Origin of the sequence: Mycobacterium colombiense (genome assembly GCF_001953985.1) — a bacterium.
Taxonomy (GTDB): Bacteria; Actinomycetota; Actinomycetes; order Mycobacteriales; family Mycobacteriaceae; genus Mycobacterium; species Mycobacterium colombiense_B.
The window spans coordinates 113,414-170,026 of the sequence record NZ_MBEI01000053.1; the positions used below are offsets into that span (position 1 = coordinate 113,414).

A 56,613-nucleotide genomic window follows, 5' to 3' on the forward strand; every position below is an offset into this window, starting at 1 on the left:
CACCGTGAGCTACAGCAGCACCGGCAGTCTGGGCGAGATCAAGTTGCGCTCGCCGATCTCCGACACGACGGTGAGCGTCGACGACGAAGGATTCATCGTCGACTATCCAGGCTTGGCAGAGCGGATCTGACGACCCCGCCGGCCCGGCCCGCGGCGGCCAGTTCCTGACGCCAGTTCTCCGCGCCGACCACGACGTGGAAGATGTCGTCGCGCGGGAAGCTGTCGTAACGCGTGCGCGCGGCGTGGCCGGCCTCGACGAGGTCGGCGACCGAGTTATGGGAAGCCAGCGATTCGCGGGCTCGGTTCAGCAGCTCGATGACGCGATCGGCCGCCGGCACCAATTGGTCGGAGTTGCCTTCACACATCGCCCGGACCAGGTCCGGGGCGCTGGCGGCCACGCGGGTCCCGTCGCGGAAGGAGCCGGCGGCCAGCGCGAAGGCCAACGGGACGTCTCCGGCGACGATGGCCAGCGCCTCGGCGAGCAGGTGGGGCAGATGCGAGATCGCCGCCGCGGCAGCGTCGTGTTCGTCGGACCTGGCCGGCACCACCACCGCGCCGCAGTCCAGGGCCAACGTCATCACCGTCGACCAGACCGCCGCATCCACGTGATCGTCGACGCTGACCACCCACGGGGCCCCCGTGAACAACCCGGCGTAGCCGGCGGTCCAACCCGAGTGTGCGGTGCCCGCCATCGGATGCCCCCCGACGAAGCGGTCCTGCAGACCCGCCGCCACGACCTGCTCGAGGACCGCCTGCTTGACGCTGGTGACGTCGGTCAGCGGACACGCCGGGGCCGTCTCCTTGATATGGGCGAGCATGCCCGCCATCGCCGGCATCGGCACGGCCAGCACGATCAGCGCATCGGAGTCGGCGGCGCGAGACAACGTCGCGGTCAGATCGGTGGTGGCGTCAAAGCCGTCGGCGGTCGCGGCCTGCGCCCCCTCCACCGAGCGGTTATAGCCGAACACCTCACGGCCGGCCGCGGTGGCGGCTCGCATTATCGAGCCGCCGATCAGCCCGAGCCCGAGCACACACACCGGCGTCTTTGAAGGAGGGCTTGCCACATTCCAAGGTTGGCACATCCGGCCGGGAACGGCGCCGCCAGATCTCGCGGCTACCAGCAGCCATCTGGTCAGCGGCCTGGTCAGGGACTACCGTAAGCGGCCATGGGAGCACAACGGGCCTCTGCCCAGGGCCTGTCCGCGGACACGCCGGACGGTTTCGGCGTCGCGGTGGTGCGTGAAGAGGGGCAGTGGCGCTGCGCCCCGATGGCCCGTAAATCGCTGTTGAGCCTGGTGGCCGCCGAGACCGAGCTGCGTGAACTGCGCAGTTCCGGCGCGGTCTTCGGCCTGCTGGATGTGGACGACGAATTCTTCGTCATCGTCCGTCCGGCGCCGTCGGGGACGCGATTGTTGCTCTCGGATGCCACCGCGGCCCTGGATTACGACATCGCCGCCGAAGTGCTCGACAAGCTGGACGCCGACATCGATCCCGAGGATCTCGAGGATTCGGATCCCTTCGAAGAGGGCGACTTAGGGCTGCTGTCCGACGTCGGGCTGCCCGAGGCGGTCCTCGGGGTGATCGTCGACGAGACCGACCTATACGCCGACGAGCAGTTGGGCCGCATCGCCCGCGAGATGGGCTTCGCCGATGAGCTGTCGGCGGTGATCGACCGCCTCGGTCGGTGATCACTGACGAAGACCTGATCCGTACCGCACTGTCGGTTGCCGCGAGGGCGGGTCCCCGCGACGTGCCCATCGGTGCGGTGGTGGTCGGCGCCGACGGAACCGAGCTGGCCCGCGCGGTCAATGCCCGCGAGGCGTGGGGAGACCCGACGGCCCACGCGGAAATCATCGCGCTGCGCGCGGCGGCCGAGGTCCTCGGGAACGGGTGGCGGCTGGAAGGCGCCACGCTGGCGGTCACCGTCGAACCGTGCACCATGTGCGCCGGTGCTCTGGTGCTGTCGCGCATCGCCCGGCTGGTGTTCGGCGCCTGGGAGCCCAAGACCGGAGCGGTCGGGTCGTTGTGGGACGTGGTCCGCGATCGGCGGCTCAACCACCGCCCAGAAGTGCGCGGCGGCGTGCTGGCCCAGGAGTGCGCTGCGCCACTGGAGGCCTTCTTCGCTCGCCAGCGATTGGGGTGAGGGGCATGCCGTTCGGTAAGCTGCTCGGCGGTGGCGTGTCCGAGCGGCCTAAGGAGCACGCCTCGAAAGCGTGTGACGGCTAAAACCGTCCGAGGGTTCAAATCCCTCCGCCACCGCCAAGACTGCACGGACGTAAGCGGTTTCCAGATTTGCTGGAAACCGGCCCATCGTTCCGAAAGCGCATCCTGCGTGCCGTTGCCTGGTCGCGACGGTGTCCACGTCGGTCCGCGGCCGAAGCCACGGTTTAAAAATCACGATTCTGGGCACACAGCGGCATGATTGCACGTCACAGCTCTCGTCTGCTTGCTGCTGCGGTAGCCGCGGCGTCAGGCGTCGCCGCTTCGGTCCTCGCGACCGCCATCCCCGCCGCCACCGCCGCTCCGTGCCCGGACGTGCAGGTCGTGTTCGCTCGGGGCACCGACGATCCGCCCGGCCTGGGCCCGACCGGGCAGGCATTCGTCGACTCCCTGCACCCGCGCATCGGCGCGAAGTCCTTCGACGTCTATCCGGTCGATTACCCCGCCACTCATGACTGGACGAACGCGGGCGAGGCCGGCGTCAGAGACGCGGGCGCACACGTCCTGTCGATGGCGCAGAACTGTCCCAACACCAAGATGGTGCTCGGCGGTTACTCCCAAGGGGCGGCGGTGATGGGCTTCGTCACCTCGCCCGTCGTACCGAATGGGATCGATCCTGCGAGCGTGCCAAAACCGCTGGATCCGGAAGTCGCCAACCACGTCTCCTCTGTCGTCCTCTTCGCCCTGCCCAACGAAAAGGCGATGAACTTCTTCGGTGAGCCGCCGGTTGCCATCGGCCCGCTCTATCAGGCCAAGACCCTCCAGGTGTGCGCCGCCGAGGACCCGATCTGCTCCGACGGGATGAATTTCGCCGCGCACGACACGTATTCGACCAACGCCGCGGTGATCGACAAGGGCGCGGCCTTCGCGGCCGGCCTTCTCGCCGGAACTCCTGGCGGCCACGGTTCGACGCAACCCGAATGGCCGTAGCCGTCCTCGATTAACCGAGGGGACGCGCGGCTCGGCCGGCGCCGATTGGCGCTCGATGCTTCCGAGCCACTAATTTTCCTCAGGTGAACTTCTCAGCTGCAGGTGCAGCCGCGCGGTGGATCGTCCCCTTTCTCACGGTTGCAGCCGTGGCCGGCATGGGTCTTATCGACGACCCGGTACAGGTCCGTCCCGCTCCCGCGGTGCGTCTGGTCGCCGACGGCGACCCGTTGGCCGGAGCGCCGTTCTACGTCAACCCGACGTCGGCGGCCATGCGCGCCGCGCAGAGCGCCGATCCGCCGAGCCCCGAGCTGACCGCCATCGCCAACACGCCCCAGGCCTACTGGATCGTCCCGGGCGGGTCGGCGGCAACGGTCGGGAAGTATGTCGGCGACGCGAATGGGGCTGGCGCCATCCCGATTCTGGCGATTTATGGCATCCCGCATCGCGACTGCGGCAGCTTCGCCGCCGGCGGTATGGGCTCGGCCGACGACTACCGCTCGTGGATCGACGGCATCGCATCCGGTGTGGGCGCTTCTCGGGTGGCAATCGTGGTCGAACCCGATGCGCTCGCGATGGCCGACTGCCTGTCGGGTGATGCGCGCCAGGAACGCTTCGACCTGATCCGCTACGCCGTCGACACGCTGACCAAGGATCCGAACGCGGCGGTGTACGTCGACGCGGGTCACCTGCGCTGGCACAGCGCCGACGACATGGCCGCCCGGCTCAACCAGGCCGGCGTCGGCCACGCCCGGGGCTTCAGCATCAACACCGCGAACTTCTTCACCACCGAGGACGAAATCGGTTACGGCGAGGCGATTTCGGGGCTCACCAATGGTTCGCATTATGTGATCGACACGTCGCGCAACGGTGCCGGACCTGCTCCCGACTCCGACCTCAACTGGTGCAACCCGAGCGGCCGGGCGCTGGGCACTCCGCCGACCGCCAGCACGGCGGGTGCGCACGCCGACGCGTACCTGTGGATCAAGCGTCCCGGTGAGTCCGATGGAACATGCGGCAAGGGTGATCCGCCGGCCGGCAACTTCGTGAGCCAGTACGCCATTGATCTCGCCCACAACGTCGGCCACTAGAAAGGCCCTTGCCGTCGAGCCGGTAAGCATGTCGGTGCCGCGTAACGGATTTGCGATTCGTGATTCGTTCTTGGTTGAAAATGGGTAACATTTAGATACCAAAAACAGCAAAGCGAGCGCGCGACAAGAGGCATCATGGCCAAGAAAGTCGAGATCATCGCCGTCTTCGCGATCTTTACTGCCTTCATCACGTCTCCCTGGACACTGTCCGGTTTCGTCGCGCACGCAGACGATTCGGGGTCCGCGCTGTACAGCGGCATCAACCAGCTTCGCCCAGGATGCGGGCCGATCAGCGACGATCCGCGCCTGACCGAAGCCGCCCAGCGCCACGCCGATGACATGCTGCGCAACGGGGTCAGCGGACACATCGGTTCGGACGGCTCGTCGCCGCAGGCCCGAATCACCGCTGCGGGCTACAGAAGCCGGTACTCGGGTGAGATCGTCTTCTGGGGCACGGGGTCCGCTGCGACTCCCAAGGAAGCCCTCGACATGTGGATGCAGAGTCCTCCACACCGCGACATCATTGTGAATTGCGCATATAACGCGGGCGGCTTCGCCACCGCGTGGGACGGCAACAAGATGACCGCCGTCGGCGACTTCGCCGCGTCGTAAAACCTTTCAGGCCAAGCTGTTTCGGTCACCACTCTTGTCGCTCGGTCCTCAGACGTGAGGCTGCCACCCAGATGCGTAACCCTCTCCGATATGGCCAAACCTCAAAACGCCACGCTGCCCGCGGGTTTCAGAACAAATCCATGCTGACCGCTGCTGGTGTCCAGGCATGCGACGAGGTGATCAGCTCCCACTGCGCACGTCGCGTCGCGGTAGTTCACCTTCTGGCCGATGTTTAGCATGGCGCCGTGCGTATACGGCGCACCACATTTGTCATCTGTCCTGTTGATCACGTATGCGGGTCCTGAACCCGCGCCGGTTGCTTTACCGACCGTGCAGGGATTTCCGTCCGGCATGTCCCCGAGGCGATTGATGTCTTGCGATTGCCATACCGGTACCGGCTCGCCGGCTTCGAACCAACATTGGATGTTGTATGGGGTCGAAAAGTACGCGAACGCCAGCCCTTTCTCAGGCGGCTCGATGTAATCCTCAACCGCGACAGGGGCGAAGCCACCGAGATCCGGAAACCCGGTCAGCCGCGCGGCGGCGTGCTGCGGCGCCGACGTACACGACATAGATACGAAGGCTGTCATTACGCCCGCAAATCGCGTGGCGAAGGCGGCGACGGCACCCATGGGGTCCTTCGACTCAGCATCTGAGCGCGAGGCCGATCCAGCAAAGCTCGCGGGCAATCACACGTGAGGCAACCATCCTGATCCGTGGGGGGACAGAACGAAACCACGGCCTTGCGGATCTTTGCAAGCTGTCGTGCCTGAGTTATCGACCCCGCAGATGATGCCATTGACAGTGATGGAATGACCCGGAGGAAGCGCTTTGACTGGCTGACCGTCAATCACACGTGATGGTTCACCCTCATTCGTCTGTTTTAGACCAGTAGTGGTGCCAATCCAATTGACCCCGGTGATTCCCGCATCGGGATTTGAAGATGCTGGGGGGACTGCAGGCAAGTTATTTCCAGTGCACTGTGCCTGATCGGGCGTGTAATTGCAGACGACCCCGTCGGGAGTGAGGAAATATACCGTTGGCAGGGGCGGCCGGCCAGGGTTGGGGACGTCGATCGTGTAATCGCGGACGTTCACCGGGGCGTCCGCGCTCAGGTCCGGAAATCTGGGTGGTTCGGCATGCGCCGTGCAGGCAACTGTGATAGTAGCTCCGACGAGCGTTGTGACGCCGGCCAGCTTCTTGATGACCATATGCATCCAATCGGTTCAGACGGTCAGTGGTAGGGGCGGAGTTGAAACTCGCGGGTGTTGTACGGAGCACCGAACGGCACACCGTTTGCATCTTTAAGCGTATTCCATTGACTGCCAAATAATTTCAAATCGTCCAGCGTTGATCCTGGCAAGATGTATCCACCGTATGGTTGAGGGATGAACTTGGGGCCGCTTGGATCGCCGTTCTGCGCGACGAGGGTCGTGGGCACGTTCGCGCCGAACATTTCGGTCGGGTTGGTTCCTACCCGCACTTCAATACTTCCCTTATGCGCGTCTACGTTGAAGCCAGACAAGACGGGCTTCCCTCCGATTTCTCGAAAGCTCAGCTCCCCATAACGGTTCGGGGTTACCGGTACGGCCTGTTGTCCGGGCTTTCCCCAGTCGTTACCGGTCCAAGGTTGCCATGTTGAACGATCGAACGCGTTGCCGGGATCCGCGCGATACATGGTGATGCCTCGGCTGCGGTCGAAGGAATCGGCGGCAATGTAGACCTTGCCGTCAGTGCCCTTGTAGCCGCTGACCTGTGTGGGTGCGTCGGCCGCGCCCCGATACGACCCCGGCACCATCGCCCACCCCTTACCGGGGTCGCCGTTGACTTCGACCAGCCACGAAGCCGCTGGCTTCAAATCACCCTGAGTGCCCGTCACCATCATGTACGTTTTGTCGCCGAGCGTGATCGTTCCGGCTGGCAACGTATCGTTGATTCCGGCCTTGACCGCTTCTGCCGGCATGGGGAATAGCTCGTGACCGCTATCTTTTGCTCCCGTCAATGGCGCACCGAAATGCGGACGTCCGTCGGCGTCGAAGGTCACTGGCACGGCAACAGATCGATAGTGCTCACCCTCCCCGACCTTATTGCCGGAAAACGAATCCCCAAAGATCGCGAGGTACTTCCCCGGCTGCCCGGGAACCTCGACGACTTCCCCTAAGTCGGCCGCCCCGATCCCTGGGATGCCAGGAATGCCGCCGGTACCGGCGATTGGCCCGAGATCCCTTACCTCACCGGATCTCAGTGGGCTTTCGATCCAGCCGTCTACGGCTTTCGGGATGTCATAGCCGTCGGTATGCAGGGCGCTCATCGACTTCCGCAATGTGTCCGAGTAGGCATTGCGAATTGAATTCATCTGCTTGACCGCCGCGCGGACGTCGTCCACGGCCTGGGCGTGCGCATCATCCCTCAGCTTCTCCAATTTGGCACGTTCCGATGCGGAGAGGTCGAAAGTCAAATCATGATTTATTGCGTGGATAAGTCTGTCGAGTCCCCGCAGCTCACTGTCCAGAAGGGCGATCTCTTGAGACCCTTGTTTTTGTGCGTCGGCCAAGCCGGCGGCGATGGACTCCAGATCGGCGCCAATCTTCGGTAGTCGCTCAGACTGGGCACCAAGGGATTTGGTGACCCGTTGGACTTCATCGGAATCATTGATCGGGTGACCACCGTCCTGGTGGTTCCAGGCGGCAGCAAAGCGTTTCCGTGCTTCTTCGAACGCGTGGTCAGCTTCGGCGGTGTGTCGACCGGCACCATGGAAGGCCTCCGCCAAACGGTCGATCTGAAAGGGGCTGCCGGCCTGCAGGCTCTGGTTGATCGCCCACGGATCGCCGCCGGCGGCGGCGATCAGTTCCGCTTGGGTGAAATTCTCCCAAGTCATGGCGCCGTCAGCGGCCGACCTACACCGACGAGCATCGCCGCCCCCTTCTGAGCAGGTAATAACCCTACTACCGAAAGGTCTATGGCGGGTCGGCGTTGATTAGCGAAGGATCAGGCAGGACGTCCGGATCACGTCTGATTACCGGCCAGCTTTCGCACCGTCAGCGCTTCGATGTCTTGGAACGGCCGTCCCTCGGGCCGGATCAGGTCGTGGAACCACATCTTCGGGACCGACGTGTAGGGGTGATCCCATGAGTCCCAGGGGAAGTAGGTCTGGGTCTTGCCGGCGACCAGGCCCCAGTTGATGGCGCCGACGTTGTGCCGCTTCGCAACCGGCAGGATCGATTCGACGGTGCTGCCCTGGGGTCGCGCCATGTATTCCGTGCACAGGATGGGACGGCCCAGCGGGGTGAGCTCGTTGATCCGGTTCTCGAACCCCGAAGGCGCCGCGTAGGAGTGGAACGTGATCACGTCGGCGTTGGCCAGCTGTATGTCGCTGATCGCGCTGCGGCCCTGCGGTTGTCCCCAATCCCCGCGCCACACACCGCTTGTCAGGGGCTGGCTGGGATCCACCGCCCGGGCCCAGCGGAAGACCTGGGGGAGCAGGTTGGCGACCAGCTGCTCCTTGTCGCTTCGTTCGGTGTTGCGGTACTGGCGGGCGGGGTTGTCGGGCTCGTTCCACAGGTCCCAGCCCAAAACCCGGTTGTCGTTGCGGAATTGGGTCATCACCGCCGTGACGTAGTCCCGCATGACCGGGACGTACCTCGGATCGCCGAGGCGTTCGGCGCCCGGGCTCTGCGCCCAGCCCGAGTTGTGCACGCCGGGTCGCGGCGCGCGCTGGCGTCCCGCTCGGGGTTGCGGGTCCCAACAGGAGTCGAAGAAAACGAACAGCGGTTTGATGCGGTGGCGCGCCGCGATGTCGACGAATTGCCCTAGGCGGGTTTGAAAGCCGCGCTGATCGGCCGCCCAGAGCTGATCGTGCAGGAACACCCGTGCGGTGTTGTGGCCGTAGAACTGGGCCCAGCCGAGTTCGGTATCGATGCGCCGCGGATCGAAGGTGTCTGGCTGGAACATCTCGAGTTGGTTGATGGCGTTCGCCGGAATGTAGTTTGCTCCAACGAGCCAGCCCTGCGCTTGATACCAACGGTTCGCGCGGTCGGGTGACCACCGGCCCGCTTCCTCCGCGGAAGCCCGGGGCACCCGGGCAACTGCGGCGCCTGCTGCCAGTAACAGAGGGAGTTTCAGGGCCGTACGTCGTTCCACGATGTGACGATAAGTTTTCGGGGCGATTTCCCCGGGATTTGCTCAGCGCGTCGCGACAGGTTCGTCGTCAGCGCTGTCCAGTAGCGACTTTCGCTCCCGATCGTGACCAATCCGTGACCACCATCACCGGCGCGCCCCGGACCGATGCGAAGTCGTCCAGGTTAAAATCTGGCCCCAACGTGAACCAAAACCGTTGCCGGACAATCGAAACCGTTGTCCAATCGCAACTTCCTAACGCAGCTTGCGGCCCTGGTTGTCTTTGACGCTGCCGGTGAAGATCAAGATCGCGTCGACGATCGCCCAGACGATGCCGCCCAGCAGGACCGGAAATCCCAGAAAACAGAACAGGCTGAAGAGAACTCCGAACAGACCAAGGCACAACTGCGCCACCGCAATCTGAGTCGAGTCGATGTAGAAGCGGCCGATGCCGAACAGGCCGAGAAACAGCTGGAGCAAGCCGGCGGTGGTGGCGGACTTGTCCGACAGCGGCAGCCCGGTAACCGGATCGCGGCCGTAGGGCGCCTGCGGGTCAACGTATCCGGGGTAACCGGGGTATGCCGGATAGCCGGCGTGCCCGGGATACGCTTGCGGAGGCGGATATCCCGGTGGCGGGGTGTACGGATTCGGCTGCGATCCGTAGCCGGGTGGCTGCCATCCCCAGGGTGGCTCGCCGGGCGGATTTCCGGGTGGATTGGGCGGCGTCGACATCGAGTCGAGTTAACACGTCCGCCGGCCGGGCGTCCACACGGCGGCCGACGCTATCCGGTATCGGAAAACCTGACCGCGCAGTCGTCGGAATTGCTTCAAACTTCCCCCCCGAGGGCGCAATACTGAACGGGTGCCTGATCGAAACGTGTTAGGCGGTCCGCTGGAACCCTGCGGCACAGACCCGCTGACCGGCTTCTACCGCGACGGCTGCTGCTCGACCGGCCCTCAGGACCTGGGGCGGCACACGATCTGCGCGGTGATGACCGCCGAATTCCTGGAACACCAGCGGTCCATCGGCAATGACCTGTTGACACCGGTGCCCGAGTACCGGTTCCCCGGCCTGCTGCCGGGGGACCGCTGGTGCGTGACCGCGCTGAACTGGCTGCGCGCTCACCACGACGGATGCGCCGCGCCGGTGGTGTTGGCGGCCACCCACGAGAGCACCCTCGAAGTGGTGCCCCTGGAGGCGCTGCAAAAACACAAGGTCGACGTGCCCGACGATCTGGCCAACCTGTAGCGCCTGGCCACCGGCGAGGTGGATGAACGACGGATCTCCACCGCGGCTAGCGTCTGTGTCATATTCCTCACCTGACGCGTCGAAGAGGGGTTCGGAGTGGGTTCTGCGGTTGACGACATCGACTTCGACGACTTGACCGCGCCCCAACTGACCGACGTGCAGCGTCAGATCCTGGAGTTCACCGAAGCCAGGCCCGTCGACCTCGACATCGATCGGATGCTCGCGGAGGCCGTCGAGCAGACCGGCCTGCCGGCCGGAGCCGCCGACCTCGACGACACCGACGGTTTCGCCGACCGCCTGCGCGCGCACGTCGCGGCGATCGAAGCCGACGAAGGCCTGCGCCAGCTCACCCGCGGCTCACTGCGCCAACGAATCGTGCGCCTGCTTCGCAACCGCATGTCGCTGACCGAGCTCATCCGGCGGTATCCGGAGATCGAGTCCATCGCGATCGACAAGCCATTCATCGTCGTCGGGATGCCGCGCTCCGGCACCACGCATCTGGTGAATCTGATTGCCTCCGACCCACGCCGGCGCGCCCTGCCGTATTGGGAGAGCCAGGATCCCATCCCCGCCCTCGGGCAGGGTCCGGACATCTTCGGGGTCGACCCCCGCTACGCGCGCGCCAAGTCGGAACACGATGCGCTGATGGTGAGCGCCCCCGTGGTGGCCGCCATGCACGACCGGTTCCCCGAGGCGATCGAGGAGGAGGTGGAGCTCCTCGACCTCGATCTGGCCTCATACGTGCTGGAATGGCATGCGCGCGTGCCCGGCTGGCGCGACTATTACCTGGGTCTCGACCAGACCCGGCACTACGCCTACATGAAGAAGGTGCTGCAGGCGCTGACCTTCCTGCGCGGGCCGCGCACCTGGGTGCTCAAGAGTCCGCAGCACTGCGAGCAGCTCGGCCCGCTGATGGCGACTTTCCCCGATGCCACGGTGGCTTTCACCCACCGCGATCCCGTCGCGGTGATCCAGTCGGCGATCACCATGATGGCGTACTCGGACCGGTTGCGCCGCAACAGCATCGACCCGCAGTGGCTGCTGGACTATTGGGGCGACCGCGTGCACCGACTGCTCAGCGCCTGCGTGCGTGACCGCGACCTGGTGGCCCCCGAACGCAGCATCGACATCAACTTCCATCAGCTGGGCGGCAACGAGATGCCGGTGCTGCAACGGCTTTACCAGTGCGCCGGCGTCGCGCTACCGCCCAAGGTGCAGCAACGTTTCCAGCGCTACCTGGACGGCAATCCGCGGGGCAAACACGGCCGCATCCGCTACGAACTACAGCGGCACTTCGGCACCTCCCCCGAGGAACTGCGCGGCCGTTTCGGCTTCTACTTCGACAAGTTTGACGTCCGCCCGGAATGAAGGAGTCACCAGCGATGTCCGAACCTGTCTATCGCAGCAGGCCGGGTGCCGACGCGCTGCGCCCGGCGTCCGCCGAGAAGGCCGAAGAGATCGCCCCGGGGTTGTGGTGCTCGCCCGGCTTGTCCAACTCGTATCTGCTCACCACCACCGAGGGCCGGGTGATCGTCAACACCGGCATGGGCTTCGAGGGGCCGGTGCATCGCGCCAACTTCGACGCCGTGGACTCCTCACCGGTGCGCTACATCATCTTCACGCAGGGCCACGTGGATCATGTCGGCGGCCTGGACAGCGTGCGCGATCCCGGGACGACCGTTGTCGCGCAAGCGAATTGGAAGGCCTGGCGCGACGACAACGATCGGCTGATCCCGTACCGGGCCAACCGCAGCGCCTTCGCCTTCAAGGACACCCTGGCCAGCGGCGTCCAGGCCATCCAGCGGCGCCTGGGAACCACACGGCTGGCCGGCCAGAGCGTGCCCGTCGTCGACATCGACTTCGAGGACACCCTCCGCCTGGAGGTCGGGGGCCGGCTCATGGAACTGATTTCCGTCCCCGGCGGCGAGACCACCGACTCCTTGGTGATCTGGCTGCCCAAGGAACGAACCTGTCTGTGCGGGAATACATTCGGGCCCCTGATCGGACACATTCCCAACCTCGTGACCATGCGCGGAGACCGGTATCGGGATGCGTTGACGGCCATCGCATCGGTCGAGCGGGTCCGTGACCTGCAGGCCGACCTGCTGGTGACCGGCCACTTCGAGCCGATCAGGGGTTCCGAACGCATCAATGCGGAGCTGACCCGGCTGCGCGACGCGATTCAGTACGTCCACGATCAGACCGTTGCCGGGATGAACGCTGGCAAAGACGTTCGCACCTTGATGCGGGAGATCAGCCTGCCCGCGGAATACGAAGTGGGCCAGGGTTACGGCAAAGTCGCGTGGGATGTGCGGGCCGTATGGGAGAACTACTCGGGCTGGTTCCACCACGAATCGACCACCGAGCTGTACCCGGTCGCATTCGACTCCGTCGCCCCCGATGTGGTCGAGCTGGCCGGCGCTGACGCGTTGGTGGAGCGGGCCCGGGCACACCTGGCCGCCGATCGTGCCCTGCAGGCCATCCACCTCGCCGAGCTTGTCCCGGCGGACCATCCGGGGGCTCGCGCCGTGCTGCGGGAAGCGCATGAAAAACTGCTCGCCGGTAGCACGAACTTCTGGGAAAGTGCCTGGCTCCGCAATCAGATAGCGAGGAACACATGACGGCATTCGCGCTACGGCCCGAGGACTTTTATCACACCGGCATCATCGTGTCCGACCTCGACGCGGCGATGGCCCGGCTGACCGCGCTGGCCGGTTACCGGTGGATCACCCCGGTGAGCTACACGTTGCCGTTTCGCACCACGAGCGGAACCCAAGAGGTGACTTCGACTTTCGTCTATTCGCTGCAGGCACCGCATATCGAGTTGATCAAGGAGGTACCGGGGACGGCGTGGACGGCGGCCCCCGGCAACGCGATTCACCACCTCGGCTACTGGACCGACGATTTGGCCGAGAGCGCGAAGCGATTGGAAGACAATGGCTTCACCTTCGAAGCGACCGCCGACACCGCTCCGCCGGACCTGGCGCTCTTCGCCTACTACGTCGACGCGGCGGGGACCCGCATCGAGATCGTCGACCGCGCGCTGTTCCCGGACTTTCCGGCCTTCCTGCAGGCGGCGGCCGGACCGAAAGCGTCATGAGGCGGGGCCGCCAATGCTCTTGACGGTGCTGCGCTTCAACTTCGCGTCCCCGCAAGGTGATCCACGCACGCAGGGCAAGCTCCTGTCGGCGGCGCTCGAGCTGGGGCAGTGGGGGGAGTCCCATGGCATCACGTCCATCAGCGTCGACGAGCATCACGCGACCGGGCACGGATGGAGCTGCAATCCGATCATGGCCGCGGCGATGTTCCTGGCCCGGACTTCGACGCTGATCGCGAGTGTCGATTGCGCACTGGGGCCGCTGTGGAACCCGGTGCGGCTTGCCGAAGACATCGCGCTCGTCGACAACATGAGCCGCGGCCGCCTGCACACCACGGTGGGGTTGGGCTATCGGACGGTCGAATATGACGCCCTGGGAGCAGATTTCGGCCGGCGCGGTGCGCTGATGGACAGCCTGCTCGAGCGGATGCTGGCCGTCTGGTCCGGCGGCGATCCGGAAAACGCAATCTGCGCGGGCACCTGGACGCGGCCGCATCCACCCCTGTACGTCGGCGGCGGCGCTCGTGCCACGGCGCGCCGCGCGGCCCGGTTCCGGCTGCCGCTCAGCCTGGCCGATCACCTGCCGGACATCGCCGCGTACTACCGCGAGCTGTGTGCCGAGGCCGGCATGTCACCGTTCATCCTGATGCCGGGGCCGATCAATCGCGGAATGATCTACCTGCACGAGGATCCGGACCGGGCCTGGGCGGAGCTCGGCGATCACATCCTTTGGGAGGCAGTCACTTACGGCCGATGGTCAACCGACCAGCGTTCGCTCATGCACCTTCCGGGGGTCCAAACCCTGGACCAGGTCAGGGCGTCGGGGCGATACCGCTTCCTGACTCCCGACCAGCTGATCGCGGAGGTGCGAGACGCGGACAACTACGGCCCGCTCGTCATGCACCCGCTGGTCGGCGGCATGCCGGTCGACGAAGCGTGGAAGTCGGTCCAATTGCTCACCGACAAAGTCCTGCCCGCGCTCGCCTGACCTCGAATTCTCTACTCCCGATTGCGCACTCAAATAGCGGGTACGCGAGCGGAATCCGAGTTGGGATACCAAGTGGAAGATCTGATGAGGTGTGAGGTCAAAAGGGCAATCGCGATTCTCGGCGGCGCCGCCGCGCTGACTGTTGCAGTCGGTTGCGGTGCCGCCCCGGGCGCGTCGGCCAGCAACGACCCAGCGGCGCCACCGTCGCCCACTTCGTCCAGCCCGGCACCACCGCCCCCACCACCGGCACCCGTCCCCGGGGGAACCTACGGCAGCGGCGGAACGGGCAGCGGCTGATCAGGCGTCGAACGCGATCGGCAACGAAGTGGGCCCGCTGATGCCGGCGGGCGGCTTCCACGGCGCCGGCCCGACGCGTCTGGCGTTGGGCATTCGGCGGGTGATCACCCGCAGGGCTTCGACGAGTTCGATTCTGGCGAGGTGCGCACCGAGGCAGTGGTGCACCCCGCCGCCGAAGGTCAGCATGGACGCCGGACCTTTTCGGGTGATGTCGAGCCGATCGGGGTCCGCATAGACCGCGGGATCGCGATTGGCGGCCGCCGTGTTGGCCAAGGCATAGGCCCCTGCCGGAATCAGGACACTGGCGAGCTCGACGTCGGTTGTCGCGACGCGAAGCGCGGCGAAGATGATTGGTGAGTGGCGCATGAGTTCCTCGATCGCGTTCGGTGCGAGTTCGGGATGTTCGGCCAACAATGCCCACTGGTCCGGATGATCGGATAACACCTGGACCGCGGCGGCCAGCTGGTTGCGTGTGGTGTCGGTGCCGGCGTTGAGCAGGATCGCGACGAGGTTGACCAACTCGTCGTGGGTCAGCCGCTCGCCGTCTTCTTCGACGCGGATGAGCTCTGAGATCAGGTCGTCACCCAGCGAGTGGCGGCGGCGGGCGATCAAGTCCTCGAGGTAGGCGTCGAGCTGCTCCCATGCGCCCAGGATGGCGGATTCTTCAGCGGCGACGTTGCAGCCGAAGGCTTTACTTAGGTCATCGGCCCAGCGGGCGAACAGTTGCCAGTCCTGCGCCGGAGCGCCCACCAGCGCGCAGATGATCGGGACCGGGTAAGGCCTGGAGATGTCGCGGACGAAGTCGCAGTGGCCCGACGCGCTGTGCCGATCCACCAACTCGGTGATCACGTCGGCGCATGCGGTGCGCATCCGCTCGGCGGCCCGCGGGGTGAAGGCGCGTGATACCAGCCGCCGCAGGCGCTGATGCTGGTCCGCGTCGACGGACATGATTGTCTGGCAAACCTTGTCCCACACCGGCCCCGAGTTGATCCCCTGCACCACCAGGCTGATGCCGCGTGGCATGGCGAAGCGCGGATCGCGCAACACGGTGCGCACCAGGCCGTAGTCGAGCAGTTCGGGACCGTACGGGCCCAGCGCGATGGGCGCCTGCCGGTGGGCGTCTCGGATGATGCGGTGCGCTTCGTCGGGATCGTCCGATCCCTGATAAGCGAAGGTCGGCCAGGCCGTTTCAAAGATGACGTTGGTACTCATGACGTCGACTATCGATTTGTCCTGGTGCCATTCCATCGGGCGAAGTGCCTAAATACGATCCGGCCTTCCGACGACTATTAGCAATTTTGCTGATGTTTTGCGGTCCGCGTCACTGGATGCTGGCTAGCATGAGCGAAACTGACTGGAGCGACCTGGCCGTGAGCGAGCTGCCGACCGGAACCGTGACGTTGCTGTTGGCCGACGTCGAGGGCTCCACGCGGCTGTGGGAGACCCAGCCGGACGAAATGACCGTTGCTGTCGCACGCCTTGACCAGATACTGGCGGACGTGGTCGCGGCCCACGACGGAGTTCGCCCGGTCGAGCAGGGGGAAGGCGACAGCTTCGTGGTCGCATTTGCTCGCGCCTCCGACGCGGTGGCCTGCGCCCTCGATCTGCAGCGAGCCCCGCTGGCGCCGATCCGGCTGCGGATCGGGATTAACACCGGCGAGGTGCGCCTACGCGATGAGGGCAACTACATCGGTCCGACGATCAATCGCACCGCCAGGCTGCGCGATCTCGCCCACGGCGGGCAGACCGTGCTCTCCGGGCCTACGCAAGATTTGGTGATCGACGCGCTTCCCGACGCTTCGTCGCTCACCGATCTGGGCACGCATCCGCTGCGGGATCTGCCCCGCCCGGAGCGGGTGGCGCAGCTGTGCCACCCTGATCTGCGCAACGATTTCCCACCGCTGCGTACGGCGAAAGCAGTTGCCCCGCATAATCTTCCGGTCGGGCTGACGAATTTCATTGGGCGCCAAACCGAAATCGGGGCCCTCCGTGAGGTGCTCGCCACCAACCGTCTGGTCACCCTGACCGGCGCCGGCGGAGCGGGTAAGACACGCCTGGCCGTGCACGTTGCCGCCGAACTGGCGGGCGACTTCCGCGACGGTGTCCGCTATGTGGACTTGGCGCCGGTCACCCATCCGGACGTAGTGCAGGTCACCGCGGCCCGCGCACTAGGGCTGGCCGACCAGCCGGGTCGGTCCACCATCGATACGCTGCAGCAGCATCTTCGCGACCGCAACATGCTGCTGGTGCTCGACAACTGTGAACATCTGCTCGACGCGTCCGCCGCGTTGGTTGCTGCGCTGGTCGGTGCCGCACCGACGCTGACCGTGCTCGCCACCACCCGCGAACCGCTGGGCGTGGCTGGCGAAGCGACGTGGCAAGTGCCGTCGTTGTCGCTGGACGACGAAGCCGTCGAATTATTCGCCGACCGAGCACGATTGGCCAAGGCGGGGTTTGTCATCACCGACGACACCGCGGCTGTCGTGGCCGAGATTTGCCGACGCCTCGACGGAATGCCGCTTGCGATCGAGCTTGCCGCCGCACGGGTGCGCTCGCTGTCTCTGAACGAGATCGTCGACAGCTTGCACGATCGCTTTCGGCTGCTGACCGGTGGTTCACGCACGGCGGTGCGCCGCCAGCAAACCCTGCGGGCCTCGGTGGATTGGTCGCACGCACTGCTGACCGATACCGAACGAATAATGTTCCGTCGGCTGGCGGTATTTCTCGGTGGATTCGATTTCGATGCCGCCCAGGCGGTCACCGGCGCCGACGGGGTGGAGCGCTACCAGGTGTTAGACCAGCTGAGCTTACTGGTTGATAAGTCTCTGGTGATCACGGAAAACACCGGCGGCACAACGAGATACCGACTACTCGAGACGGTCCGCCAGTACGCACTGGAGAAGCTGGGTGAATCCGGTGAAGCCGACCTTGTGCGATCTCGCCACCGTGATTACTACACGGCGATGGCGGCCGTGCTGGACGTGCCCGCGCGGAGTGACCACGAACAACGCATCGACCAGGCCGAGATCGAGATCGACAATCTCCACGCCGCATTCGCCTGGAGCCGGGAAAATTCCGACATCGAGCAGGCGCTGGCGTTGCCCTCGTCGTTGCAACCGCTGTGGTTGGCACGGGGTCGCATCCGCGAAGGGTGGGCCTGGTTCGACGCGGCTCTTGGAGATCTCGACGCGGGAAAGTTGGAAGTGACGGCCGCGGTGCACGCGCGGGCGCTCGTCGACAAAACGCTGTTATCCATCTGGATCGGCGATCCGAATATCAAGGATGAGGCAGAGCGAGCACTCGCGCTGACTCGACAAGTCGACGATCCGGCTCTGCTGGCCCGCGCGCTGAATGCTTGTGGCTTTGCCGCCGGGCAGAATTCGGAGCCGGCTGGACCGTTCTTCGCAGAAGCAAGCAGTCTGGCCAGGGAATCGGGCGACAAGTGGCAACTGTCCCAGATCCTGTCGTGGCAGGCATACGCGGCGATCAGCGTCGGTGACCCGACCGCCGCGTGCGTGGCCGCAGAGGAAGGCCGCGACATCGCCGATGCAATCGGTGATCGGCTCGACTCGCGCCAGTGTCGCTACTGGCTCGCGAATGCGCAGCTATACCGGGGTGATCCGGCAGGGGCGGCGCCACACTTCCGTGCGATCGCCGACGAGGCCGAGGTAGCCCGTGACCTGATCTACATGGTCTACGGCCTGGCCGGCGAGTGCTACGCGCTGGCATGGCATGGTGATGTGCACGCGGCCCGGCGCGTGATCTACGTGGCGCTCGAGCCCGCCTCGGAGCTCGGAGGATTCATTGGGGGTCTTGCGTACTCGGCGTTGGGACTCATGGCTCTGGCAGCGGCGGACGTTGTGCTTGCGCAGGATGCTTGCGGGGCCGCCTGGCGGGAGCTGGGTATCCGGCCGGCAATGGCGTCGGTCCAGCGGGCCTATAACGCCCAGGCCGCACTGGCCGCGGGGGATGCGGACGCCGCCGCCCGCTGGGCCGACGACGCGGTATCGATGGCCGCGGGCTGGCACCTGGCGGTGGCCCTCACAACACGCGCCCGAGTGGCGATCGCCCAGAGCAACCTGGAACAGGCCGAGCGTGATGCTCATGACGCCCTTGCCCGCAGCGCCGAAGTCCAGTCTTACCTGGGTATTTCAGACACGCTGGAGTGCCTTGCCGTACTGGTCGTCAACAATGACCAGCAACGAGCGGCGCGGCTCTTCGGCGCAGTGGATGCTATCCGGCAACGCAATGGGATGGGGCGGTTCAAAATCTACGAGGCCGACTACCAGAGTTCGGTGGCCGAGCTCCGAGATGCCATGGTTCAGCAAGACTTTGACGCCGCCTGGGGCGAAGGAGCCGCGCTGTCCATCGACGAGGCGATCGCCTACGCCCGGCGTGGCCGAGGCGAGCGGAAACGCCCGTCCAGGGGTTGGGACTCACTGACACCTGCAGAGCTCGATGTCGTGCGCCTCGTCTGTGAAGGGTTGGGCAACAAGGACATTGCCGCGCGACTCTTCGTCTCCCCTAAGACCGTGCAAGCGCACCTCACTCACGTGTACACCAAACTGGGGCTCACTTCGCGCGTTCAGCTTGCACAGGAGGCGGCTCGCCGGGGATGACCGCGCGCTGCTCCAGCCAGTCGGCCAGCGAGCGCCCCGCGTCCAGCACATGTCGTTCGGCGATGGTGCGCGCCCGCTCGCCGTCTTTGTCGCCGAGGGCGTCCAGCAGTTCCTGGTGTTCGTCGAGCGAGTGCTTCTCGTGCTCGGGGAACAAGGTGAGGAAATTGCTCGGCACCACCCGGGCGGCCTGCTTGATCTGATTCAACAGCCGCGGGGAGTGCGCGGCACGGTGGATCATCTGGTGGAAGTGCCAGTTGGCCTCGCCGATGCTGTCGTCGCCGGACCGTGCGACGACGTCGGCCGCGAGTTCGCGCAGAGTCTCGAGTTCTGCTGCCTCGATCCGCCCGGCGGCCCACGCCGCCGCCTGCCCGGTTAGCACACCGAGAATGGTGAAGCTGTCCAGCACGTCGTCCGGGCTGATGCCGAGCACCGTCACGCCGCTGCGCGGGGCGACTTGGACCAGCCCTTCGAAGGACAGCTCCAGCAGCGCCTCTCGCACCGGCGTGCGGCTGGTCGCGAATTCCTCGGTGATGGCGTCGAGGTCGACACGTGATCCGGCGGGCAGCGCGCCGGTGAGAATCCGGTCGCGCAACTCGCGCGCGGCGCGCTCGCGGACCGTTCCGGAGATGTCGATGCCTACCACCTGCGCAGAATACCAAACGACAGATCTAGCGTTTGATATCTGAAATATCAGATGTTACGTTTCAAAACATGCGTACCGACAAAATGGCGCTCGTCGCCTTCATGCAGGCCGGCAGCACTTCCGTCTACGCGGGCTCGTGGCGGCACCCCGCGACCGAGCACCGATACCTTGATGCGTCCTATTACGCCAAGATCGGTCGTCAGCTCGAAGAGGGCTGCTTCGACCTGATGTTCTTCGACGATCGCTTGGCGATGCCGGGGGTCTACGGCGGCTCGGTGGACGAAGCCGTCCAGTACGGCGCCCGCCCGGTCAAGCTCGACCTCAGCGTGATCCTCGGGGTGCTCGCGCAGGCCACGTCGAAAATCGGGCTGGGCGCCACTTACTCGACGACCTATTACCAGCCGTTCCACGTCGCGCGGACGTTCGCCTCGCTGGATCACCTTTCGGGCGGGCGCGCCGCCTGGAACGTGGTCACCTCGGTCAACGACAGCGAGGCGCAGAACTTCGGCGTCGACGCACACCTCGGCCACGACGAACGTTACGACCGCGCCGACGAGTTCATGGATGTGGTGACCGGACTGTGGGACACCTGGGAGGACGACGCCGTCCTGCACGACCGGGTGTCCGGGCAGTACGCGGACCCCGCCAAGGTGCACGAGTTGGGGCACGTCGGGCAGTTCTTCTCCGCGCGCGGCCCGTTGACGGTGCCGCGCACCCCCCAGGGCCGCCCGGTCATCATCCAGGCCGGCTCGTCGGGCCGCGGCCGCGAATTCGCTTCGCGGTGGGCCGAATTGATCTTCACCGGAGACCCGGGTATCGACGTCGCGCGCAGCCACTACGCGGATCAGAAGGACCGGATCGCCGACGCCGGCCGCGATCCCGCCGCGGTTCGCATCTGCCCCATGGCATACGCTGTCGTCGGCGAGTCGGAAGCCCACGCCAAGGAGCGCGAAGCCATGTTCCTCGATGATCTGGTTCATCCCATGGCATCCCTGACGCTCTTGTCGGAGTTGACGAATTACGACTTCGCGCAACACGATCTCGACGACCCGGTGACCGACGAACTGCTCGCCTCGGTCTCCGGCATCCGCGGACTGGTGCAGAACCTGCGCACCCATATCGGTGGGGACACCGTCACGTTGCGCGACCTCGCCAACCATCGCGCCACCCTGCTACAGGGGCCGCGTTTCGTCGGCACCGGCCAGCAGGTCGCCGACCAGATGGCGGACTGGTTCGAAACCGGCGCCTGCGACGGATTCGTGCTCGCCGCAACGCATCTGCCCGGAGCGTTCGAAGACGTCGTGCGCATGGTGGTTCCGGAGCTGCAACGCCGGGGGCTGTTCCGCACCGAGTACGAGTCGTCGACGTTGCGCGGACACCTTGGGCTGCAGCGCCCTTCGAACTCACGGGTGGCTGCCGGTGCCAATGCTTGACGGGCTGCGGGTACTCGACCTCGCCACGCTGGCCGCCGCGCCGCTGGTGGCGACCTACCTGGGCGAGTTCGGCGCCGACGTGATCAAGGTCGAGGACCCCCGCAATGGTGACCCGATCCGGGGGTGGGGCAACCAGCGCGACGGTGTGGGATTGATGTGGAAGTCGTTGTCGCGCAACAAGCGTTCGATCACCCTGGACCTGCGCTGCGCGGAGGGTCAGGCGCTGGTCCGCCGCCTGGTGGAGCATGCCGACGTCGTCATCGTCAACACCCGTCCGCAGACCTTGCGCAAGTGGGGCCTGGATTACGAGAGCCTGCGCGCGGTCAACGACCGGATCGTGATGCTGCACATCACGGGTTACGGGTTGACCGGCCCAAAGAGTGAGCGCCCGGGGTTCGGCACGCTGGGGGAGGCGATGAGCGGGTTCGCGCACATCACCGGTCAGGCCGGCGGTCCGCCCACACTGCCGCCGTTCATGCTGGCCGACGGTGTGGCTTCGCTGAACGCCGCCTACGCGGTGATGATGGCGCTGTATCACCGCGACGTGCACGGCGGGCCGGGTCAGCTGATCGACGTGAACCTGATCGACCCGCTGGCACGCCTGCTCGAACAGACGTTGTTGGGTTACGACCAGTTGGGCCTGGTGCCCGAGCGGTCCGGCAATCGGTGGGACATTTCGGCGCCCCGCAACACCTATCAGACGGCCGACGGACGATGGCTGGCCATGTCCGGAAGCTCACCGGCGCTGGCGCTGCGGGTGTTCCGGGCGATCGGGCGAGACGACCTGGTGGCAGACCCCGACTTCTCCGATCCTCAGCGCCGGCTTGCCAGGGCGCGCGAGGTCGACGCCGTGGTGGCCGATTGGGTTGCGACAAAGACGCTTTCGGAGGCGATGGAGGTCTTTGACGCCCACGAGGTGGCCGCGGCCCCGGTCTACGACATCGGCGATCTGGTCGCCGACGAGCAACTGGCGCATCGGGAAGTGTTCATCTCCGTCCATGATGCACAGCTCGGGGCGATGAAGGTGCAGGCTCCCGTTCCGCGTTTCTCATCCGCGTCCGGCGCGGTCGGCCACCTCGGACCGCGCCTCGGCGAACACAACGCCGAGGTCTACGGCGAACTACTCGGCTTGACCGCCAACGACATTGACGATCTGCGCGCCCGCGGCGTGTTGTGACAGAAGGAATTCACTAGTGACCGATCTGCTCCGTCGTTCCGAACTCGCGGTGCCCGCGAGCAACGACAACATGTTCGAAAAGGGCGCCCGGTGCGGCGCCGATCTGGTGTTCCTCGACCTCGAGGACGCGGTGCCGGTGGCATTCAAGGAGGAGTCGCGCGCCAAGGCGATCGCCGCGCTCAACGACATCGACTGGGGCCGTACGGCCCGCGCCATCCGGATCAACGGCCTGGACACCCAGTGGTGCCACGACGACGTCGCCGATGTGGTGACCAAGGCCGGTCAGAACCTCGACACGATCATCATTCCGAAAGCCCGCCGGGCCCGCGATGTCTGGTGGGTGGACGTGCTGCTCACCCAACTGGAGGCCAAACTCGGCCTGGGCAAAGCCATTCGGCTCGAGGTGCTCATCGAAGAGGTGGAAGGCCTGGCCAACGCCGAAGAGATCGCGGCGGCCAGCCCTCGCCTGGATGCCCTGATCTTCGGCGTCGGCGACTTCTCGCTGTCACAGGGCGCGCGGGTGGACACGAACTTCGTCCCGCTCGGCGAATACCCCGGCGAATTCTGGGCTTACGCGCGCAACAAGGTGATCGTGGCCGCGCGCATCGCCGGCATCGACGCGATCGACGCGCCGTATCCCGACTACCGGGACCTGTCGGGCTACGAGCGTGACGCCCGGCGCGCGTCACTGCTGGGCTACACCGGCAAGTGGGCGATCCATCCCGACCAGGTGCCCGTAGCCAACGAGGTCTACGCCCCGACCGCCGACGAAATCGCGCGGGCCGAAGCCAACGTCGCCGCCTACCGGGAAGCCGAGGCCAAGGGCCGCGGCGCGGTCGGGGTGAACGGCGTCCTGGTCGACGCGGCCCACGTGAAGCAGGCCGAGCAGACGCTGGCGCGCGCCGCCCTGATCAAGAGCAGCCGCTAGTCGATCACCACCAGGAGGTCGCCGCCCTCCACCTGTGCGGTGTGCGACACCGCGATTCGTTCGACCTTGCCGGCCTTCGGGGTGGTGACGGCGGCCTCCATCTTCATCGCCTCGATCGTCGCGATGGTCTGGCCGGCTTCGACTTCCTCGCCGACCTCGGCGGTCACCGTCACGACGCCGGCAAAGGGCGCGGCGATGTGGTCCGGGTTGGCGCGGTCGGCCTTCTCGGCGGCGGGCACGTCCGAGGCGACGCTGCGGTCACGCACCACGACCGGACGCAGCTGACCGTTGAGGATGCACATCACGGTGCGCATGCCGCGTTCGTCGGCATCGGAGACGGCCTCCAGCCCGATCAGCAGCTCGACGCCGCGCTCGAGTTGGACGCGGTGTTCGTCCCCTTGGCGCAATCCGTAGAAGAACTGATTGGCGCTCAGTCCGGACGTGTCGCCGTATTCTTCGCGGTGGTCTTCGAGATCTTTCGCCGGCCCGGGGAACAGCAACCGATTCAGCGCCGCCTGTCGGTCGGCACCGGGCGTGGCCAACGCCTTTTCGTCGTCGGCGGTCAGCTGCTGCTCCGGCTTGGCCGGACCGCGTCCCTCTAATGCCTTGGTGCGCAACGGCTCGGGCCAGCCGCCCGGCGGGTCACCGAGTTCGCCGCGCAGAAAGCCGATGACCGAATCCGGGATGTCGTAGCGTGCGGGATCGTCGGCGAATTCCTGCGCGCTGACGCCCGCTCCCACCAGCGCCAGCGCCAGGTCGCCGACCACCTTGCTGGACGGGGTGACCTTGACGAGGTGCCCCAGGATGGCATCGGCTCCGGCGTAGGCGTTTTCGATGTCCTCGAACCGGTCGCCCAGTCCCAGCGCGATGGCCTGCTGGCGCAGGTTCGACAATTGGCCGCCGGGGATCTCGTGGTGGTAGACGCGTCCCGTCGGCGCCGGCAGCCCGGATTCGAACGGCGCGTACACCTTTCGCAGCGCCTCCCAGTACGGCTCCAGGTCGCAGACCGCCGGTAGCGACAGCCCGGTGTCGTAGGCCGTGTTGGCCGCGGCGGCCACGATCGACGACAGCGCGGGTTGGCTGGTGGTGCCCGCGAGCGGGGCCGCGGCGCCGTCGACGGCGTCGGCCCCGGCGTGCCAGGCCGCCACATAGGTGGCCAGCTGCCCGCCCGGGGTGTCGTGGGTGTGCACGTGCACCGGTAGATCGAAGCGGGACTTGAGCGCCGAGACCAGCGTCGCGGCCGCGGGGGCGCGCAGCAGGCCGGCCATGTCCTTGATCGCCAGCACGTGTGCGCCCGCGTCGACGATCTGTTCGGCCAGCTTCAGGTAATAGTCGAGCGTGTACAGCTTTTCGGCGGGATCGCTGAGATCACCGGTGTAGGACATCGCCACCTCGGCGATCGCCGCCCCGGTTTCCCGCACGGCGTCGACGGCCGGTCGCATCGAGTCGACGTTGTTCAGCGCATCGAAGATCCGGAAGATGTCGATGCCGGTCGCCGTCGCCTCCTCGACGAACGCCGTGGTGACCGTCGCCGGGTAGGGCGTGTAGCCGACGGTGTTGCGCCCGCGCAGCAACATCTGCAGACAGATGTTGGGCAGCGCCTCGCGCAGCGTGGCCAGCCGCTCCCACGGGTCTTCCTTCAAAAAGCGCAGCGCCACATCGTAAGTGGCCCCGCCCCAGCATTCGATGGACAGCAGCTGCGGCGTGGTCCGGGCGATGTAGGGCGCGACCTTGATCAGGCCGCTGGTGCGGACCCGCGTGGCCAGCAGGGACTGGTGCGCGTCGCGGAACGTGGTGTCGGTGACGCCGACGCCGGGCGACTCGCGCAGCCAGGTCGCGAATCGCTCCGGCCCGAGTTCGGTCAATCGCTGCTTGGATCCCGCGGGCGGATCAGCCGACAGGTCGATGTCGGGCAGCTTGTCGTGCGGGTACACCGCCGACGGACGCTCACCGTGTGGCTTGTTGACGGTCACGTCGGCCAGGTAGTTGAGAATCTTGGTGCCGCGGTCGGCGGAGCTGCGGGCGGTCAGCAGCTGCGGGCGCTCCTCGATGAACGACGTCGTGATGCGGCCGGCCTGAAAGTCCGGGTCATCCAGAACGGCTTGCAGGAACGGGATATTCGTCGAGACACCGCGGATCCGGAACTCGGCGACCGCCCGTCGCGCCCGGCGCACCGCCGTGGCGAAGTCGCGGCCCCGGCAGGTCAGCTTGATCAGCATGGAGTCGAAGTGCGCGCTGATGTCCGCACCCAACGTGGTGCCGCCGTCCAGCCGGATGCCCGCGCCGCCGGGGGTGCGGTAGGCGGTGATCCGGCCGGTGTCCGGGCGGAAGCCGTTCGCCGGATCCTCGGTGGTGATCCGGCACTGCAGCGCCGCGCCGTGCGGAACTACCGAATCCTGGCTCAAGCCAATGTCTTCCAGGCTCTGCCCGCCGGCGATCCGCAGCTGCGCCGACACCAGGTCGACATCGGTGATCTCCTCGGTGACCGTGTGCTCCACCTGGATGCGCGGGTTCATCTCGATGAACACGTGATTGCCGCGTTCGTCGAGTAAGAACTCCACCGTGCCGGCGCACGTATAGCCGATGCTGCGCGCGAAAGCCACCGCATCCGCGCAGATCTGTTGGCGCAGTTCAGGGTCGAGGTTGGGTGCCGGCGCTATCTCGACGACCTTCTGGTGGCGGCGCTGCACGCTGCAGTCCCGCTCGTAGAGGTGCATGACGTTGCCCTGGGTGTCGGCCAGGATCTGCACCTCGATGTGCCGCGGATTGATCACCGCCTGCTCGAGAAACACCGAGGCGTCCCCGAACGCGGACTCGGCCTCACGGCTGGCCGCCTCGATCGCCTCGGGCAGCGACCCGGCGTCGGCCACTCGGCGCATCCCGCGTCCGCCGCCGCCGGCGACCGCCTTGACGAACAGCGGGAACTCCATCGACTCGGCGGCCGCCAGCAGCTCGTCCACCGACGTCGAGGGTGCCGAGGACGCCAGCACCGGAAGACCCGCTTCCCGCGCCGCCGCGATCGCCCGCGACTTGTTACCGGTGAGCTTCAGCACCTCGGCGTTCGGCCCGACGAAGGTGATGCCCGCGGCAGCGCAGGCCGCGGCCAGGTCCGGGTTCTCCGACAGGAAGCCGTAGCCGGGATAGATCGCATCCGCCCCGCACGCCCGCGCCGTCTCCACAATGTTGTCGATCGACAGGTACGCGCGGACCGGGTGCCCCTCCTCGCCGATCTGGTAGGACTCGTCGGCCTTCAGCCGATGCACGGAATTGCGGTCCTCGTAGGGATAGATCGCGACCGTGCCGATTTCCAGCTCATAGGCCGCGCGGAACGCGCGGATCGCGATCTCCCCGCGATTGGCGACCAGTACCTTCGCAAACACGGTATTTACGATAGAGCGCGCTGCGGAGGTCCGACATACTCGCTCAGCGGACGGATCAACGCGTTGGACGCGGTCTGCTCGATGATGTGTGCAGTCCACCCGGTGATGCGGCTCATCACGAAGATCGGCGTGAAGATGCCGATGTCGAAGCCCATCAGGTAATAGGCCGGTCCGGTCGGGAAGTCCAGGTTGGGTTTGATGCCGTTGGCCTCGGCCATCCCCTTCTCCAGTACTTCGTAGATGTCGAGCCACTTTTGGCCGTCGCGCGCCGCGGCGACGCGCCTGAGGGCCTGCTTCATGGTCGGCACCCGCGAGTCACCGTTTTTGTACACCCGGTGGCCGAACCCCATGATCTTGTCCTTGCGATCCAGCTTGCCCCGCAGCCATTCCGCGGCCCTGTCGGCGCTGCCGATGTCGAGCATGTCGTGCATGACGGCCTCGTTGGCGCCGCCGTGCAGTGGGCCCTTGAGCGCTCCGATGGCGGCCGTGACCGCGCTGTAGATGTCGGACTGGGTGGAGGTCACCACCCGCGCGGCGAAGGTCGACGCGTTGAAGCTGTGCTCGGCGTAGAGGACCATTGACTGCTCGAAGGCGTCCACCACCACCTGCTCGGGCACGTCACCGAAGCACATGTGCAAAAAATTCTGCGCGTAGTTCATGTGGCTGTGCGGGGCGATGGGGTCCAGGCCACGTCGGCGCCGCATGTCGGCGGCGACGATGGTGGGCAGCACCGCGAACATCCGCAACGCCTTGGCGTAGTTGGCCGCCGGGCTGCTGTCGTCCTCTTCGGGGTCTTCGGCGCCCATCGAGCTGATGAAGGTGCGCACCACGTCCATCGGGTGGCAGGTCTCGGGCAGCTTGGCCAACAACGCGAGCTGGGATCGGTTCAGCCGGCGGGCCGCTCGTTCCCGCTGGGTGAACAGCGCGAGCTGTTGCTCGTCGGGAAGCTCGCCATGCCAGAGCAGGTAGGCAACCTGCTCGAAGCTGCAATGCGCCGCCAGATCCTGCACCGCATACCCGCGGTAGGTCAGGGAGTTGGTCTCCGGGACGACCTTGGAGATGGCGGTGGTGTCGACGACGACACCGGCCAGGCCCTTGTAGATGCGGGGTTGGTTGTCTTCGATGGCGCTCATCGCGCGTCTCCTTTGAGGGCGAAGTTGTAGATGTCGGAATCGAATTGGTTGTAGTCGGCGTAGCGCAGCAGCTCGTAGAGCCGACTGCGGTGTTGCATGCGGTCCAACAGGCCGGATTGCGTTCCCGCGTCCGCGATTTCGCGAAGGCCGTCCTCGACGGCGTACATGGCCAGCCGCAACGTGGTCACCGGGTAGATCACCACGTTGTAGCCGATGTCGCAGAGCTGCGCGACGGTCAGGAGCTCCGACTTGCCGAACTCGGTCATGTTGGCCAGCAACGGCGCGTCCACGGCGGCCCGGAACCGCTCGAATTCGCTTGGTGTGTGCAGGGCTTCGGTGAAGATCAGGTCGGCGCCCGCGTCGGCGTAGGCCTTCGCACGATCGATCGCGGCGGGCAGGCCCTCGATGCCGGCGGCATCAGTGCGGGCGCAGATGATGAAATTCGGGTCCCTGCGGGCGGCCACGGCGGCCCGCAGGCGTTTGATCATCTCGGCGGCCGGCACCACGGCCTTACCGTCGAGATGGCCGCACCGCTTCGGGTTTTCCTGGTCCTCGAAATGACAGCCGGCCAGCCCGGCGTCTTCGAGCACGGTCACGGTGCGCGCGGCACTCATCGGCTCGCCGAAGCCGGTGTCGGCGTCGATCAGGGTGGGCAGATCGGTGACCGCCGCGATCTGCGCCCCGCGGCCGGCGACTTCGGTCAGGGTGGTCAGGCCGATGTCGGGCAGGCCGAGGTCGGCCGACAGCACCGCCCCGGACACGTACACCCCGTCGAACCCGAGCTCGGCGACCAGCTTGGCGACCAGGGGGGAGAAGGCACCCGGGAACCGCTGCAACCGGCCGCTTTTCAGCGCGGCACGAAATTGCGCCCGCTTGGTCGACGCCGGTGCGGTGCCGCCGATCAGCCCGCCCATCAGAAGATCCCCGAGGGAATCGCGGGTGCCCGGTCGAGCACCAGCGGACCGACCGTGATGTTCAATGCGCCCAGCGCGCCGGGTTGCAGGTCCGAAAGGGCCTCAGCCGCGGAAAGGAAGCGCCGCTGCTCGGTGTCGCTGACGATGCCCTCAGCCAGTTCGTGAAACTTTCCGATGTACTGCGCGCGCGCAAACGGCCTGGCCCCCAGGGGGTGTGCGTCTGCGACGGCGATCTCGTCGACGATGACCTCGCCGTTTTTGAGGGTGATCTCGGCGCGGGCTCCGAACGCCTTGTCGCGCGGATCCGGGGAGTGGTAGCGCCGGGTCCATCCGGGATCTTCGACCGTCGAAATCTTGCGCCAGAGCTCGACGGTGTCGGGCCGGTGCGCCCGCTCCGGCGCGTAAGACCCTTCGTGATGCCAGGTTCCGTCCTGTAAGGCGACGGCGAAGATGTACATCACCGAGTGGTCCAGCGTTTCCCGGGAGGCATCGGGGTCGAACTTCTGCGGATCGCCCGCTCCGGTGCCGATCACATAGTGGGTGTGGTGACTGGTGTGCAGCACGATCGTCGCGATCTGGTCGAGATCGCCGATGCTGTCCCGCATTCGGCGGGCCAGGTCGATCAGCGCCTGGCTCTGGTATTCGGCCGAGTGCTCCTTGGTGTAACTGTCCAGGATGGCGCGCTTGGGTTCGCCCGGCTCGGGCAGCGGAACCTGGTAGGTGTGCTCCGGCCCCGAGAGCAGCCAGGCGATCACCCCGTCCTCGCCCTCCCAGATCGGGGCGGGTGCGGCCTCGCCGCGCATGGCACGGTCGACCGCCTCGATGGCGACCTTGCCGGCCCAGGCGGGCGCGTATGCCTTCCAGCTGGAGATCAGGCCCTTGCGCGACTGCCGAGTGGACGTCGTCAGGTGCAGCGCCTGCCCGATCGCCTGATAGATGGTGTCCTTATCCAGCCGCAGCATGGTGCCCAGTCCTGCGGCGACCGACGGGCCGAGGTGAGCGACATGGTCAATCTTGTGCTCGTGCAAGCAGATTCCCTTGACCAGATCGATCTGGATCTCGTAACCCGTTGCGATGCCGCGGATCAGGTCGGCTCCGCCGATCCCGAGGTGCTGGGCCACCGCCACGAGGGCCGGGATGTTGTCACCCGGGTGGGAGTACTCGGCAGCCAAGAAAGTGTCGTGGAAGTCAAGTTCGCGCACCGCGACGCCGTTGGCCCAGGCCGCCCATTCCGGGGAGTAGTCGCCCTGGATGCCGAAGACCTTGGCGCCCTTGAACGAGCTGGGGTGCGCTTGCGCCTGGGCTCGGGCGGCGGCTACCGGGCGGCGGGTCACCGAGGCGGCCGACACCGCGGCGTTGTCGATGATCCGGTTGATCACCATCGCCTCGGTATCGGCGGGTACGGCGACCGGGTCGGCCGCGACCTCCGCGATCTTCCAGGCCAGGTGCTCATTCCGTGGGAAGTCGTCGGCGCTGCGTCGGGTTCGCACGTCATGAAGGCGCATAAGCCGCACAGTACGCAAAGCGGCATGCGAGGTAAATGCGCTGTAAAAGCGTAATCGTGTGTCCTTACCGGTAGCGTTTTGCGAACGTTGTGAAAGTGGCGGGCGTACCGTGTGATGGGTGGCGAAGACGTTCGCCGGAGCACGGCTACGGCGATTACGCGAGGAGCAGGGGCTGACCCAGGTGGCGCTGGCGCGCGTCCTGGGACTGTCGACCAGCTACGTCAACCAGCTGGAAAACGATCAGCGCCCGATCACGGTGCCGGTGCTGCTCACCCTCGCCGAGCGGTTCGACTTGCCGACGCACTATTTCGCACCGGAATCCGACGCCCGCCTGGTGTCGGACCTGCGCGAAGTCCTGGTCGACACGTCCGCCACGGCCGCGCAAGTCCAGGAGCTCGTCGCCCGGATGCCGGCGATCGGCCAGACACTGGTCAATCTGCACCGCCGGCTGCACGACACCACCGCCGACCTCGAAGCGCTGCACAGTCGCGCCAACGTCGACACGTCGGGAATGTCCCAGCAGCCAATGCCTTTCGAAGAGGTCCGGGACTTCTTCTACGACCGCAAGAACTACATCGGCGAACTGGACGTCGCTGCCGAAGACTTGTTCAACGAGAACCGGTTGCGCGTCGGCGGTCTCGACGGCCAGCTGGCGCAGTTGCTCGCCGACAAACTCGACGTCACGGTGGTGATCGACGACGGCCAGGCGCTGGATCCCAACTCCAAACGGCTGTTTGCGCCCGATTCCAAGACCCTTTATCTGGCACGGTGGCTTCATCCCGGCCAGCGTGCCTTTCAGCTTGCCACCCAGATCGCCCTGCTGACCCAGGACAGGTTGATCACCGGGATCATCGCCGGCGACGATCAGCTCAGCGACGATGCGCGCGGCGTCGCCCGCATCGGCCTGGCCAACTATTTTGCCGGCGCCCTGCTGTTGCCCTACTTGAGATTCCTGGATGCCGCCGAGGGTGTCCGCTACGACATCGACCAACTGGCAAGGCGATTCGAGGTAGGGTTCGAAACCATCTGCCACCGGCTGTCCACCCTGCAACGCCCAAACGCCCGCGGCATCCCGTTCATCTTCGTCCGCACCGACAGCGCGGGGAACATCTCTAAACGCCAGTCCGCCACGGCGTTTCACTTTTCCCGCGTCGGCGGAAACTGCCCGCTGTGGGTGGTGCATCACGCGTTTTCGCGGCCCGGCCAGTTCCTGACGCAGGTCGCGCAGATGCCCGACGAGCGCACCTACTTCTGGATCGCCCGGACCACCACGACTGACCCGAGCCGCTACCTCGGGCCGGACAAGAGCTTCGCCATCGGGCTGGGCTGCGACATCGCCCATGCCGGCAAACTCATCTACTCCGTCGGCATCGATCCGACCAACACCGAATCGATCGTGCCGATCGGCGCCGGCTGCAAGATCTGCGACCGGCCCGCCTGCCCGCAACGCGCCTTCCCATACCTCGGCCGCCCGGTATACGTCGATCCGCACAGCAGCACGGATCTGCCGTATCCACCGGCGATTACGACCTGAGCGCGGTCAGGTCGGGCCGCCCGCCGAGGCGCTGCACCGTGGCGCTGGCGGCCGAGGATGCCAGCCGGCCGGCGTCCCGCGGTGCGGCGCCATCGCGCAGGGCGGCAATCAGCCCGGCCACGAATGCGTCACCCGCTCCGGTCGGATCCACCACGTCCACGTCGGCGAATTCGAAAATTTCAGTGCCGCCCCGCCAAGCCACAAGATCACCCACATCGGGAACAGCGATCGCGACCAGTTCCGGACCGCAGGACAGCAGGTGGTCGGCCAACTCGCGAGCCTGCTCCACCGTGGTGATCTCCCGGTCCGCGATCAGCGACGCTTCGGTGGCATCGGCGCGTAGTACGTCGACCGCCCCGAGGAGGTCTGCCCGAGTCGACGGGTCCGGGACGCCGTCGGCGACCACCCGCCGTCTGAGTTGCCGCGCGCGCTGCGCGGCGGCCAAAGCTGTGGCGGCCGGCTGTTGCAGCTGAATAGACACGGTGTCGGCGTCGTCGAACAGGGAGGCCGACCGATCGAGGTCGGCGAGGCGAACCAGCGAACTTTCCGGAACATCTTCCAAGAGCATGCGTTCGGGCGGCCGGCCCACGACATCGATCAGAAGCGCCGTTGTGCCGCGCCGCGTGACGCCGTCGACGTCGATGCCGTCGCGGCGCGCCTGCTGCAGCACCGATGCGCCGGCATGGTCGTCACCCACGACGCCGATGAGCGCGACCGGCACTCCCAGCTGCGACAGACCGACGGCCTGGTTGGCGCCCTTGCCGCCGAGCAACTCGTTGCGCTGCAAGATCGTGACTGATTCGCCCGCCGTCGGTGGCCCGTCGGTGCGCAGCACCAGGTCGCGCGCGATCTGACCGATCACCAAAACGCCCATGAGTACACAGTGCCCACTTTTCGTTAGGTGAACAATGCCGCTGGCCAGGCGGCTGAATCCGCGCCGAGGACGAAACCGGCGCCGCAGCCGCTGCGCGACGTCGTCACGGTCTTGACGGCACCCGCAACGTAATGGTCCAGTGAGCCATGCACCGGATCGCGGAGTCGGCATGCCCAAGGTAGCGATTCTCGATGACTACGCGGGCGTGGCCTTACAGGTTGCCGACTGGTCGCATGTACAAAACCAGGCCGAGGTAACCGTTTTCGACCGGCACCTTGCCGAGGACGAGGCGGCCGATGCGCTGCGGCCGTTTGATGTGGTGTGCACCCTGCGAGAGCGGATGGCCTTTCCGCGCACCCTGATCGAGCGGCTGCCCGACCTGAAGCTGATCACCATCGTCGGCAGGAGCCTGCCGAACCTCGACATGGCCGCAGCCACCGAACACGGGATTCTGGTGGCGCATTCGGATTTCGCCCATCCCCGGTTCAGGTCCATGCGCGATGCCACGCCGGAACTCGCCTGGGGACTGATGATCGCGACGGTGCGCAATCTGGCCGACGAGCATCGAAACATGCGGGACGGCGGATGGCAGAGCAGCGTGGGTATGACCCTGTCCGGCAAGACAATCGGGCTGCTCGGTCTGGGCAGGGTCGGCCGGCGCATGGCCGAATACGCCACCGCATTCGGCATGGAAGTCATTGCGTGGAGCCAGAACCTGACCGAGCAGGCCGCCGGGAGCGTGGGCGCCCGCCGGGTCGAGAAGGCCACACTGTTCGAATCATCCGACGTGGTCTCCATTCATCTGGTGCTCTCGGAGCGCACCCGGGGACTGGTCGGTGCGGCCGAGCTGGCACTGATGAAGCCACACGCCTACCTGATCAACACCTCCAGGGGCCCGATCGTCGAGGCGGCGGCCTTGATGGCGGCGCTGGAAAGCCGCCGCATCGCCGGGGCCGGGCTGGACGTCTATGACACCGAGCCGCTGCCGAAAGACCACCGGCTGCGGCTGCTTCCGAACGTGACCCTGACTCCCCACCTGGGGTACGTCACGCGCGAAATGCTGGGTGCCTTCTACTCCGACACGGTGGAATCGGTGGCGGCCTTCCTGCACGGGGAGCCCATCCGGATCGCCAATCCCGAAGCCACGCAACGGGACTGAAACCGGCTCACGTCCGTTTCCAGTGCGGACTCTTGACCGCGTCCAGCGCATCGGTGACGTATCGGTCCAGCGGCCGCGGCTTTCCGGACTGTCGCACCCATTGCTGAAAGGCGAAATCGGCCGCCGCGAAGGCGAGTTGAACCAGCAGGCCCGGACGGAGATCGGCATCCGGATCGACGCCCATCCGCTCGGCGATGAGCTTGGTCGCGCGCTCCTTGTCGGCCGGCCGGTGCACCGTGACTTTGTCGAGCAGGTCGGGAACCACCAGCAGGGCCTCGCGCCATTCTTCGGTGTCGGCCTGCTCGAATGAGCGAGTCCGCGTGATGATGGCGTTGATCAGCGCGACATCGGGCGACTCGTCGGCCGGTCGCCCCTCGAGGAGATTGACGATCGCGGCGCCGCCGTAGCGCACGGGTGCGAGGAGGAGCTCTTCTTTCGCCGGCACGTGCCGGAAGAACGTGCGCGGGGAGACGCCGGCGGCCGTGGCGATTTCCTCGGTGGTCACCGCGTCGTACCCGCGCTCGACGAACAGGCGGAACGCCGCACGCCGGATATCGGCCCGGATCTGTGCGCGTTGCCGGTCGCGGAGCGACTCGCCGGTCATCGGAAGCAGCCGATCCCGCCGTCGACATGGATGGTCTGGCCGGTGATGAAGGTGGCGTCACTGCTGAGCAGGAACGCCACCAGCGCGCCCACGTCGGTGCGGACGTCGCCGATGCGCTTCATCGGCACTCGGCCGACGGCCTTGTCGTACTCCTTGGGCGCGAACGACTTCCAGAACTTGACTCCGTCGGATTCGGCGAAGGGGCAGATGACATTGACGCGAATGTTGTCGCGGCCCCATTCCAGGGCGGCCACCTTCGACAACCCGCGGATGCCTTCCTTGGCGGCGGCATAGCCGCCCCACTTGGGCTCGCCGCCGGTGCCCGTCCCCGAACCGAGGTTCACGATCGACCCACCACCGGCCTCGACCATCAATGGGTGCACGGCCTGCATCAGCAGGAAAGTCGCGCGGGGACCCACGTCGTAGCCCAGGGCCAGGTCTTCGATGGTGATGTCGACGAACGCCTTGGGCTCGTTGGTGGCGATGGCGTTGTTGACCAGGCCGTGCACGGTGCCGAAGGCGTCGACCGCGGCGGCCGCGATCCGCTGTGCGCTGTCCGGGTCCCGCAGATCGGCGACGAGTTGTTCCGCCCGCCCGATCGCCTTGAGCTCGGTGGCCGTGCGGCCTAGGGCCTCTGCCTGGATGTCGACCAGCAGCACCTCGGCACCGCGTTCGAGCAACGCGGTGGCGACGCCCTTACCGACGCCCTGGGCGGCGCCGGTGACGATCGCGACGTGCCCACGCATCGAATCGGGGTGGCTGTACGTCATCTGACGGGTCCCATCTGCAGCTGTACTCCGCGGTGCATTTCGTAGGTGCTTCGCGCCCCGTCGGGCAGTTCGATGAACTCGACCGGTGTCCCGTCCGGGTCCTTGATGAAAAACATTCGGACGCCGCCGATCTCGAAGGGAGCTTGGTCGGGGGTGTAGCCGGCGTCGATGATGCGGCGGTGGGTGTCGTCGAGATCGGTCACCGACAGCGACACGTTGTGGATGCCTGTGATGCCGCGGCGCTGCTTCTGTCGGGGTGGGTCGGCGCCGATCGACAGCAGCTCGATCATCAACCCGCCGAGCAGCCCGCCGACCACCCGGCCCTCCTGCTTGCGGTTCGAGTGCAATGCCGCGTCGAAAGGCTCTCCGGAGATGAGGGTTTCGAAGACGATCTCCATGCCCAGCACATCGCGGTAGAACGCCAGGGCACGGTCCATGTCGGTCACGCCGACGACGAGGTGGCAGAACGACACGTCGCCGAGGACGCTCTTGTCCGTCACCGCTTGCCCGTCGAAAGATTCGGGGCCGGGCGCCCGGCGAACAACGGCAAGTCGAGGTAGGTCTTGATGCCCGGCTCGGCGGCGCAGACGTCGGGAATGGCGTTGACGCAGTGGTTGGCGGTGACGACGACGCCCGGGTTCTTCACCAAGCCTTCCGCGATCGTCTCCGGTTGCAGCCCCTTGAAGGTGAGGCTCACATCGGGATCGCCGGTGATCTCCACCTCGAAGCGTTCGCCCCGCTCGCCGAAATTCCAGGCCGGATCCAGATTCTCCTCGCCCATCAGCCAGTTGACGGCCGCGGTGATGACCGGCTCGCCGTCAACCAGCGCCTGCCACCGGAACCGGCGCGCGGCCACGGTGCCGGACGTGATCGGGAAGGGCTCGTAGTCGATATCGGCGGTCGCCACGGCGACGTCCTGGATGGTCCTGATGTTGGGATCGATGCGAAATCCCATGTGATCGGCGATCATCCGGACCGACTGCTTGAAGCCCGCGTCGAGCAGTCCGGCCATCGGGCCTTGCGTCGCTTCCTCGGGGGTGCCGCCGAATCCCATGATGTGACGCACCACGTCCGGGGCGTTGTAGGTGCGGATGTCGGAGAACTCCTCGGCCCGCACATGCGTGATCGCCGACGACAGCGAGGACACCATCAGCGGGAACCGCTCGGTGATGCCGCCGGGGTGGATGCCCGAACCATGCAGCGTCACACCACCTTCCGTTGCCGCCTCGGCGACGGCTCGGTGACGCTTGTTGCCCGGGTCGGGGTACACCCAGCCGACCGGGGTGACCACGTTCTTCCCGGACCGCAGGATCGCGATCACCTCGTCGTCATTGGGTATCAGCGGGCTATACATCACGCAGTCGGCGTCCAACGCCAGTATCTCGTCGATGCTGGTGGTGGCCTTGACACCGAGCTCCTGGGTCCCGATGATCTTGCCGACGTCGACGCCGTCCTTGTCCGCGCTGTGCACCCAGCACCCCACCAGCTCCAGCTGCGGGTGGTTGATGGCGCAGGCGATCGCCGCTTTCCCCACGCCCCCGGTGGCCCACTGGACGACACGAAGCTTGGACGGGCTACTCATCATTGACCTCCCGGAGGGCGCGCGGCCTTTACACATTGGCGAATGAAATGGCAGGCTATGACTTGCTGACAGTGACTGTCAATAATCGACCATTCGGTGAGAGGGTCTGTTGATGAGCGTCCTCGACGGCAAGATCGCGATCGTCACCGGCACCAGCCGCGGCGTGGGCGTGGGCATCGCCCACGAACTGCTGCGCGCCGGAGCGACCGTGATCGGCTGCTCGCGCTCACCGCTCGACGGCATCCCCGGCATCGAACCGGACTGGGCGGACCGCGCTTCCCAGCAGGTGTGCGATCAGGGTGACTACCGCTCGATCGACGCGTTCGTCGCGGACGTCGTGGCCACCCACGGGCGGGTCGACATCCTGGTGAACAATGCCGGTGGCACCGTCCCGGCGCCGCATGCCGAGAGCATTCCCGAACTGGTGCAACGCATTCAGGGCGCGCCCGCCGACGATGACGACTACGCGCGCACCGCCCTGTTCCACGCGTTCGCCGTGCAGATGAATCTCATCAGCCCGCTGTGGTTCGCGATCCGTGCCTATCGGCAGATGCGGACCCAGGACGGTGTCGGCTGCATCATCAACATCTCCAGCGGCGCCGGACATCCGGCGGGATCGCCAACCCTGGTCTCCTACGGGGCGGCCAAGAGCGGCCTCAACCACCTCACCCGGTCGCTGGCCGAAGAGTGGGGACCGAAGGTGCGGGTCAACTGTGTGGCGTTGGGCCCGACGATGACCGAGAACTTCCGGTCCTTCGTGCTGCCCAAGGACGACCCCGATGGCGCAAAGTATTTCGCCGCCGTGCCCTTGCGCCGCGCGGGTGAGCCCGCCGAAGTCGGGCGGGTCTGCGTTTTCCTGGCCGGCGGACAGGCCGACTTCGTCAACGGCACCACCATCGAATGCGACGGTGGGATGCTGCCCGGCGTGCTCTACGACGCGGGATTGAAGACCATCACCGATCTGCTGTAGCGCCCCGGGCCGCTGCTAGAACAAAACCAACGCAAGGAGATTCACATGGCCGGCTTGGAACCGACGCCCGAGCAGTTCGCCGCGCTCGCGGCGCGACCGGCTGACGCGCCGGTGGTGATGGTCAACCTGTTGAAGTTCAAACCCGAGGGCGGCGTGGAGAGCTATCTGCAGTACGGCCGGGAGGTGGCTCCGCACCTTCAACGCGTCGGCGCCACCCTGCGCTATGCCGGGGGAGCGCCGTCCGTGGTGATCGGCGACGGCGAACGACCTTGGTGGGACGCGATTCTCGTCGTCGAGTACCCAAACCCCCAGGCCTTCATCGACATGGTGACGACCCCGGAGTACGCCAAGGTGCACGAACATCGCGCCGGCGGGCTGGACCGCGGCGATTTGATCGCGACCTCGACATGGTCGATGGCATCCGAGTGACCTGACGCCGCCCGCCTGGCTCGGCCGGCCCGCGTGACCGCCGCCGAGGCGGGCCCGGCGCCGGTCCGATCACGCTATGGCTTTCCGGATCAGGCCGAAATGGGTCTAATAGTTGGATGGAACTGATAAAGCCCACCGACGCGATCTTCCTGCTGGGAGAATCTCGCGAACATCCCATGCACGTCGGAGGCTTGCAGTTGTTCGAGCCGCCGCCGGGCGCCGGGCGCGGCTTCGTTCGTGACCTCTACAAAACCCTGGCCGCCGAGCCGGATTTCCAGCCCACGTTTCGCAAGCATCCCGCGAGCTTCGTCGGCGGAATCGCAAACCTGGGCTGGACTTACGACAACGACGTCGACATCGACTATCACGTCCGGCGGTCGGCGCTGCCGTCGCCCAAACGGGTCCGCGAATTGCTCGAGCTCACATCGCGATGGCACAGCAGCCTGCTGGATCGCCACCGCCCCTTGTGGGAGACCCACATCGTCGAAGGCCTCAAAGACGGCCGGTTCGCCATCTACACCAAGGTGCACCACGCGCTGATCGACGGTGTCTCCGCGCAGAAACTGATGCAGCGCGCGCTGACCACCGACCCCGACGACGTCGAGATCCGTGCCCCGTGGAGCCTGCGCAAACCCCAGCGCCGATCCGGCCCGTCTTCTCCACTGAGCTCGTTGGCCCGCACCGCGGGATCCCTTGCCGCGCTTGCCCCCTCGACAATAGGGCTGGCGCGTGCGGCGCTGTTCGAGCAGCAACTGACCCTGCCCTTCGGGGCGCCGAAGACCATGTTGAACGTCAAGATCGGCGGCGCCCGACGCTGCGCCGCGCAGTCCTGGTCACTGGACCGCATCAAAGGCGTCAAGCGGGCCGCGGGGGTCACGGTGAACGACGTCGTGCTGGCGATGTGTTCAGGCGCCCTGCGCTATTACCTGCTCGAGCACGACGCGCTGCCGGACACGCCGCTGATCGCGATGGTCCCGGTGAGTCTGCGCACCGAGGAGGAGGCCGACGCCGGTGGCAACCTGGTCGGGGCCATCCTGTGCAATCTCGCGACCGACGCCGACGATCCCGCGCAGCGACTGCTGACCATCAGCGAGTCGATGCGCAGCAACAAGAAGGTCTTCTCGCAGTTGCCACGGTTACAGGCGCTGGCGCTGTCGGCCGTCAATACGTCAGCGTTGGCGTTGGCGGCGGTCCCGGGCTGGGTCGCGTCGACGTCACCCCCGTTCAACATCATCATTTCGAACGTGCCGGGACCGACGCAGCCGATCTACTACGGCGGCGCCCGGCTCGACGGCAACTACCCGCTGTCCATCGCGCTGGACGGCCAGGCGCTGAACATCACCCTGGCCAACAACGCCGGCAATCTGGACTTCGGTCTGGTGGGGTGCCGGCGCAGCGTCCCGCATCTGCAACGCCTGCTCGCGCACCTGGAGTCCTCGCTCAAGGATCTGGAACGCGCTGTGGGAGAATAAAACTCGATGGCCAAACTCAGCGCTGGCGTGATGTTGTACCGGACCTGCGACGGCGTCGTCGAGGTATTGATCGCGCATCCGGGTGGGCCGTTCTGGGCCCGCAAAGACGACGGCGCGTGGTCGATACCGAAGGGCGAGTACACCGACGGGGAGGATCCCTGGGCCGCCGCGCAGCGTGAGTTCGCCGAGGAGCTCGCGCTGGCGGTGCCGGCCGGCCCGCGAATAGACCTGGGTCAGCTGAAGCAATCCGGTGGCAAGGTGGTGAGCGCCTTCGCCGTGCACGGCGACCTCGACATCACCGACGCGCGCAGCAACACTTTTGAATTGGAGTGGCCGAAAGGATCGGGCAAGCTGCGGGAGTTTCCCGAGGTCGATCGGGTGGGCTGGTTCGCCGTGGCGACCGCGCGCATCAAATTGCTGAAGGGACAGCTCGGCTTTCTCGATCGCCTGATGGCGGATCCGGGCCTGGCCGGACTATCCGAAGGGACGTGACATGCGAACGCTGCGAACACCCGACGACCGATTCGACGGCGTCCCCGGCTTTCGTTACGCCCCAAGGTATGGCGAAGTATCCGACGATGAAGGCGGCACACTGCGCGTGGCCTGGGTCGAGGACGGCCCGGAAGGCGCCGATCCGATTCTCATGCTGCACGGCGAGCCGTCGTGGTCGTATCTGTACCGCAAGATGATTCCGGTACTGGCCGCCGCCGGTCATCGGGTCATCTGCCCCGACCTGGTCGGGTTCGGCCGTTCGGACAAGCCCACCCGCCTCGAAGACCACAGCTACGCGCGCCACGTCGAGTGGATGCGTGCGGTGGCCTTCGATGTGCTCGACCTCCGCAACGTCACCCTGGTCGGTCAGGACTGGGGCGGCCTGATCGGATTACGGCTTGCCGCAGAGCATCCCGAGCGGTTCGCGCGGGTGGTCGTCGCCAACACCGGGCTGCCGAACGGCGAGCAGCCCATGGCCGACGTCTGGTGGCGCTTCCGCGAAGCCATCACGTCGGCGCCGACGCTGGACATCGGCGCGTTCGTGCAGGGCGGTTGTCGCCGGCCGATGAGCGAGGAGGACCGCGCGGGCTACGACGCGCCGTTCCCCACCGACGAATACTGCGCCGGGCCGCGCGCCATGCCCGGCCTGGTCCCCACGACACCGGAGGATCCCGCCGCGGCGGCCAACAAGACCGCCTGGACCAGGCTGTCGGTGAGCCCGACACCGATGCTGGTCGCCTTCAGTGACGGCGACCCGATCACCGGACCGATGGCCGCCATCTTCCAGCGTGAGATGCGCGGCGCACAGGGTATCGACCACCCGGTGATCCGCGGTGCCGGCCATTTCTTGCAGGAGGACGCCGGAGCGGAACTGGCCGGCCACATCGTGGAGTTCCTGCGCCGCTGAGTGGGGCGCTGCCGGGCGGCGGGCACAATGTCAGCATGACGACAGCGCCGACCGAGTCCACAAAACCCGACGAGCTGTTGGTGCGCCTGTTGGACCCGGCGGTCCGTGCCGACCCCTACCCGCTGTTCGCGCAATTTCGCGAAGGCGGATCATTCGCGTTGCCGGAGGGCAACCTCGCGGTGTTCTCGACCTACCGCGACTGCGACGAAGTTCTGCGCCACCCGTCGTCGAGCAACGACCGGCTCAAGTCGACGGCCGCCCGCGCGCAGATCGAGGCGCAGACCCAGCAGCTCATCGAGGCCGGTGCCGAGGCGCCGCCGCAAACCCCGCCGGGATTCCTGTTCCAGGACCCGCCGGACCACACCCGGCTGCGCAAATTGGTCAGCAAGGCGTTCGCGCCGAAGGTGGTGAACGCGCTGCAACCCGACATCACCGCGCTGATCGACGGGTTGCTCGACCGGATCGCCGAACGGGGACGGTTCGAAGTCGTCGAGGACCTCGCCTACCCACTGCCGGTGGCGGTCATCTGCCGGCTGCTCGGCGTACCGATCGAGGACGAGCCGCAATTCAGCCGGGTCTCCGCGCTGCTGGCGCAATCCCTGGACCCCTTCGTCGCCTTCACCGGAACACCGTCGGACAACCTGAAAGAGCGGATGGACGCCGGAATGTGGTTGCGCGCGTACCTACATGGCCTGATCGACCGGCGACGCTCGCGGCCCGGTGACGATCTGATGTCCGGGCTGATCGCCGTGGAAGAGTCGGGCGACCAGCTGACCGCGGAGGAGATCGTCTCCACCTGCGTCCTGTTGTTGGTCGCCGGTCACGAGACCACGGTGAACCTGATCGGCAACGCGGTCCTGGCGATGCTGCGCCAGCCGTCGCAATGGGCCGCGCTCGGCGCCGACGCCAACCGTGCCCCGGCGGTCATCGAGGAGACGCTGCGCTACGACCCGCCGGTGCAGATGATCGCCCGAACCGCAGGCGACGACATGGCAATTGGGGGCATCGACGTGCCCGCGGGCGACATCATGATGCTGCTGACCGCCGCCGCCCAGCGCGATCCCGCCGAATACGACCGCCCCGACGTCTTCGACCCGGATCGGAAAGCGCTGCGGCACTTAGGATTCGGTCGGGGTGCGCATTACTGCCTGGGCGCCCCGCTGGCCCGGCTGGAGGCCGGCGTGGCTCTGTCCGCGGTGACGGCGCGTTTTCCGAACGCCCGGCTGGACAGTGAGCCCCAGTACAAGACCAATGTCACGCTGCGCGGGCTGTCGCAGCTCATGGTCACGGTCTAGTCCCGTTCCCAGGGCGGCCTCTCGTCCATCTTCTTGTAGTACTTCGCCAGGTGGCTCTTGATCCGATCGACATCGGACGCGGGCACGTCGATGCCACCGCGCGCGCCGTCCATGATCGCGCCGGCCGCCATCACTCCGCGCGGCACGGCTTTGAGGTCGCCGTCGATGACGTCGGCGATCAGCAGCTTGTAGGCCGTGAAGTTGTCCTTTTTGTCGCTGTCGTACCAGACGTGCGCGTCGCGGTATTTCTGGTTCGGACCGTCCTGTGCATCGGCCCACTTGCGCACCCGCTTTTCGGCGCCGTCGCCGTCCCACTTGCGGTCACGATCGGCCAGCGGCAGATCTTGAAACGTTGTGACTGACATGCCGGTCGCGTGCCCGCTCGCGTCGGGTGCTAAACGGCCAAAACCGCTTACTCAAGCGGTAGCGTCGTGACGGGAGGCAACCATGAAGCGCGGCATCGTTGGTGGATCGGCTGCCCTGCTGACGGCCGCAGGGCTGATCGCCTCAGCGCCGCCGGCCGGCGCCGGCTGCCAGTACGGGGGACCCGTTCTCAGCAAGTGCGACGGGCCCGTCCAACCCGACGGCACCTGGCAACGTTGCGTCGCGGTCACCCGCCTGGTCCCCAATGGCGCCAGTTCCTACCTCGTGCCCGACAACCACTGCGGTCTGATGGGCCCCAACCAGCAGCCCTCGGATTTCACCTTCGCCGACCCACCGACGCACATCGACTGAGCCGGGAACCCGCCGTTGGTCTTCCTGACATGGATCGCGCGGTCGAGCACCTCTTCGCAGTTGTATGACGGTCACTCCACGGCGCGGTTTGGGCGGCCGTGATTTGTCGTACCCCGCTGCGATGATGTCGTTATGTCGTCCACCGCATCGCCTCCCGCGGCGGTGAGCCCTGCCGAGCGCCTTGAGGTGTTGTTCGAAGAGTTGGCGGAGTTGAACGGTCAGCGCAATGCGATTGATGGGCGCATTGTGGAGATCGTCGCCGAGGTGGAGCGCGACGAGTTGTGGGGTGTTACCGGTGCCCGGTCGGTGCCGGCGTTGGTGGCCTGGAAGATGGGTTCGTCGGCGAATACCGCCGCCACGATCGCGACGGTGGCACACAGGCTGGAGGAGTTTCCCCGCTGCGTGGCGGGCATGCGGGAGGGTCGGCTGTCGCTGGACCAGGTCGGGGTGATTGCGGCGCGGGCGGGCGAGGGATCCGATGAGCATTACGCAGAGCTCGCCGCGGTCGCGACGGTTAACCAGCTGCGCACCGCGGTCAAGCTGGAACCGCGACCCGAACCCGAATCCCGGTCGGATCGGCCTGAACCGCAGGCCTCGATCACCAAGACCGCCGACGACGAGGGCAGCTGTTGGCGGATCAAACTTTCGCACCCCGATGCGGCGAAGTTCGACGCGGCGTTGGCGTCTCATCGTGATGCGCTGATCGCCGAGTGGAAGCGCGATCGAGACAACGGCGACCGCGTCTGCGATCAGGCGCCGCCGTTGCCGGGGACTGGCGAGGCGTTCATGCGCCTGGTCGAGGCCGGCTGGGACGCCGAGGCGGCCCGCCGCCCGCACGGGCAGCAGACCACGGTGGTGGTGCACGTCGACGTTGAGCGGTGCGCGGCGGCCCTGCATCTGGGTCCGCTGCTCACCGACGCCGAACGGCGATACCTCACGTGTGATGCCACCTGTGAAGTCTGGTTCGAACGTGCCGGCGAGGTCATCGGCGCCGGGCGAGCGACCCGCCTGATCAACCGGCGGCTTCGCCGCGCGCTCGAGCACCGCCATCGCATGTGCGCGGTTCCGGGTTGTGGGGCCACCCGTGGTCTGCACGCCCATCACATCCGGCACTGGGAGGACGGCGGTCCGACCGAGCTGTCCAATCTGGTGTTGGTGTGCCCGTATCACCATCGTTTGCACCACCGGGGCGTTATCACCATCGCCGGACCCACCGACGATCTCATCGTCACCGACAGCTCCGGTCGGCGGCTGCGCGCTGGATCGCTCGCGCGTCCGCCAAACCTTCCCCCGCCCGCCGTCCCACCGTGTCCCGGGCCCACCGGCGAGCGCGCCGACTGGTGGTGGTATGAGCCCTTCCAGCCGCAACCACCACCGACGACCAACTAGGTACCTTGCAACCGCCGGTCTATCACCAGCACCGGACGCAAGCTCAAACAGGTTGGGGCATCAACGAATTCAGCCCGGGCCGAGTCCCGGCACGATCTCGCCGAGGCTGAACGTCACCGGTTGTTCGAGCTGTTCATACGTGCACGAGCGCGGTTCGCGATCCGGACGCCAGCGATTGAACTGCGCGGTATGACGAAATCGCCGCCCTTCCATGTGGTCGTAGCGGACCTCGACCACACGTTCGGGCCGCAGCGGCACGAACGACAGATCCTTACCGGCGTTCCAGCGCGAGAACTCGTTCTTACGAGGAGTCCGCTCGCCGGCTTCGTGCGCGGCCCAATTCCACGGATGATCCTCGAAATCTGTGACGAGGGGCTGTAGTTCGTCGAACAGCCGCCGCCGCTCGGCCATCGGAAACGCGCCGATCACGCCGACCGACGCGAGCTGGCCGTCATCCTGATACAGACCCAACAACAGCGAACCAATCGCGCCGGCACCGGATTTGTGCACCCGATAGCCGGCGACCACACAGTCGGCGGTCCGCTCGTGCTTGATCTTGAACATGATCCGCTTGTCCGGCTGGTAGGTGATGGCGAGCGGCTTGGCAATGACGCCGTCGAGGCCGGCACCCTCGAATTCGTCGAACCAGCGCTGCGCGGTGCCCAGATCGGTCGTCGCCGGCGTGACATGGATCGAGGGTCCCGAGCCCGCCAGGGCGTCGACCAGGGCGGCGCGCCGCTCGCTGAAGGGTCGTCGGGTGTAGTCGTCGTCGCCGAGGGCGAGCAAGTCGAACGCGATGAAGGACGCCGGCGTAGCCTCGGCGAGCATCCGCACCCGCGAGTCGGCCGGGTGAATGCGTTGCTGCAGCGCCTCGAAATCCAGTCCGTGGTCGGTGGCGATGACGATTTCGCCGTCGATCACGCAGCGCTCCGGCAGCTCGGCGTTGACCGCGGCGACCAGATCGGGGAAATAGCGCGTCATCGGCCGTTCGTTGCGGCTGCCCAGCTCGACCTGATCGTGGTCGCGGAAACAGATCGACCTGAAGCCGTCCCACTTGGGCTCATAGGACGCGTCAGGGGGAATTGAGCGCACCGACTTCGCCAGCATCGGCGACACCGGCGGCATGACAGGAAGGTCCATAGCCTGATTGTGCTGGAATCGAGGGTATGGCTGCTGCAGAAGAGCTCGACGTCGACGGCGTCGCGGTGCGCCTGACCAATCCGGACAAGGTGTATTTCCCCAAACTGGGGTCGAAGGGGACCAAGCGACATTTGGTGGACTACTATCGCGCCGTCGCGGGCGGTCCGATGCTCGACACGCTGCGCGACCGGCCCACCCACCTGCAGCGCTTCCCGGACGGCATCGACGGCGAGGAGATCTACCAGAAGCGGATCCCGCAGCACCATCCCGACTACCTGCAGACGTGCCAGGTGACGTTTCCGTCCGGGCGGACGGCCGACGCGCTGAAGGTGACTCATCCGGCGGCGGTCGTGTGGGCGGCACAGATGGGCACCGTCACCTTGCACCCGTGGCAGGTGCGCTGTCCGGATACCGACCATCCCGACGAACTGCGCATCGATCTGGACCCGCAGCCCGGTGTCGCGTTCGAGCAGGCGCGCACCGTCGCGGTCGAGGTGCTGCGGCCGCTGCTCGACGAGCTCGGTCTGGTCGGATATCCGAAGACCTCGGGAGGTCGCGGGATCCACGTCTTTCTGCGGATCGCCAGCGACTGGGATTTCATCGAGGTGCGCCGCGCCGGCATCGCCCTGGCCCGCGAGGTCGAGCGCCGTGCGCCCGATCTCGTCACCACGTCCTGGTGGAAGGAAGAGCGCGGCGAGCGCATCTTCATCGACTTCAACCAGAATGCCCGGGACCGCACCATGGCGTCGGCGTATTCGGTGCGGCGCACACCGATCGCGACGGTATCGATGCCGCTGACGTGGGAGGCGCTGGCCGACGCCGAGCCGGACGACTACACCGTGGCAACCGTGCCCGATCTGGTCAGAGATCGAGAAGACCCCTGGGCCGCAATGGATGAGGCGGTCCAGTCGATCGCTTCCCTACTGGAAATGGCGGAGGCCGACGAAGAGCGCGGGCTGGGGGATATGCCGTATCCGCCGAATTACCCGAAAATGCCGGGAGAACCCAAACGCGTTCAGCCCAGCCGGGATCGAGATCTCAAAAGCGACAAGGGCTAGCCGAAAGTCATCGAGTGCTCGCGGGATCGGAACCGCGGCCGGCGATTGGCCCGCGTTTACCCTCTCGCGTAGATCGCTGCCCACGTGAGGACCCAACGTTAGCACCTGCGACGCACCCCCGGGGGTGATTCTCTTGCGCCGCAGTGGCTTAAGGCGATTTGTCACAGTGACAATCCGGGTCATCGGGCATGGGGAACCGCGCGGCGCAAGGCCTCGGTGGGAAATGCCGAGCCAGCGTTAAGCTTGGAATTGCCAACCGGATTCAAACCACACGAATTCCCCCACCCGAACTACCGAGGTGTCGGGGCCAACCACTTGTCAGCATTGATGCGCTGAGGCGATTAGTTTACCGCTAACCCGTGCAAAGGCAGCAAGCAATTCGCGTGGAGCGTGCGCACGGCCCGAACGTGCGCACGCGCCCGCGTGCTTCGAGTGCCGGCGTGGTGTCCAGAGGTGACCGGAAACGCAACCGGCGGTCCGCAAAAGCCTTGAAGCCCAGTTGCTTTCAGATCACCAGGCCCCTGGCCGATGCGGTCACGGCACCATCCGCTGCGCCGGCACGTCGCGGCATCTAGCCGTGCGAGGACTGGCACCCAATGTCATTAGGGGAGCACTCAATAGGCCCGAATATGGGCCATACCGAGTAATGGGTGCGAGTAGCTGAGACCCTGCCGGTTGCCCGGCAGACCTACATTGTGCAGGTCAGGTTAGGTCCGCAGTCGATTGTTATCGGCGTTGTGCAGCCGGAAGCCGTGAGGGCGGTGAAGGTGAGGAGAAGACCAAGAACAACTTTGTATTTCAGACCAGACATGACCACTCCGTCCGTAGGAGAAATCCGACGCCCGAGAGTAGAGATATTACGCTGCCAGCTCTCTTATGAGTATGGGTATGAGTAATTTTCGATTAATTACGTCACCTGACTGAAAGCAGACGGGTAACGAGCGCGCGAATTCGAATCGTCGCTACGGCGTGGGCGCGTAAATTCCCGAGAAAATCGAGTTCTACTGCGCCGCAAGGCGGGTAGTTGAATGCGATCGTCGCGGTTTGTCCTGGTCGAATAGCGAAGACGGCGCTTTGCGGCCGCCCTACCCGCATTCGCGAGAATGCGGATGGCCTTAAAGGCGTTGCCGCGAAACGGGATACGAGCTTGCCCAACGGGCTCAAATCCAACTTTCAGTACGGGATTTCGCGTCTGCCTAAACTGCGAGTACGTGATTGGCTATTTGATTGGCGATTTGCGGCCGGATCAGCCGCCGCCGAGACCGACAAAAGTAGGCTCATTGGCTATGTCGGTGGCGGCGCGGGTTAGTTCCACGGTATTCGCGTTGCTGCTATTGGTAATTCCCGGAGCCGGGGTGGCCGGCGCGGAGCCGGCCGCACCCGACACAAGCCAATCGGGCGCACGAATGGTCGGCTGGGATACCTATCGCCGATTGGACCGATTGCCCTATTTGAACGCCGGTTCGCAGACGCTGCAGGTATCGAGCTTTGACCGCAGCGGCGGCGATTTCGACATATCCACCGGCAATCGCAACGGCAGTGGCGGGTGCCTGGGACCCGGGGGCGCCGGCTGCGTCATCGCGGAGGATCACGGTGCCGGTGAAATCGATTCGATCTGGCTGACCCGCGATGGCGGCAATGTCCGCGCGCTCGGGAACATCCGCATCGAGCTGGACGGGCAGGCCGTTGTAGACGCACCACTGCAATCGTTGGTCGACGGCAAATTGGGCGCGCCGTTCGTATGGCCGCTGGTGGCCAACGCCGCACAATCGCCGGGCGGCGTCTACATCAAGGTGCCGATGCCCTACCGGCGCTCGATGCGGGTCAGCGTCACATCGCATTTGGAGTATTACCACGTCGACTATCGGCAGTTGCCCGATGCCGACGGGGTGAATACGTTCTCACCATCCGATCCCGCGCTCGATGTGCTGGACACGCTCAAGTCCGCCGGCGTGGTTGACCCCAAACCGGCGGCAGCCGGTGCGGCGCACAGCACCCGGGTCAGCGACCTGGCCGCCGGCGCCGCGCAAACGATCGCGGAATCGACTGGCTCGGCCAGCATCTCGGAGCTGCGGCTGCAGCTGCCCGCACCGGCTGCGGAACAGCTGGACGGATTGCGGCTGCAGGTTGAGTTCGACGGCCGAACCATGGTCGACTCGCCGCTCGGGGAGTTCTTCGGCGCCGGCCTCGGTGCGAACCCCGTGCGATCGTTGATGTTCGGCACCAGCGTCCAACAAGATGGGTCGTTGGTGTTATGTGATTGGTGGCCAATGCCTTTCGCGCAGGCGGCCCGTGTCACGCTCGTCAACGCGGGTGCCGGCCCGGTGACGGGGATAGTCAGCGACGTCGCCACCACACCCGACGCCCAATGGGCGCCCGCGTTGACCAGCGGCCGCGCCGGCTACTTCACCGCGCGCTCGCACGCCGGACCGACTGCCGCGGGCCAGGATTGGGTGTTCGCCGAGGAACAGGGTCGCGGCAAATTCGTCGGCGTCAGTCACACCATTCGCGGCTATCGAACCAGAACGGCGTTCAGCGATGACGCCCCGTACTTTCTGGAAGGCGCCGAGCGGGTCTACACCGACGGCGCCGCGTCCCCGCAGTGGTACGGCACCGGCACCGAGGACCTCTACGAGGGCGGCTGGTACTTCAAGAACGGCACCCACTTCAGCGACCCGCTCAACGGCCAGCCCGATCAACGCACCGCCACGGGCGGATGCGCCGACTACTGCGTCGCCGTGTACCGGATCATGCTGGCCGACGCGATCGGCTATCACTCCGGGATCCGATTCGGCATCGAGCACGGGAAGAGGAATATGGTCCAACCCGACTACAGCTCAACCGCATTCCTCTACACGCAGCCCGACGCCTGCATCGCCGCCGGCGACGACGTCAGCCCCGCCGATCCCGTCAATCGAGTCCTGCACGGCTACACCGACTCCGACGCGACCGATCAGCTGCTGCTCAGCGAATACGAGGGCACTCAGGACACCCTGCCCGTGGCCGGCTCCGTCCGTACCACCCAGGGCGCGATCACCTTTCACGTCCAGCTCGATCCGGACAACCACGGCGTCCTGCTGCGGCGCACCTCGGATCAAGCAACCGGATTTCAATCGGCGGACGTCGCCGTCGACGGCGTACCGACGGGCAACTGGCTACAGCCGCGCAGCAACACCTTTCACCGGTGGCTGGACGACACCTACCTGGTGCCGCAGTCGGTGACCGCGGGCAAGGCGCAGGTGACCGTCACCCTGACGCCCACCGCCGACTCACCGCCCTGGACCGCCAGCCGCTACCACGTCGACACACTCACGGGGCCCTCTGACTAGGCAGCGATCGGTGGCCAGTCCGATGAGCGCACCGGCCAGGCCGCCGGCCGGCGCCATCAGCGAAGGCCCGGCGAGCAACAGATAGCCGAACGTGACACCGACCATGAGCAGGGCCTGCTGCAGCGGTGTCCAGATGGCGGCCGGCCGCATCCGGAACGACAATCCGATGCCGAGCAGCAACGCCACCACGTGACCGACGGCGGTGAAGTCAGCACTCACGGCCGCCACCACCGCGGTTCCCAGCCACCAGCCCGCCCAGACCCCGCGCCAGCGCGCCGGGATCGCCGCCGTGAACGCGCCGAGCACGCACACCGCGCCATAACTGATCCCCACGTCACTGGCGCGGGCGACCGAGACCGGCAGCATCCCCGTCTCGATGGCGGCGACCAGCCCGACCGCGACGATCACCGTGGCGCCGATGTGGCCGACGGCGAAGGTGACGAGCAGATCCCGGCCGCACCACATGAGTTCACCCAAAGCCAGCAGGCAGACCAGCCCGGGCAGCCAGAAGAACAGGTCGCCGCCGTCGTTGACGAATGCGCTCCCGATCAAGGTGCCCAGATGGCCGCGCCCGAGGTTGTGAACGTTTGTGCTCATCCGGCTTACGGCGACCTCGTGCGCGTGCGGGCCCAGCGCCGCGAGGATGAGGTAGATGGCGAGCAGGATGACCGCATAGCTGGCCGTGACCCGCACCGACGCCGCGGCGGGCGCGGCCCGCAGCGGCGCCTGTGTCCAGCGCAATGCGCCGTCGCGGGTGGCGGCGAATGTCATGGTTCCACGGTGCGGGCCCGGCGGGCGGCCTGCCTGGTTCTTAACGAAGCCTTCACACCCATGACGCAAATCTTCACGGAGCCGAGCGGCCACGTGACGTCTCCTTAAAGAGAGGCGATCGCGGCGACGGCCTCATCGGCGGTCACGATGGGCGAGACCCGGTCGCCGCTTTTGTCATTCGCCACCGGACCATCATCTCTCGGCCGCCCGCATAATGAACGGCACCTCGTCGGAAGCCGCGTGGCGGGCGGCCGCGGCCGGCGAACTCGGTGGCGATGGCGCGCCCGATGCCGCGGTTGGCTCCGGTGATGAGAACGGAAGACATGGCAGCTCAATCCCTTTGGCGCTGGGTGCCGTTGCCGTTGTGTGTCCGGCCGGGCAAGTCGAAGACCAACAGCGTGCTGGTTGCGGTCGCGACGAGCGCTCCCGAGGCGTCGGTGGCCTTGGCTTCGGTGAACCCGATCCGCAATCCCGCCTTGACGACGGTGCCCACCGCGGTCAGCGGACCGCTGGCCACGGTGATGGCCTTCAGGTAGTTGACCTTGATTTCCACCGACGTGTAGCCGACGCCCTCGGCGAGCGTGGTGTGCAGCGCGCAGCCGGTGACGGTGTCCAGCAGGGTGCACACCGTGCCGCCATGAACCGTTCCCAGCGGGTTGTACATGGACCCGTCGGGCGTGCAGGTGAACGTGATGCGACCGCTCGCGACTTCGGTGACGCGCATCTGGATGAGCTCACCGATCGGCGGTGGCGGCAACTGGCCGTCGCCTACGGCGCGCCAGTAGGCGAGGCCGGACATCGCCGCGGCGGTGGACTGGGTGGTGATCGGGTCGTGCCAGGTGATCAGCCGTGACTCCTTGTCACCCCAGCCCTCGATAGCGGCTTGGTCAGCGCGAATGTCCTGCGGGTGGACCATCCCGTCCCCTTCGGAAAAACTGATCGGTTTACTTCTATAGGGCCAAGCTAGCAATAAGCGGCACTCTTGTAAACCGAACGGTGTACTATCGCGACATGAGCGCAGCCACAGCGCAGCCGCGTCCGGCCGCCGGCCGCGGCGCGCGCGAACGCATCGAGCGCGCGGCGGCCCGGCTCTTCTACCGCAATGGCATCCACGCGACCGGCGTCGAACTCATCGCGCACGAGGCCGGCGTCTCCAAGCGAACGCTGTATCAGCACTTCGCCAGCAAGAACGAACTCGTCGACAACTACCTGCGCAACATCGAGTCCCGCGGCGGAGCGCCCACCGAGAAGCGCCTCGACGACGTCGCGCTTCCCGCCCGCGAGCGTCTGCTGGCCATCTTCGATCTGCGCCAATCAGACGTCGTGCGCGGCTGCCCCTTTCACAACGCCGCCGTGGAGTCGGCCGGATCGCTCGCCACGACCGACGAGATCGTGCGGACCCACAAGCGGGATTTCACCGACCGCCTCATCGCCGTCGCCCGCGAGGCCGGTGCCGCCGATCCGCATCTGCTCGGCCAGCAGCTGGCCGTGCTGTTCGAGGGTGCCACCGCGATGGCCACGTCGCTGAATGACACCGCGCCCGTCGTCCATGCCCGCGCCGCCGCGGCGACGCTGATCGAGGCCGCCCTGTGGTCTTGACGGACTCGTCGGGATGCTGCTAAACATGGCCTGCGCCACACTTTTGGGCGATCGCCCAAAGTCGATGGGTGGAGGACATATGGGTCGGATGGATGACAAGGTCGCGTTCGTGACCGGTGCGGCACGGGGGCAGGGCAGAAGTCACGCCGTCCGGCTCGCGCAGGAGGGTGCCGACATCATCGCGGTCGACATCTGCCGTGGATTCGAAGGGTCGCCCGCCCCCGCCGCCACGCCGGAAGACCTCGACATCACCGCGGGCATGATCAAGGACGCCGGAGCCCGCGTCGTGACCGCCGAAGTGGACGTGCGTGAGTACGACGCGTTGAAGGCGGCGGTCGACAGCGGCGTCGAACAGCTGGGCCGGCTAGATGTCATCGTCGCCAATGCGGGCATTGGCACGATGACCGGCAAGCTGCACAAGACCGACGAGGCGCTGTGGCAGGAGATGATCGACGTAAACCTCACCGGGGTGTGGAAGTCGGTCAAAGCCGGTGTCCCGCACATGCTGGCCGGGGACCGCGGCGGTTCGATCATCTTGACCTCGTCGGTCGCGGGTAAGAAGGCCTACTTGCACACCGGCCACTACACGTCGGCCAAGCACGGGGTGATCGGGCTGATGCGGGCGTTCGCAGTTGAATTGGGGCACAAGATGATCCGGGTCAATGCCGTGCTGCCGACCCATGTGAACACGCCGCTGCTGATCAACGAGGGCACCTTTCATGCCTTCCGCCCCGATCTGGAGAACCCGGGGCCCGACGACCTCGCGCCGATCTGCCAAACCTTCCACACGCTGCCGATTCCGTGGGTCACCGCCCAGGACATCAGCAATGCCGTGTTGTTCCTGGCCTCCGACGAAGCGCGATACATCACCGGCGTGGCGCTGCCGGTGGATGCCGGCAGCTGCCTGAAGTAAGGAAAGCATCGATGACCGTCACCAACGACACCGACGTCTACTACGATCCCTACGACGTCAACATCAATGCCAACCCCTACCCGATCTACGCGCGGCTGCGCGAAGAGGCGCCGATCTACTATAACGAACGCTACGATTTCTGGGCCCTGTCAAGGCATTCCGACGTCGAGCACGGACTGGCCAACTGGGAGGCCTTCTCCAACCGGCGAAGCGACATCCTCGAGCTCGTCCAGTCGAAATTCGACATGCCCGGCGGCGTCATGATGTTCCAGGACCCGCCGGAGCACTCCAGGCTGCGCGGCCTGATGTCGCGGGTGTTCACCCCCCGCCGGATGGCCGCCCTCGAGGACCAGATTCGGCAATACTGCATACGCTGCCTGGACCCGCTGGTCGGTTCCGGTGGATTCGACATCATCGCCGAGCTGGCATCCATGATGCCGATGCGTGTGATCGGGATGCTGTTGGGAATCCCGGAATCCGAGCAGATCTCGGTGCGCGACGCCAATGACGCCAACCTGCGCACCAAGCCGGGCGCGCCGTTGAAGGTCGCCAACGCCGACTCCATCGCCGACGGCAGGATCTACGCCGACTACGTCGAATGGCGCTCCAAGAACCCCTCGGACGACCTGATGACGACGCTGCTCAACGTCGAATTCGACGACGAGAACGGGGTGCACCGCAAGCTGACCCGCAAAGAGGTGCTGCACTACACCCAGGTGGTCGCCGGGGCGGGCAACGAGACCACCGGCCGGCTGATCGGCTGGCTGGCCAAGGTGCTCGCCGAGCACCCCGACCAGCGCCGCGCGGTCTACGAGGACCGGTCACTGTTGACCCGTACCATCGACGAAACGTTGCGCTTCGAACCCACCGGCCCGCACGTCGCGCGTTGGATGGCAAAGGATTTCGAGTGCTACGGCACGACGGTTCCGGCCGGCAGCGCCATGCTGCTGCTGTTCGGCGCCGCCAACCGCGATCACCGCCGCTACGCCGATCCGGACACCTACAACATCCGTCGCGACAACATCTCGCACATCACCTTCGGGAAGGGCGTGCATTACTGCCTTGGCGCGAACCTGGCCCGCCTCGAGGGCCGCGTCGCGCTGGACGAGATGCTCAACCGGTGGCCCGAATGGGACATCGATTACGACACCGCGCAATTGGCGTCGACGTCGACCGTGCGCGGCTGGGAGCGGCTGCGGGTCGTGCTGCCCTGAGCCGCCGCGTCACATGCCCCGGCGCTTCTTCGGGGTGGGCATCTCGAACCGGTCCAGGAAGCGGTTGACCAGCGCGACGGCCTCGTCGTGCCCACCGTGGGTGCCGAGCCCCTGCTCGAGGATCAGGGTGCGCCCGATGGAGGCGATCACCACCGCCAGCGCCGCGGGCGGGAATTCGTCGGTATCGAGTTCGTGTTCGCGAACGATGAAGTTCAGCGCGGTGATCTGCTGTTCGCGCCAGCGTTCCGACCACGCCGAGATCTCGGCCCGAATCTCCTTGCGGTGGTTGGCAAGTCCCATGAACTCCAGCAGCAGCCGGGTGTCCTTGGGCGCGGTGAGCGTGTCCCAGAAGGCGTGCAGCGGGCGGTCGGAGGCCAGTGCCTGCTGCTGACGCTCCAGGTAGACGGCGGCGCCGCTGCGGAAGACGGCCAGATACAACTCGTCCATCGTGGGGAAGTAGTAGTGCACCAGGGCCGGTTTGACGCCGGCCTTGGCGGCCACCCGCCGCGACGTGGCGGCGGCGTAGCCCTCCTCGACCATGATCTGACTCGTCGCCGCCACCAGCATGTCGCGCGTGGTCGAATCACGCGCCTTCGGTCGCTGGGATGCGGTCACAGTGTGGTCTTATCACAGGCCGTGTCAGGGGACCGGTTCGGCAACCATGTCGAAGAACGCGGCGCCGGAGTCCGGGATGCGGTTCTGCTTGAACACGTTGACGGCATAGGAGACCAGAATCATCGAATAGAGCAGGTGCAGCAGCCTGGTCGCATCGTCCGGTAACGCGTTGATGTCGCGCTCATTCAGGTACGCGATCGCCTCCTCGGCCCGGGGGGCGATGGCGTCGTAGAACGTGACGAGGTCGTCGTAGGGCTTGGACAGCCGCGCCTCGTAGCGCTGCGCCCGGGTCGGCAACGCCCAATCGGCGACGAACGGTTCGAGGTCGGCGAACCCCTGCGGCAGTGTCATGACGACTCCCCGGATCGGTGGGCGTCCACGGTGTCGCGAATGACGGTGTGAAACTGGCGGATCAGCAATTCCTGATCGCTGAGGTGAAAGGTGTTCTGCGCGCGGGTCTTCAGCGCCGAATGCGTGGCCTCGATCGTGTTCACGTCCTGCATCGCGAACTCGATCGTGCTGTCGACCACAAGTTCCTGGGCGAGGCGGTCGGCGGCGTTGGCCGGCGGCACGAAGTACATGTCGATCTCGTAGATGTGCGAGTCGACGCTCTCGGGCCAATAGGTATAGGTGATGTAGTACCCGCGCGCCCAAATCTGGATCGAGATGTTCGGGAAGACCCAGAACTGGTCGTTGCCCCACGAGGCGATCTCGCCGCGATTGAGGAAGTTCGGTCGCGATCCGTCAAAGCCCAAGTCGGGTACGTCGTCGGGCCCGAACAGGCCGGCGCGGAACAGCTTGTAGACCCAGCGCTGGTCCTGGCGGGCCGGTCCCGCGGTGCCGGGCTCACGAGGTGGCAGCGGGGGCGGTCCGGGAACCGAGGTGAGCATGTGCGGCCGGAACAGCTCGTAGTGGTAGGAGTCGACGGGCGGCACCATCTTCTCGGCCTTGGCGACATCGGGATCGATGAAGCGACCGTGCACGTACGGCGGGTGATACCACTCGCAGACCGAGTCGACGGCCAGCTTCCAGTTCCCGTTGATGCGGGTGGAGAACCCGTAGTGCTGCGTCATCTTGTCGAAGGGATAGGCCTCGATGCCCAGCAATCCGTCGCCCAGGAAGCTGCGTAACGGCACCGGATCGTCGGCGAGGTTGACGAAGATGAACCCCGCCCACACTTCGCAGTGCACCGGCGGCATCCGCAGCGTGCTCGTGTCGAGGTCGAAGAACTCGCCCTCGTTGGTGATGTGGTTGACCTTGCCGTCCAGGCCGTAGCGCCAGCCGTGGTACTTGCACGCGAACGCGCGACAGGTGCCCGACGATTCCCGCGCCGGGTGCTCCTGCCAGACGACCTTGTTGCCGCGGTGCGCGCACACGTTGTGGAAGGCGTGCACGGTGTCGTCCCGGTCGCGGGCGATCACGATCGAGGCGAG

General features: G+C 66.2%; 55 protein-coding genes and 1 tRNA gene (2 of these 56 only partly in view). 32 read left to right on the forward strand and 24 right to left on the reverse strand.

Annotated features, from left to right (window positions below; genetic code table 11):
• Positions 1-130: the 3' end of a putative glycolipid-binding domain-containing protein gene (locus A5732_RS14965; protein WP_076055746.1), read on the forward strand. It extends 470 nt beyond the left edge of the window; 130 of the gene's 600 nt are visible here — the last part of the coding sequence; the start codon falls outside the window, past its left edge; its stop codon occupies positions 128-130.
• On the opposite strand, the gene A5732_RS14970 is transcribed toward A5732_RS14965, so the two are convergent.
• Positions 93-1,037: a prephenate dehydrogenase gene (locus A5732_RS14970; RefSeq protein WP_076106519.1), complete on the reverse strand. Its 945-nt coding sequence runs from the start codon at positions 1,035-1,037 to the stop codon at positions 93-95. The genes A5732_RS14965 and A5732_RS14970 overlap by 38 nt on opposite strands.
• Positions 1,038-1,166: 129 nt before the next feature.
• Between A5732_RS14970 and A5732_RS14975 the strand changes: the two genes are divergently transcribed.
• The 6 genes from A5732_RS14975 (at position 1,167) to A5732_RS15000 (ending at position 4,850) form a co-directional block, all read left to right on the forward strand.
• Positions 1,167-1,688: a tRNA adenosine deaminase-associated protein gene (locus tag A5732_RS14975; RefSeq protein WP_065055352.1), complete on the forward strand. Its 522-nt coding sequence runs from the start codon at positions 1,167-1,169 to the stop codon at positions 1,686-1,688.
• The gene (locus tag A5732_RS14980) at positions 1,685-2,143 is read left to right on the forward strand and encodes a nucleoside deaminase (protein WP_076102631.1); all 459 of its coding nucleotides are present in this window, start codon (positions 1,685-1,687) and stop codon (positions 2,141-2,143) included. Before A5732_RS14975 ends, A5732_RS14980 begins: the two co-directional genes overlap by 4 nt.
• A gap of 29 nt (positions 2,144-2,172) precedes the next feature.
• Positions 2,173-2,262 (forward strand) — tRNA-Ser (locus A5732_RS14985).
• A 156-nt stretch (positions 2,263-2,418) separates the two neighbouring features.
• Positions 2,419-3,150: a cutinase family protein gene (locus A5732_RS14990; protein ID WP_076055752.1), complete on the forward strand. Its 732-nt coding sequence runs from the start codon at positions 2,419-2,421 to the stop codon at positions 3,148-3,150.
• Positions 3,151-3,233: 83 nt separating this feature from the next.
• The gene (locus A5732_RS14995) at positions 3,234-4,238 is read left to right on the forward strand and encodes a glycoside hydrolase family 6 protein (protein WP_076102632.1); all 1,005 of its coding nucleotides are present in this window, start codon (positions 3,234-3,236) and stop codon (positions 4,236-4,238) included.
• 135 nt (positions 4,239-4,373) lie between these two features.
• Positions 4,374-4,850 (forward strand): CAP domain-containing protein, encoded by a 477-nt coding sequence (locus tag A5732_RS15000; RefSeq protein ID WP_171975031.1) that lies wholly within the window; start codon positions 4,374-4,376, stop codon positions 4,848-4,850.
• A gap of 101 nt (positions 4,851-4,951) precedes the next feature.
• On the opposite strand, the gene A5732_RS15005 is transcribed toward A5732_RS15000, so the two are convergent.
• The 5 genes from A5732_RS15005 to A5732_RS15020 all read right to left on the reverse strand — a co-directional run bounded on the left by A5732_RS15005 (position 4,952) and on the right by A5732_RS15020 (position 9,698).
• Complete coding sequence (locus tag A5732_RS15005; RefSeq protein WP_253189072.1) at positions 4,952-5,482, reverse strand: hypothetical protein; 531 nt, start codon at positions 5,480-5,482, stop codon at positions 4,952-4,954.
• 57 nt (positions 5,483-5,539) lie between these two features.
• A complete protein-coding gene (locus tag A5732_RS27805; RefSeq protein WP_142256622.1) occupies positions 5,540-6,061 on the reverse strand; it encodes a hypothetical protein in 522 nt (173 codons plus the stop codon).
• A 23-nt stretch (positions 6,062-6,084) separates the two neighbouring features.
• Positions 6,085-7,728 carry a DUF4185 domain-containing protein gene (locus A5732_RS15010; RefSeq protein WP_076102634.1) on the reverse strand — a complete coding sequence of 548 codons (1,644 nt, stop codon included), beginning with the start codon at positions 7,726-7,728 and terminating at the stop codon, positions 6,085-6,087.
• 128 nt (positions 7,729-7,856) lie between these two features.
• Positions 7,857-8,990 (reverse strand): cellulase family glycosylhydrolase, encoded by a 1,134-nt coding sequence (locus A5732_RS15015; RefSeq protein ID WP_064953900.1) that lies wholly within the window; start codon positions 8,988-8,990, stop codon positions 7,857-7,859.
• A 231-nt stretch (positions 8,991-9,221) separates the two neighbouring features.
• Entirely contained in the window at positions 9,222-9,698 is a 477-nt protein-coding gene (locus A5732_RS15020) for an NINE protein (RefSeq protein ID WP_076055758.1), read from the reverse strand.
• Between the two features lie 130 nt (positions 9,699-9,828).
• Here A5732_RS15020 and A5732_RS15025 point away from each other — a divergent pair, with 130 nt between their 5' ends.
• The 5 genes from A5732_RS15025 (at position 9,829) to A5732_RS15045 (ending at position 14,300) form a co-directional block, all read left to right on the forward strand.
• On the forward strand, positions 9,829-10,215 hold the full coding sequence (locus A5732_RS15025) for a DUF2237 family protein (protein WP_076055760.1): 387 nt from the start codon (positions 9,829-9,831) through the stop codon (positions 10,213-10,215).
• Between the two features lie 96 nt (positions 10,216-10,311).
• Positions 10,312-11,583, forward strand: coding sequence for a sulfotransferase family protein (locus A5732_RS15030; RefSeq protein ID WP_076102635.1), 1,272 nt, complete (start codon positions 10,312-10,314; stop codon positions 11,581-11,583).
• 14 nt (positions 11,584-11,597) lie between these two features.
• Positions 11,598-12,836 (forward strand): MBL fold metallo-hydrolase, encoded by a 1,239-nt coding sequence (locus A5732_RS15035; protein ID WP_076102636.1) that lies wholly within the window; start codon positions 11,598-11,600, stop codon positions 12,834-12,836.
• Positions 12,833-13,315 (forward strand): VOC family protein, encoded by a 483-nt coding sequence (locus A5732_RS15040; protein WP_076102637.1) that lies wholly within the window; start codon positions 12,833-12,835, stop codon positions 13,313-13,315. The genes A5732_RS15035 and A5732_RS15040 overlap by 4 nt, the downstream gene beginning before the upstream one ends.
• 13 nt (positions 13,316-13,328) lie before the next feature.
• A complete protein-coding gene (locus A5732_RS15045) occupies positions 13,329-14,300 on the forward strand; it encodes an LLM class flavin-dependent oxidoreductase (RefSeq protein ID WP_076102638.1) in 972 nt (323 codons plus the stop codon).
• A 297-nt stretch (positions 14,301-14,597) separates the two neighbouring features.
• Here the strand turns inward: A5732_RS15045 and A5732_RS15055 are convergent, their stop codons facing one another.
• A complete protein-coding gene (locus A5732_RS15055) occupies positions 14,598-15,809 on the reverse strand; it encodes a cytochrome P450 (RefSeq protein ID WP_065073919.1) in 1,212 nt (403 codons plus the stop codon).
• Between the two features lie 128 nt (positions 15,810-15,937).
• Here A5732_RS15055 and A5732_RS15060 point away from each other — a divergent pair, with 128 nt between their 5' ends.
• Positions 15,938-19,216, forward strand: coding sequence for a LuxR family transcriptional regulator (locus A5732_RS15060; protein ID WP_142256623.1), 3,279 nt, complete (start codon positions 15,938-15,940; stop codon positions 19,214-19,216).
• Here A5732_RS15060 and A5732_RS15065 read toward each other — a convergent pair.
• Positions 19,170-19,859, reverse strand: a complete 690-nt coding sequence (locus A5732_RS15065; RefSeq protein WP_076102639.1) for a GntR family transcriptional regulator — start codon at positions 19,857-19,859, stop codon at positions 19,170-19,172. The genes A5732_RS15060 and A5732_RS15065 overlap by 47 nt on opposite strands.
• Positions 19,860-19,927: 68 nt before the next feature.
• Here A5732_RS15065 and A5732_RS15070 point away from each other — a divergent pair, with 68 nt between their 5' ends.
• The 3 genes from A5732_RS15070 to A5732_RS15080 are packed head-to-tail and all read left to right on the forward strand — an operon-like array spanning position 19,928 to position 23,397.
• Complete coding sequence (locus A5732_RS15070) at positions 19,928-21,292, forward strand: LLM class flavin-dependent oxidoreductase (protein WP_076102640.1); 1,365 nt, start codon at positions 19,928-19,930, stop codon at positions 21,290-21,292.
• Positions 21,285-22,469 (forward strand): CaiB/BaiF CoA transferase family protein, encoded by a 1,185-nt coding sequence (locus A5732_RS15075; RefSeq protein WP_076102641.1) that lies wholly within the window; start codon positions 21,285-21,287, stop codon positions 22,467-22,469. The genes A5732_RS15070 and A5732_RS15075 overlap by 8 nt, the downstream gene beginning before the upstream one ends.
• Positions 22,470-22,485: 16 nt before the next feature.
• A complete protein-coding gene (locus A5732_RS15080; RefSeq protein ID WP_076102642.1) occupies positions 22,486-23,397 on the forward strand; it encodes an HpcH/HpaI aldolase/citrate lyase family protein in 912 nt (303 codons plus the stop codon).
• Here A5732_RS15080 and A5732_RS15085 read toward each other — a convergent pair.
• From A5732_RS15085 to prpD, 4 genes are read right to left on the reverse strand one after another with little or no spacing between them, the layout of a single operon-like run.
• Positions 23,394-26,777: a pyruvate carboxylase gene (locus A5732_RS15085; protein WP_076102643.1), complete on the reverse strand. Its 3,384-nt coding sequence runs from the start codon at positions 26,775-26,777 to the stop codon at positions 23,394-23,396. The genes A5732_RS15080 and A5732_RS15085 overlap by 4 nt on opposite strands.
• Positions 26,778-26,782: 5 nt before the next feature.
• Positions 26,783-27,910, reverse strand: coding sequence for a bifunctional 2-methylcitrate synthase/citrate synthase (locus A5732_RS15090; RefSeq protein ID WP_076055781.1), 1,128 nt, complete (start codon positions 27,908-27,910; stop codon positions 26,783-26,785).
• A complete protein-coding gene (prpB, locus tag A5732_RS15095; protein WP_076055783.1) occupies positions 27,907-28,824 on the reverse strand; it encodes a methylisocitrate lyase in 918 nt (305 codons plus the stop codon). Before prpB ends, A5732_RS15090 begins: the two co-directional genes overlap by 4 nt.
• The gene (prpD, locus tag A5732_RS15100) at positions 28,824-30,329 is read right to left on the reverse strand and encodes a 2-methylcitrate dehydratase PrpD (RefSeq protein ID WP_076102644.1); all 1,506 of its coding nucleotides are present in this window, start codon (positions 30,327-30,329) and stop codon (positions 28,824-28,826) included. Before prpD ends, prpB begins: the two co-directional genes overlap by 1 nt.
• Positions 30,330-30,447: 118 nt before the next feature.
• Here prpD and A5732_RS15105 point away from each other — a divergent pair, with 118 nt between their 5' ends.
• Positions 30,448-31,863 carry a short-chain fatty acyl-CoA regulator family protein gene (locus A5732_RS15105; protein WP_076102645.1) on the forward strand — a complete coding sequence of 472 codons (1,416 nt, stop codon included), beginning with the start codon at positions 30,448-30,450 and terminating at the stop codon, positions 31,861-31,863.
• Here the strand turns inward: A5732_RS15105 and A5732_RS15110 are convergent.
• Positions 31,853-32,737 (reverse strand): ribokinase, encoded by an 885-nt coding sequence (locus A5732_RS15110; protein WP_076055788.1) that lies wholly within the window; start codon positions 32,735-32,737, stop codon positions 31,853-31,855. The two genes, A5732_RS15105 and A5732_RS15110, sit on opposite strands and share 11 nt — an antisense overlap.
• A gap of 169 nt (positions 32,738-32,906) precedes the next feature.
• Between A5732_RS15110 and A5732_RS15115 the strand changes: the two genes are divergently transcribed.
• The gene (locus A5732_RS15115) at positions 32,907-33,896 is read left to right on the forward strand and encodes a D-2-hydroxyacid dehydrogenase family protein (protein ID WP_076102646.1); all 990 of its coding nucleotides are present in this window, start codon (positions 32,907-32,909) and stop codon (positions 33,894-33,896) included.
• A 7-nt stretch (positions 33,897-33,903) separates the two neighbouring features.
• Here the strand turns inward: A5732_RS15115 and A5732_RS15120 are convergent, their stop codons facing one another.
• Genes A5732_RS15120 through A5732_RS15135 form a run of 4 tightly spaced genes read right to left on the reverse strand, consistent with a single transcriptional unit; the run spans position 33,904 to position 36,852 of the window.
• Positions 33,904-34,500, reverse strand: a complete 597-nt coding sequence (locus A5732_RS15120) for a TetR/AcrR family transcriptional regulator (protein WP_076102647.1) — start codon at positions 34,498-34,500, stop codon at positions 33,904-33,906.
• Positions 34,497-35,270: an SDR family NAD(P)-dependent oxidoreductase gene (locus tag A5732_RS15125; RefSeq protein ID WP_076102648.1), complete on the reverse strand. Its 774-nt coding sequence runs from the start codon at positions 35,268-35,270 to the stop codon at positions 34,497-34,499. The genes A5732_RS15120 and A5732_RS15125 overlap by 4 nt, the downstream gene beginning before the upstream one ends.
• A complete protein-coding gene (locus tag A5732_RS15130; protein WP_076102649.1) occupies positions 35,267-35,770 on the reverse strand; it encodes a VOC family protein in 504 nt (167 codons plus the stop codon). Before A5732_RS15130 ends, A5732_RS15125 begins: the two co-directional genes overlap by 4 nt.
• Positions 35,767-36,852: an NAD(P)H-dependent amine dehydrogenase family protein gene (locus tag A5732_RS15135; protein ID WP_076102683.1), complete on the reverse strand. Its 1,086-nt coding sequence runs from the start codon at positions 36,850-36,852 to the stop codon at positions 35,767-35,769. The genes A5732_RS15130 and A5732_RS15135 overlap by 4 nt, the downstream gene beginning before the upstream one ends.
• Positions 36,853-36,964: 112 nt before the next feature.
• Between A5732_RS15135 and A5732_RS15140 the strand changes: the two genes are divergently transcribed.
• The 6 genes from A5732_RS15140 to A5732_RS15165 all read left to right on the forward strand — a co-directional run bounded on the left by A5732_RS15140 (position 36,965) and on the right by A5732_RS15165 (position 42,417).
• Positions 36,965-37,822 carry an SDR family oxidoreductase gene (locus tag A5732_RS15140; RefSeq protein ID WP_064953878.1) on the forward strand — a complete coding sequence of 286 codons (858 nt, stop codon included), beginning with the start codon at positions 36,965-36,967 and terminating at the stop codon, positions 37,820-37,822.
• Positions 37,823-37,867: 45 nt separating this feature from the next.
• On the forward strand, positions 37,868-38,251 hold the full coding sequence (locus A5732_RS15145) for a DUF1330 domain-containing protein (protein WP_076055796.1): 384 nt from the start codon (positions 37,868-37,870) through the stop codon (positions 38,249-38,251).
• A gap of 116 nt (positions 38,252-38,367) precedes the next feature.
• Positions 38,368-39,723, forward strand: coding sequence for a WS/DGAT/MGAT family O-acyltransferase (locus A5732_RS15150; RefSeq protein WP_076102650.1), 1,356 nt, complete (start codon positions 38,368-38,370; stop codon positions 39,721-39,723).
• 6 nt (positions 39,724-39,729) lie between these two features.
• Entirely contained in the window at positions 39,730-40,215 is a 486-nt protein-coding gene (locus A5732_RS15155) for an NUDIX domain-containing protein (RefSeq protein WP_076055800.1), read from the forward strand.
• Between the two features lies 1 nt (position 40,216).
• Entirely contained in the window at positions 40,217-41,122 is a 906-nt protein-coding gene (locus tag A5732_RS15160; protein WP_076055802.1) for a haloalkane dehalogenase, read from the forward strand.
• A gap of 35 nt (positions 41,123-41,157) precedes the next feature.
• The gene (locus A5732_RS15165) at positions 41,158-42,417 is read left to right on the forward strand and encodes a cytochrome P450 (RefSeq protein ID WP_076055804.1); all 1,260 of its coding nucleotides are present in this window, start codon (positions 41,158-41,160) and stop codon (positions 42,415-42,417) included.
• On the opposite strand, the gene A5732_RS15170 is transcribed toward A5732_RS15165, so the two are convergent.
• The gene (locus tag A5732_RS15170) at positions 42,414-42,782 is read right to left on the reverse strand and encodes a hypothetical protein (protein WP_076102651.1); all 369 of its coding nucleotides are present in this window, start codon (positions 42,780-42,782) and stop codon (positions 42,414-42,416) included. The two genes, A5732_RS15165 and A5732_RS15170, sit on opposite strands and share 4 nt — an antisense overlap.
• 82 nt (positions 42,783-42,864) lie before the next feature.
• Here A5732_RS15170 and A5732_RS15175 point away from each other — a divergent pair, with 82 nt between their 5' ends.
• Both A5732_RS15175 and A5732_RS15180 read left to right on the forward strand, forming a co-directional pair.
• Positions 42,865-43,152, forward strand: coding sequence for a CDGP domain-containing protein (locus A5732_RS15175; protein ID WP_076102652.1), 288 nt, complete (start codon positions 42,865-42,867; stop codon positions 43,150-43,152).
• A 132-nt stretch (positions 43,153-43,284) separates the two neighbouring features.
• Entirely contained in the window at positions 43,285-44,541 is a 1,257-nt protein-coding gene (locus tag A5732_RS15180; RefSeq protein WP_076102653.1) for an HNH endonuclease signature motif containing protein, read from the forward strand.
• Positions 44,542-44,610: 69 nt separating this feature from the next.
• On the opposite strand, the gene A5732_RS15185 is transcribed toward A5732_RS15180, so the two are convergent.
• Entirely contained in the window at positions 44,611-45,681 is a 1,071-nt protein-coding gene (locus tag A5732_RS15185; RefSeq protein WP_076102654.1) for an ATP-dependent DNA ligase, read from the reverse strand.
• A 26-nt stretch (positions 45,682-45,707) separates the two neighbouring features.
• Between A5732_RS15185 and ligD the strand changes: the two genes are divergently transcribed.
• From ligD to A5732_RS15195, 3 genes are all read left to right on the forward strand, one after another.
• Positions 45,708-46,739: a non-homologous end-joining DNA ligase gene (gene ligD / locus A5732_RS15190; RefSeq protein WP_076055812.1), complete on the forward strand. Its 1,032-nt coding sequence runs from the start codon at positions 45,708-45,710 to the stop codon at positions 46,737-46,739.
• Between the two features lie 1,024 nt (positions 46,740-47,763).
• Complete coding sequence (locus A5732_RS27350) at positions 47,764-48,048, forward strand: hypothetical protein (RefSeq protein WP_171975024.1); 285 nt, start codon at positions 47,764-47,766, stop codon at positions 48,046-48,048.
• Positions 48,026-50,068 (forward strand): glycoside hydrolase family 172 protein, encoded by a 2,043-nt coding sequence (locus tag A5732_RS15195; protein ID WP_076102655.1) that lies wholly within the window; start codon positions 48,026-48,028, stop codon positions 50,066-50,068. The genes A5732_RS27350 and A5732_RS15195 overlap by 23 nt, the downstream gene beginning before the upstream one ends.
• On the opposite strand, the gene A5732_RS15200 is transcribed toward A5732_RS15195, so the two are convergent.
• Positions 50,009-50,839, reverse strand: coding sequence for a rhomboid-like protein (locus A5732_RS15200; RefSeq protein WP_076102656.1), 831 nt, complete (start codon positions 50,837-50,839; stop codon positions 50,009-50,011). The genes A5732_RS15195 and A5732_RS15200 overlap by 60 nt on opposite strands.
• A 331-nt stretch (positions 50,840-51,170) precedes the next feature.
• Positions 51,171-51,755: a PaaI family thioesterase gene (locus A5732_RS15210; RefSeq protein WP_076102658.1), complete on the reverse strand. Its 585-nt coding sequence runs from the start codon at positions 51,753-51,755 to the stop codon at positions 51,171-51,173.
• 95 nt (positions 51,756-51,850) lie between these two features.
• Between A5732_RS15210 and A5732_RS15215 the strand changes: the two genes are divergently transcribed.
• The 3 genes from A5732_RS15215 to A5732_RS15225 all read left to right on the forward strand — a co-directional run bounded on the left by A5732_RS15215 (position 51,851) and on the right by A5732_RS15225 (position 54,565).
• Positions 51,851-52,438 (forward strand): TetR/AcrR family transcriptional regulator, encoded by a 588-nt coding sequence (locus A5732_RS15215; protein ID WP_076102684.1) that lies wholly within the window; start codon positions 51,851-51,853, stop codon positions 52,436-52,438.
• A gap of 79 nt (positions 52,439-52,517) precedes the next feature.
• Positions 52,518-53,351, forward strand: coding sequence for a mycofactocin-coupled SDR family oxidoreductase (locus A5732_RS15220; protein WP_139334771.1), 834 nt, complete (start codon positions 52,518-52,520; stop codon positions 53,349-53,351).
• A gap of 11 nt (positions 53,352-53,362) precedes the next feature.
• Positions 53,363-54,565, forward strand: a complete 1,203-nt coding sequence (locus tag A5732_RS15225; protein ID WP_076102659.1) for a cytochrome P450 — start codon at positions 53,363-53,365, stop codon at positions 54,563-54,565.
• 9 nt (positions 54,566-54,574) lie between these two features.
• Here A5732_RS15225 and A5732_RS15230 read toward each other — a convergent pair whose 3' ends face one another.
• The 3 genes from A5732_RS15230 to A5732_RS15240 form a co-directional block, all read right to left on the reverse strand.
• Complete coding sequence (locus A5732_RS15230; RefSeq protein ID WP_076102660.1) at positions 54,575-55,132, reverse strand: TetR/AcrR family transcriptional regulator; 558 nt, start codon at positions 55,130-55,132, stop codon at positions 54,575-54,577.
• 72 nt (positions 55,133-55,204) lie between these two features.
• A complete protein-coding gene (locus A5732_RS15235) occupies positions 55,205-55,531 on the reverse strand; it encodes a hypothetical protein (protein WP_065126415.1) in 327 nt (108 codons plus the stop codon).
• Positions 55,528-56,613: the 3' portion of an aromatic ring-hydroxylating oxygenase subunit alpha gene (locus A5732_RS15240; RefSeq protein WP_076102661.1), read on the reverse strand. 219 nt of this gene lie beyond the right edge of the window; only the last 1,086 of its 1,305 coding nucleotides appear in the window; its start codon lies beyond the right edge, outside the window — the gene reads right to left on this strand; its stop codon occupies positions 55,528-55,530. Before A5732_RS15240 ends, A5732_RS15235 begins: the two co-directional genes overlap by 4 nt.

Bases quoted from the DNA above. Each gene is read 5' to 3' on its own strand.
- A5732_RS14975 (WP_065055352.1), top strand. From the start codon at position 1,167: ATGGGAGCACAACGGGCCTCTGCCCAGGGCCTGTCCGCGGACACGCCG.
- A5732_RS14990 (WP_076055752.1), top strand. From the start codon at position 2,419: ATGATTGCACGTCACAGCTCTCGTCTGCTTGCTGCTGCGGTAGCCGCG.
- A5732_RS15000 (WP_171975031.1), top strand. From the start codon at position 4,374: ATGGCCAAGAAAGTCGAGATCATCGCCGTCTTCGCGATCTTTACTGCC.
- A5732_RS15005 (WP_253189072.1), bottom strand. From the start codon at position 5,482: ATGGGTGCCGTCGCCGCCTTCGCCACGCGATTTGCGGGCGTAATGACA.
- A5732_RS27805 (WP_142256622.1), bottom strand. From the start codon at position 6,061: ATGGTCATCAAGAAGCTGGCCGGCGTCACAACGCTCGTCGGAGCTACT.
- A5732_RS15010 (WP_076102634.1), bottom strand. From the start codon at position 7,728: ATGACTTGGGAGAATTTCACCCAAGCGGAACTGATCGCCGCCGCCGGC.
- A5732_RS15020 (WP_076055758.1), bottom strand. From the start codon at position 9,698: ATGTCGACGCCGCCCAATCCACCCGGAAATCCGCCCGGCGAGCCACCC.
- A5732_RS15035 (WP_076102636.1), top strand. From the start codon at position 11,598: ATGTCCGAACCTGTCTATCGCAGCAGGCCGGGTGCCGACGCGCTGCGC.
- A5732_RS15040 (WP_076102637.1), top strand. From the start codon at position 12,833: ATGACGGCATTCGCGCTACGGCCCGAGGACTTTTATCACACCGGCATC.
- A5732_RS15045 (WP_076102638.1), top strand. From the start codon at position 13,329: ATGCTCTTGACGGTGCTGCGCTTCAACTTCGCGTCCCCGCAAGGTGAT.
- A5732_RS15055 (WP_065073919.1), bottom strand. From the start codon at position 15,809: ATGAGTACCAACGTCATCTTTGAAACGGCCTGGCCGACCTTCGCTTAT.
- A5732_RS15060 (WP_142256623.1), top strand. From the start codon at position 15,938: ATGAGCGAAACTGACTGGAGCGACCTGGCCGTGAGCGAGCTGCCGACC.
- A5732_RS15070 (WP_076102640.1), top strand. From the start codon at position 19,928: ATGCGTACCGACAAAATGGCGCTCGTCGCCTTCATGCAGGCCGGCAGC.
- A5732_RS15075 (WP_076102641.1), top strand. From the start codon at position 21,285: ATGCTTGACGGGCTGCGGGTACTCGACCTCGCCACGCTGGCCGCCGCG.
- A5732_RS15090 (WP_076055781.1), bottom strand. From the start codon at position 27,910: ATGAGCGCCATCGAAGACAACCAACCCCGCATCTACAAGGGCCTGGCC.
- prpB (WP_076055783.1), bottom strand. From the start codon at position 28,824: ATGGGCGGGCTGATCGGCGGCACCGCACCGGCGTCGACCAAGCGGGCG.
- prpD (WP_076102644.1), bottom strand. From the start codon at position 30,329: ATGCGCCTTCATGACGTGCGAACCCGACGCAGCGCCGACGACTTCCCA.
- A5732_RS15110 (WP_076055788.1), bottom strand. From the start codon at position 32,737: ATGGGCGTTTTGGTGATCGGTCAGATCGCGCGCGACCTGGTGCTGCGC.
- A5732_RS15115 (WP_076102646.1), top strand. From the start codon at position 32,907: ATGCCCAAGGTAGCGATTCTCGATGACTACGCGGGCGTGGCCTTACAG.
- A5732_RS15120 (WP_076102647.1), bottom strand. From the start codon at position 34,500: ATGACCGGCGAGTCGCTCCGCGACCGGCAACGCGCACAGATCCGGGCC.
- A5732_RS15125 (WP_076102648.1), bottom strand. From the start codon at position 35,270: ATGACGTACAGCCACCCCGATTCGATGCGTGGGCACGTCGCGATCGTC.
- A5732_RS15135 (WP_076102683.1), bottom strand. From the start codon at position 36,852: ATGAGTAGCCCGTCCAAGCTTCGTGTCGTCCAGTGGGCCACCGGGGGC.
- A5732_RS15140 (WP_064953878.1), top strand. From the start codon at position 36,965: ATGAGCGTCCTCGACGGCAAGATCGCGATCGTCACCGGCACCAGCCGC.
- A5732_RS15145 (WP_076055796.1), top strand. From the start codon at position 37,868: ATGGCCGGCTTGGAACCGACGCCCGAGCAGTTCGCCGCGCTCGCGGCG.
- A5732_RS15150 (WP_076102650.1), top strand. From the start codon at position 38,368: ATGGAACTGATAAAGCCCACCGACGCGATCTTCCTGCTGGGAGAATCT.
- A5732_RS15155 (WP_076055800.1), top strand. From the start codon at position 39,730: ATGGCCAAACTCAGCGCTGGCGTGATGTTGTACCGGACCTGCGACGGC.
- A5732_RS15160 (WP_076055802.1), top strand. From the start codon at position 40,217: ATGCGAACGCTGCGAACACCCGACGACCGATTCGACGGCGTCCCCGGC.
- A5732_RS15165 (WP_076055804.1), top strand. From the start codon at position 41,158: ATGACGACAGCGCCGACCGAGTCCACAAAACCCGACGAGCTGTTGGTG.
- A5732_RS15170 (WP_076102651.1), bottom strand. From the start codon at position 42,782: ATGTCAGTCACAACGTTTCAAGATCTGCCGCTGGCCGATCGTGACCGC.
- A5732_RS15175 (WP_076102652.1), top strand. From the start codon at position 42,865: ATGAAGCGCGGCATCGTTGGTGGATCGGCTGCCCTGCTGACGGCCGCA.
- A5732_RS15180 (WP_076102653.1), top strand. From the start codon at position 43,285: ATGTCGTCCACCGCATCGCCTCCCGCGGCGGTGAGCCCTGCCGAGCGC.
- A5732_RS15185 (WP_076102654.1), bottom strand. From the start codon at position 45,681: ATGGACCTTCCTGTCATGCCGCCGGTGTCGCCGATGCTGGCGAAGTCG.
- ligD (WP_076055812.1), top strand. From the start codon at position 45,708: ATGGCTGCTGCAGAAGAGCTCGACGTCGACGGCGTCGCGGTGCGCCTG.
- A5732_RS15195 (WP_076102655.1), top strand. From the start codon at position 48,026: ATGTCGGTGGCGGCGCGGGTTAGTTCCACGGTATTCGCGTTGCTGCTA.
- A5732_RS15200 (WP_076102656.1), bottom strand. From the start codon at position 50,839: ATGACATTCGCCGCCACCCGCGACGGCGCATTGCGCTGGACACAGGCG.
- A5732_RS15210 (WP_076102658.1), bottom strand. From the start codon at position 51,755: ATGGTCCACCCGCAGGACATTCGCGCTGACCAAGCCGCTATCGAGGGC.
- A5732_RS15215 (WP_076102684.1), top strand. From the start codon at position 51,851: ATGAGCGCAGCCACAGCGCAGCCGCGTCCGGCCGCCGGCCGCGGCGCG.
- A5732_RS15220 (WP_139334771.1), top strand. From the start codon at position 52,518: ATGGGTCGGATGGATGACAAGGTCGCGTTCGTGACCGGTGCGGCACGG.
- A5732_RS15225 (WP_076102659.1), top strand. From the start codon at position 53,363: ATGACCGTCACCAACGACACCGACGTCTACTACGATCCCTACGACGTC.
- A5732_RS15230 (WP_076102660.1), bottom strand. From the start codon at position 55,132: ATGCTGGTGGCGGCGACGAGTCAGATCATGGTCGAGGAGGGCTACGCC.
- A5732_RS15235 (WP_065126415.1), bottom strand. From the start codon at position 55,531: ATGACACTGCCGCAGGGGTTCGCCGACCTCGAACCGTTCGTCGCCGAT.